Origin of the sequence: Yinghuangia seranimata, assembly GCF_029953285.1 — a bacterium.
Lineage (GTDB): Bacteria > Actinomycetota > Actinomycetes > Streptomycetales > Streptomycetaceae > Yinghuangia > Yinghuangia seranimata.
Window position 1 is genome coordinate 1 of record NZ_JASAOI010000024.1, and the last position, 55,941, is coordinate 55,941.

At 71.1% G+C, this 55,941-nt stretch carries 52 protein-coding genes, 2 tRNA genes and 1 rRNA gene (1 of these 55 only partly in view); 22 read left to right on the forward strand and 33 right to left on the reverse strand.

The genetic code is table 11. The features are described 5' to 3' along the window. Positions 1-8 precede the first annotated feature (8 nt). A 5S ribosomal RNA gene (gene rrf, locus QI554_RS16660) occupies positions 9-125 on the forward strand. A gap of 85 nt (positions 126-210) precedes the next feature. Beyond that, positions 211-417, forward strand: a complete 207-nt coding sequence (locus QI554_RS16665) for a hypothetical protein (RefSeq protein WP_281470763.1) — start codon at positions 211-213, stop codon at positions 415-417. Between the two features lie 94 nt (positions 418-511). Here the strand turns inward: QI554_RS16665 and QI554_RS16670 are convergent, their stop codons facing one another. Then, on the reverse strand, positions 512-2,353 hold the full coding sequence (locus QI554_RS16670) for a protein phosphatase 2C domain-containing protein (protein ID WP_281470764.1): 1,842 nt from the start codon (positions 2,351-2,353) through the stop codon (positions 512-514). Positions 2,354-2,737: 384 nt separating this feature from the next. Between QI554_RS16670 and QI554_RS16675 the strand changes: the two genes are divergently transcribed. Together QI554_RS16675 and QI554_RS16680 are read left to right on the forward strand one after the other, a co-directional pair. Next, positions 2,738-3,895 carry a tyrosine-protein phosphatase gene (locus tag QI554_RS16675; RefSeq protein ID WP_281470765.1) on the forward strand — a complete coding sequence of 386 codons (1,158 nt, stop codon included), beginning with the start codon at positions 2,738-2,740 and terminating at the stop codon, positions 3,893-3,895. A gap of 293 nt (positions 3,896-4,188) precedes the next feature. After that, positions 4,189-5,331, forward strand: a complete 1,143-nt coding sequence (locus QI554_RS16680; protein WP_281470766.1) for a tyrosine-protein phosphatase — start codon at positions 4,189-4,191, stop codon at positions 5,329-5,331. Between the two features lie 257 nt (positions 5,332-5,588). On the opposite strand, the gene QI554_RS16685 is transcribed toward QI554_RS16680, so the two are convergent. Beyond that, positions 5,589-6,515 carry an RNA polymerase sigma factor SigF gene (locus QI554_RS16685; RefSeq protein WP_281470767.1) on the reverse strand — a complete coding sequence of 309 codons (927 nt, stop codon included), beginning with the start codon at positions 6,513-6,515 and terminating at the stop codon, positions 5,589-5,591. Between the two features lie 317 nt (positions 6,516-6,832). On the opposite strand from QI554_RS16685, the gene QI554_RS16690 reads away from it, so the two are divergent. Continuing rightward, entirely contained in the window at positions 6,833-9,523 is a 2,691-nt protein-coding gene (locus QI554_RS16690; protein ID WP_281470768.1) for a SpoIIE family protein phosphatase, read from the forward strand. 34 nt (positions 9,524-9,557) lie between these two features. On the opposite strand, the gene QI554_RS16695 is transcribed toward QI554_RS16690, so the two are convergent. The 5 genes from QI554_RS16695 to upp all read right to left on the reverse strand — a co-directional run bounded on the left by QI554_RS16695 (position 9,558) and on the right by upp (position 12,837). Continuing rightward, positions 9,558-10,430, reverse strand: a complete 873-nt coding sequence (locus tag QI554_RS16695) for an RNA polymerase sigma factor SigF (RefSeq protein ID WP_425527992.1) — start codon at positions 10,428-10,430, stop codon at positions 9,558-9,560. Between the two features lie 307 nt (positions 10,431-10,737). Further along, positions 10,738-11,031, reverse strand: a complete 294-nt coding sequence (locus QI554_RS16700) for a Dabb family protein (RefSeq protein ID WP_281470770.1) — start codon at positions 11,029-11,031, stop codon at positions 10,738-10,740. 12 nt (positions 11,032-11,043) lie between these two features. Then, a complete protein-coding gene (locus QI554_RS16705) occupies positions 11,044-11,550 on the reverse strand; it encodes a PH domain-containing protein (protein WP_281470771.1) in 507 nt (168 codons plus the stop codon). Positions 11,551-11,606: 56 nt separating this feature from the next. Next, on the reverse strand, positions 11,607-11,774 hold the full coding sequence (locus QI554_RS16710; RefSeq protein ID WP_281470772.1) for a hypothetical protein: 168 nt from the start codon (positions 11,772-11,774) through the stop codon (positions 11,607-11,609). Positions 11,775-12,198: 424 nt separating this feature from the next. After that, the gene (gene upp, locus QI554_RS16715; RefSeq protein ID WP_281470773.1) at positions 12,199-12,837 is read right to left on the reverse strand and encodes a uracil phosphoribosyltransferase; all 639 of its coding nucleotides are present in this window, start codon (positions 12,835-12,837) and stop codon (positions 12,199-12,201) included. A 362-nt stretch (positions 12,838-13,199) separates the two neighbouring features. Between upp and QI554_RS16720 the strand changes: the two genes are divergently transcribed. The 4 genes from QI554_RS16720 (at position 13,200) to QI554_RS16735 (ending at position 15,119) form a co-directional block, all read left to right on the forward strand. Then, positions 13,200-13,775, forward strand: coding sequence for a response regulator (locus tag QI554_RS16720; RefSeq protein ID WP_281470881.1), 576 nt, complete (start codon positions 13,200-13,202; stop codon positions 13,773-13,775). Between the two features lie 303 nt (positions 13,776-14,078). Continuing rightward, positions 14,079-14,486: a tRNA adenosine deaminase-associated protein gene (locus QI554_RS16725; protein WP_281470774.1), complete on the forward strand. Its 408-nt coding sequence runs from the start codon at positions 14,079-14,081 to the stop codon at positions 14,484-14,486. Positions 14,487-14,566: 80 nt separating this feature from the next. Then, positions 14,567-15,022, forward strand: coding sequence for a tRNA adenosine(34) deaminase TadA (tadA, locus tag QI554_RS16730; protein ID WP_425527997.1), 456 nt, complete (start codon positions 14,567-14,569; stop codon positions 15,020-15,022). A gap of 10 nt (positions 15,023-15,032) precedes the next feature. Further along, positions 15,033-15,119: transfer RNA gene (locus tag QI554_RS16735), tRNA-Ser, on the forward strand. Positions 15,120-15,215: 96 nt separating this feature from the next. On the opposite strand, the gene QI554_RS16740 is transcribed toward QI554_RS16735, so the two are convergent. The 8 genes from QI554_RS16740 to QI554_RS16775 form a co-directional block, all read right to left on the reverse strand. Continuing rightward, entirely contained in the window at positions 15,216-16,556 is a 1,341-nt protein-coding gene (locus QI554_RS16740) for a tyrosine-type recombinase/integrase (protein WP_281470775.1), read from the reverse strand. Positions 16,557-16,567: 11 nt separating this feature from the next. After that, complete coding sequence (locus QI554_RS16745; RefSeq protein WP_281470776.1) at positions 16,568-16,792, reverse strand: helix-turn-helix domain-containing protein; 225 nt, start codon at positions 16,790-16,792, stop codon at positions 16,568-16,570. Between the two features lie 121 nt (positions 16,793-16,913). Next, on the reverse strand, positions 16,914-18,155 hold the full coding sequence (locus QI554_RS16750; protein ID WP_281470877.1) for a DUF3631 domain-containing protein: 1,242 nt from the start codon (positions 18,153-18,155) through the stop codon (positions 16,914-16,916). A gap of 47 nt (positions 18,156-18,202) precedes the next feature. Then, positions 18,203-19,057 (reverse strand): bifunctional DNA primase/polymerase, encoded by an 855-nt coding sequence (locus QI554_RS16755; RefSeq protein WP_281470777.1) that lies wholly within the window; start codon positions 19,055-19,057, stop codon positions 18,203-18,205. 113 nt (positions 19,058-19,170) lie between these two features. Beyond that, positions 19,171-19,437 carry a hypothetical protein gene (locus tag QI554_RS16760; protein ID WP_281470778.1) on the reverse strand — a complete coding sequence of 89 codons (267 nt, stop codon included), beginning with the start codon at positions 19,435-19,437 and terminating at the stop codon, positions 19,171-19,173. Positions 19,438-19,888: 451 nt separating this feature from the next. Then, the gene (locus QI554_RS16765; protein WP_281470779.1) at positions 19,889-21,931 is read right to left on the reverse strand and encodes an FtsK/SpoIIIE domain-containing protein; all 2,043 of its coding nucleotides are present in this window, start codon (positions 21,929-21,931) and stop codon (positions 19,889-19,891) included. Between the two features lie 254 nt (positions 21,932-22,185). Beyond that, positions 22,186-23,532 (reverse strand): hypothetical protein, encoded by a 1,347-nt coding sequence (locus QI554_RS16770; protein ID WP_281470780.1) that lies wholly within the window; start codon positions 23,530-23,532, stop codon positions 22,186-22,188. Then, entirely contained in the window at positions 23,529-23,798 is a 270-nt protein-coding gene (locus QI554_RS16775; protein WP_281470781.1) for a hypothetical protein, read from the reverse strand. The genes QI554_RS16770 and QI554_RS16775 overlap by 4 nt, the downstream gene beginning before the upstream one ends. A gap of 395 nt (positions 23,799-24,193) precedes the next feature. On the opposite strand from QI554_RS16775, the gene QI554_RS16780 reads away from it, so the two are divergent. From QI554_RS16780 to QI554_RS16795, 4 genes are all read left to right on the forward strand, one after another. Continuing rightward, the gene (locus QI554_RS16780) at positions 24,194-24,550 is read left to right on the forward strand and encodes a GntR family transcriptional regulator (protein WP_281470782.1); all 357 of its coding nucleotides are present in this window, start codon (positions 24,194-24,196) and stop codon (positions 24,548-24,550) included. Between the two features lie 277 nt (positions 24,551-24,827). After that, the gene (locus QI554_RS16785) at positions 24,828-25,844 is read left to right on the forward strand and encodes an AAA family ATPase (protein WP_281470783.1); all 1,017 of its coding nucleotides are present in this window, start codon (positions 24,828-24,830) and stop codon (positions 25,842-25,844) included. A 50-nt stretch (positions 25,845-25,894) separates the two neighbouring features. Then, a complete protein-coding gene (locus QI554_RS16790; RefSeq protein ID WP_281470784.1) occupies positions 25,895-26,434 on the forward strand; it encodes a guanylate kinase in 540 nt (179 codons plus the stop codon). Further along, positions 26,431-27,237: an NAD(P)-dependent oxidoreductase gene (locus tag QI554_RS16795; protein WP_281470785.1), complete on the forward strand. Its 807-nt coding sequence runs from the start codon at positions 26,431-26,433 to the stop codon at positions 27,235-27,237. Before QI554_RS16790 ends, QI554_RS16795 begins: the two co-directional genes overlap by 4 nt. Before the next feature lie 301 nt (positions 27,238-27,538). Here the strand turns inward: QI554_RS16795 and QI554_RS16800 are convergent, their stop codons facing one another. Both QI554_RS16800 and QI554_RS16805 read right to left on the reverse strand, forming a co-directional pair. After that, entirely contained in the window at positions 27,539-27,973 is a 435-nt protein-coding gene (locus QI554_RS16800; RefSeq protein ID WP_281470786.1) for a hypothetical protein, read from the reverse strand. 155 nt (positions 27,974-28,128) lie between these two features. After that, entirely contained in the window at positions 28,129-28,350 is a 222-nt protein-coding gene (locus tag QI554_RS16805; RefSeq protein WP_281470787.1) for a hypothetical protein, read from the reverse strand. Between the two features lie 107 nt (positions 28,351-28,457). Between QI554_RS16805 and QI554_RS16810 the strand changes: the two genes are divergently transcribed. Then, positions 28,458-29,210: an XRE family transcriptional regulator gene (locus QI554_RS16810; RefSeq protein ID WP_281470788.1), complete on the forward strand. Its 753-nt coding sequence runs from the start codon at positions 28,458-28,460 to the stop codon at positions 29,208-29,210. Positions 29,211-29,242: 32 nt separating this feature from the next. Here the strand turns inward: QI554_RS16810 and QI554_RS16815 are convergent, their stop codons facing one another. Genes QI554_RS16815 through QI554_RS16825 form a run of 3 tightly spaced genes read right to left on the reverse strand, consistent with a single transcriptional unit; the run spans position 29,243 to position 30,662 of the window. After that, positions 29,243-29,566, reverse strand: coding sequence for a hypothetical protein (locus QI554_RS16815; protein ID WP_281470789.1), 324 nt, complete (start codon positions 29,564-29,566; stop codon positions 29,243-29,245). An 8-nt stretch (positions 29,567-29,574) separates the two neighbouring features. Further along, the gene (locus tag QI554_RS16820; protein ID WP_281470790.1) at positions 29,575-29,862 is read right to left on the reverse strand and encodes a hypothetical protein; all 288 of its coding nucleotides are present in this window, start codon (positions 29,860-29,862) and stop codon (positions 29,575-29,577) included. Then, positions 29,841-30,662: a hypothetical protein gene (locus QI554_RS16825; RefSeq protein ID WP_281470791.1), complete on the reverse strand. Its 822-nt coding sequence runs from the start codon at positions 30,660-30,662 to the stop codon at positions 29,841-29,843. Before QI554_RS16825 ends, QI554_RS16820 begins: the two co-directional genes overlap by 22 nt. Positions 30,663-31,221: 559 nt before the next feature. Between QI554_RS16825 and QI554_RS16830 the strand changes: the two genes are divergently transcribed. Further along, positions 31,222-31,297: transfer RNA gene (locus QI554_RS16830), tRNA-OTHER, on the forward strand. 119 nt (positions 31,298-31,416) lie between these two features. On the opposite strand, the gene QI554_RS16835 is transcribed toward QI554_RS16830, so the two are convergent. Together QI554_RS16835 and QI554_RS16840 are read right to left on the reverse strand one after the other, a co-directional pair. Next, positions 31,417-32,082 (reverse strand): LytR C-terminal domain-containing protein, encoded by a 666-nt coding sequence (locus QI554_RS16835; protein ID WP_281470792.1) that lies wholly within the window; start codon positions 32,080-32,082, stop codon positions 31,417-31,419. A gap of 232 nt (positions 32,083-32,314) precedes the next feature. Next, positions 32,315-32,611 carry a type II toxin-antitoxin system VapB family antitoxin gene (locus QI554_RS16840; RefSeq protein WP_281470793.1) on the reverse strand — a complete coding sequence of 99 codons (297 nt, stop codon included), beginning with the start codon at positions 32,609-32,611 and terminating at the stop codon, positions 32,315-32,317. 186 nt (positions 32,612-32,797) lie between these two features. Between QI554_RS16840 and QI554_RS16845 the strand changes: the two genes are divergently transcribed. Further along, positions 32,798-34,399 (forward strand): helicase HerA-like domain-containing protein, encoded by a 1,602-nt coding sequence (locus QI554_RS16845; RefSeq protein ID WP_281470794.1) that lies wholly within the window; start codon positions 32,798-32,800, stop codon positions 34,397-34,399. A 160-nt stretch (positions 34,400-34,559) separates the two neighbouring features. After that, positions 34,560-36,518 (forward strand): hypothetical protein, encoded by a 1,959-nt coding sequence (locus QI554_RS16850; RefSeq protein WP_281470795.1) that lies wholly within the window; start codon positions 34,560-34,562, stop codon positions 36,516-36,518. A 238-nt stretch (positions 36,519-36,756) separates the two neighbouring features. On the opposite strand, the gene QI554_RS16855 is transcribed toward QI554_RS16850, so the two are convergent. The 5 genes from QI554_RS16855 to QI554_RS16875 all read right to left on the reverse strand — a co-directional run bounded on the left by QI554_RS16855 (position 36,757) and on the right by QI554_RS16875 (position 47,134). After that, complete coding sequence (locus tag QI554_RS16855) at positions 36,757-38,628, reverse strand: AAA family ATPase (RefSeq protein ID WP_281470796.1); 1,872 nt, start codon at positions 38,626-38,628, stop codon at positions 36,757-36,759. A 49-nt stretch (positions 38,629-38,677) separates the two neighbouring features. Then, positions 38,678-40,126, reverse strand: coding sequence for a DUF2201 family putative metallopeptidase (locus QI554_RS16860; protein ID WP_281470797.1), 1,449 nt, complete (start codon positions 40,124-40,126; stop codon positions 38,678-38,680). A 102-nt stretch (positions 40,127-40,228) separates the two neighbouring features. Then, complete coding sequence (locus QI554_RS16865) at positions 40,229-42,640, reverse strand: hypothetical protein (RefSeq protein WP_281470798.1); 2,412 nt, start codon at positions 42,638-42,640, stop codon at positions 40,229-40,231. Beyond that, on the reverse strand, positions 42,637-44,547 hold the full coding sequence (locus QI554_RS16870; RefSeq protein ID WP_281470799.1) for a hypothetical protein: 1,911 nt from the start codon (positions 44,545-44,547) through the stop codon (positions 42,637-42,639). Before QI554_RS16870 ends, QI554_RS16865 begins: the two co-directional genes overlap by 4 nt. A 55-nt stretch (positions 44,548-44,602) precedes the next feature. Continuing rightward, a complete protein-coding gene (locus tag QI554_RS16875) occupies positions 44,603-47,134 on the reverse strand; it encodes a hypothetical protein (RefSeq protein WP_281470800.1) in 2,532 nt (843 codons plus the stop codon). Positions 47,135-47,312: 178 nt separating this feature from the next. On the opposite strand from QI554_RS16875, the gene QI554_RS16880 reads away from it, so the two are divergent. Next, positions 47,313-47,825: a DinB family protein gene (locus QI554_RS16880; protein WP_281470801.1), complete on the forward strand. Its 513-nt coding sequence runs from the start codon at positions 47,313-47,315 to the stop codon at positions 47,823-47,825. 425 nt (positions 47,826-48,250) lie between these two features. Here the strand turns inward: QI554_RS16880 and QI554_RS16885 are convergent, their stop codons facing one another. Together QI554_RS16885 and QI554_RS16890 are read right to left on the reverse strand one after the other, a co-directional pair. Continuing rightward, entirely contained in the window at positions 48,251-48,628 is a 378-nt protein-coding gene (locus tag QI554_RS16885; RefSeq protein WP_281470802.1) for a hypothetical protein, read from the reverse strand. Next, entirely contained in the window at positions 48,625-49,224 is a 600-nt protein-coding gene (locus QI554_RS16890; protein WP_281470803.1) for a TetR/AcrR family transcriptional regulator, read from the reverse strand. Before QI554_RS16890 ends, QI554_RS16885 begins: the two co-directional genes overlap by 4 nt. A gap of 220 nt (positions 49,225-49,444) precedes the next feature. Between QI554_RS16890 and QI554_RS16895 the strand changes: the two genes are divergently transcribed. Further along, complete coding sequence (locus QI554_RS16895) at positions 49,445-50,161, forward strand: B3/B4 domain-containing protein (RefSeq protein ID WP_425527993.1); 717 nt, start codon at positions 49,445-49,447, stop codon at positions 50,159-50,161. A 3-nt stretch (positions 50,162-50,164) separates the two neighbouring features. On the opposite strand, the gene QI554_RS16900 is transcribed toward QI554_RS16895, so the two are convergent. The 3 genes from QI554_RS16900 to QI554_RS16910 all read right to left on the reverse strand — a co-directional run bounded on the left by QI554_RS16900 (position 50,165) and on the right by QI554_RS16910 (position 52,440). Further along, positions 50,165-50,467, reverse strand: coding sequence for a hypothetical protein (locus QI554_RS16900; protein WP_281470805.1), 303 nt, complete (start codon positions 50,465-50,467; stop codon positions 50,165-50,167). 114 nt (positions 50,468-50,581) lie between these two features. Then, complete coding sequence (locus QI554_RS16905) at positions 50,582-51,145, reverse strand: O-methyltransferase (RefSeq protein WP_281470806.1); 564 nt, start codon at positions 51,143-51,145, stop codon at positions 50,582-50,584. A gap of 77 nt (positions 51,146-51,222) precedes the next feature. Beyond that, positions 51,223-52,440 carry an MFS transporter gene (locus QI554_RS16910; protein ID WP_281470807.1) on the reverse strand — a complete coding sequence of 406 codons (1,218 nt, stop codon included), beginning with the start codon at positions 52,438-52,440 and terminating at the stop codon, positions 51,223-51,225. A 145-nt stretch (positions 52,441-52,585) separates the two neighbouring features. On the opposite strand from QI554_RS16910, the gene QI554_RS16915 reads away from it, so the two are divergent. Further along, positions 52,586-53,050 (forward strand): MarR family winged helix-turn-helix transcriptional regulator, encoded by a 465-nt coding sequence (locus QI554_RS16915; RefSeq protein ID WP_281470808.1) that lies wholly within the window; start codon positions 52,586-52,588, stop codon positions 53,048-53,050. Between the two features lie 170 nt (positions 53,051-53,220). Next, positions 53,221-54,153, forward strand: coding sequence for an SDR family oxidoreductase (locus tag QI554_RS16920; protein WP_281470809.1), 933 nt, complete (start codon positions 53,221-53,223; stop codon positions 54,151-54,153). A 28-nt stretch (positions 54,154-54,181) separates the two neighbouring features. Here the strand turns inward: QI554_RS16920 and QI554_RS16925 are convergent, their stop codons facing one another. Further along, a complete protein-coding gene (locus QI554_RS16925; protein WP_281470810.1) occupies positions 54,182-55,132 on the reverse strand; it encodes a helix-turn-helix transcriptional regulator in 951 nt (316 codons plus the stop codon). 266 nt (positions 55,133-55,398) lie between these two features. Between QI554_RS16925 and QI554_RS16930 the strand changes: the two genes are divergently transcribed. Further along, positions 55,399-55,941 carry the 5' portion of a response regulator gene (locus tag QI554_RS16930; RefSeq protein ID WP_425527998.1) on the forward strand. 120 nt of this gene lie beyond the right edge of the window, so only the first 543 of its 663 coding nucleotides appear in the window; it begins with the start codon at positions 55,399-55,401; its stop codon lies beyond the right edge, outside the window.

The window sequence follows — 55,941 nt, forward strand, 5'->3', positions numbered from 1 at the left end:
GATGGTTTTCCGGTGGTCATGGCGAAGAGGAAACGCCCGGTCCCATTCCGAACCCGGAAGCTAAGCTCTTCAGCGCCGATGGTACTGCACTCGAAGGGGTGTGGGAGAGTAGGACGCCGCCGGAATTAACGTTAAAGACAGGCCCTTCCCATTCGGGAAGGGCCTGTCTGCGTTTCCGAGGGGTGTGGCCGGCGCGGTATGGTCGTGGCCATGCCTGAGAACAATGAGCTTGACCCCGCGGCCAGCACCCAGATGTTCCGTGCCTTTGTGGCGGAGGAGCGGTCGGAGGCCGCAGCCCCGGCGGGGCACGGTGGGCGGAGTGCCGCCCGGAGCGGCGGGATGTCGCCGGCCGTCATCGGCGGGATTGTCGTGGCGCTCATCGCCGTGGTCGTGGTGGCTGTACTGGCACTGTCCTGAGACGTCCGAAGACGCCTCGGGCGGGGATCTGACGGATCAGGTCCCCGCCCGAGGCGTTTTCGTTTTTCCGGGTTCGGGTGGGGTGTTCCGCCGGTCAGGGCTCCGGCCAGAGCGCGATGACGGCGCCGTCGTCGTTGCGGCTGCCCTGGGCGATGTCCCTGAGGAAGTCCAGGAGCTCCGGAGGCCGGCGCCAGTCCTCGGCGAGGCGGGCGGCGAGGGCTCCCGAGGTTGCGCCGAGCGATTCGGCGAAGCCGCCCGTCATCACCACCAGGGCGTCGCTGGGCCGCCACGTGGTGCGGCAGACGCGGACGTGTTCCGTTCCCTGGTCGGGCAGGGCGGGCGTGGGCACGTCGCCGGGCGTCTCCCTTATCCCGAGGGGGGCACGCCAACCGCCTTCCGCGAGGCGGAGGATGGTGCTGTCGCCGAGGACGGCCATGTCGACGCGGTCGTCCTGGAGGGGTTCGGCCGCTGTCACGAGGACCGCGAGCCGGGTCGCCGGGGCGGGGCGGCCCAAGGTGCGGGCGCGGGAGCCGATCTCGGTGAGCCGGGTGCGGAGGTCGGTCTGCACCGCGGCCAGCGTGGTGGTCCAGTCCCAGTTCTCGTGGCGGTCGGCGGCAACCATGCGGGCGACGGCCCGGTAGGTGCTGCGAACCGCGACCTGGGCGGCGAGCTCGGGTGCGTAGCTGCCGTCGACGCCGTCGCAGATGATCGAGATGGTCCACGATCCGCTCGGGTCGGGCCCGGTGGCGACACAGTTCTGACGGGGCACGCCCTGTTGGGTGTGCAGATCGCCGCGGACGGCGCCGACGCGTGCCGTCAGACGTCCGACGCGGCCTCCGTCGACGACCATGCCGCCGCCGTCGGCGAGCACGGGGGTGGGCAACAACCTCAGCATGCGCCGGGGTTCGGGGCTGTCGTCGGCGAACTCGGTTTCGGTGGACGTGGATTGCGCGACGACCTTCGGTGCCGGCACCTGCGCGGGGGTCGGGTCTGCCGTTGTGGGCGCGTCGAAGTCGCGTGCGGCGCGGGCCGAGGCGATGGCGGCCGCGGCGGCTGCCGCGGCCGTGGTGACGGCCGGTGTGGGGGCGGTCTCGCGGGTCGGGGTCTCCGCGTCCGGTGTGGGCAGGTTCCTGGGGTCGAGGGGGTCGACCGGGTCGACGGGGTCGAGCCAGTTCGCCAGGGCTTCGCCGCGCGCGTCGGCCCGGCCGGCGCCCTTGGCGCCGCCGCGGGGCGCGTCGCGCCGCCGGACCGGGCGAGTCGGTAGCGGTGCGGCGTTGCCGGGCTCGGGCGCCGGGGTGAGTTCGGCGTCGTCGTCGGGTTCGGTCAGACCGACGGGGCGGCTGTCAGGGACGAGGGTGTCGGCCGGGACCGTGTCGGACATCGGTGTGCCGGGTGGCGGTACGGACCCCAGCAGCACCTCCCAGGGGCGGGTGTTGCGGGTGCGTTCGCCCCCGCGGGCGTCGCGGCCCGGGGCGCCCGGCTCGGGCGGGACGGGCGGGGGAGCGGTCGGCTGCGGTGGGATGTCCGCGGTGTCAGAGCCGGCGTCGCGCGGCGACCGGGGAGCGGGCGCGCGTAGGGCGGTGGTGCGGCCGTCGAGGGCGTCCCCGGCATCCCTCGCATCCCGCGTATCCCTGGCATCCCTGATGTTCCTGGCGTCCCTGGTGTCCCCGGTGTCGTCGTACAGGTCGGCGGCGTCCTCCTCGTCCTCCATCGGAGGCGGGGTGCCGAAGCCGAGCCAGTTGGCGATCCGCCGGGCGCGCCCCGGTGGTCGGCCGTGGCGGTCGTCGAGGTCGTCGTCGGCGTCGGCGAAGTCGTCCTCGTAGGGGTCTCCGTAGCCGGCGTCGTAGTCGTCGTCCTCGTCGTACGGCTTTGCCGCCGGTCGCGGGGCCGGCGGTCGGTCGCCGGTGGTGGGGCGCCTGTCGAAACCGTCCGGCACGGCTCTCTCCTTCGTTCTGCTCGCGGTACGTGCGTCGTGCGGCCGCTGCCGCCTCCGCGCTGCCCGCTTACGGCTGCTTCCGGGTCTGTTGACCGGCTGTCAGGTCACGGTCCTAGCCTGCCCGGACGGGGTGGGTGAGCGCACGGATTCGGCCGCCGTGGCGGTGCGGGTTCGGCCGCGGAATGTCCGAAGGCGTGCGGTGTTCACTTTTCGGCCACCAAAAAACCTGTTCGCCCTCTCGATCCTTTCGCGTCCTTCGCTTATTGTCTGCGCCACCTGATCGATTGCGTCCGGTGTTCCCGGGTCACACGTGTCACTCGGCACCGTTTTCGCATCCTGCCCGCAGGCGGTTCTCACGCCCGGGCCAGACACCCTTGGAGTGGAATGAAGCTCCGTCGTACACGCGCCGCGACCTGCGCCATGGTCGCCGCGCTCTCCCTTGGAACCACAGCCGGGACCCTCATGGTCTCGGGGACGGCCGTTGCGGCGCCGTCGTCTTCGTCCGGCGTGAGCCGGTACGTCCTGTCCGGCGCGGCGGCGGAGGTCGCGGCGGACGGTACGGCCACGCTCACCTGGACCGGCGGCACCGGTGCGGTGCGGGTCTACGCGTCCACCAACCCGACCTTCCCGGCCCTGACGGGCACTCAGGTCGCTTCGGTGACCGGCCAGTCGGCGACCGTGAAGGTCGACCCGACGAAGCGCTGGTACTTCCAGCTGGTGCCCGAGCGCAACCCGCTGGGCGGCGTCGTGGTGGCGTCGCGCGGCGTGGGCCTGCAGGCGGCGTCGAACACCCGCGACATCGGCGGCTACAAGGCGGCGTACGGTCTGACCGTGAAGTACGGCCAGGTCTTCCGTTCGGACGCGCTGACCAAGCTCACCGACGCCGACCTGGCGAAGCTCGGCACGCTCGGCGTCAAGACGGTCGCCGACCTGCGCACCGACTTCGAGCTGAACCTCAACGGCCCGGACAAGGTGCCCGCGGGTTCGGAGCTGCTGCGTGCGCCGATCTCGGACGGCGGCATGTACGGCAAGCTGAACGAGGTCATCGCGAGCAAGGACCCGGTCAAGCAGCAGGAGCTCCTCGGCAACGGCAACGCCGAGAAGCTGCTGCTCGACGCGAACCGGTCGTTCGTGAACGACCCTGCGCAGCGCGCCCAGTTCGCGTCCGTGATCAAGCGGATCGCGAACGGCGAGAAGGTGCTCTACAACTGCTCGGCGGGCAAGGACCGCACGGGCTGGATGACCGCGGTGCTGCTGACCGCGGTGGGCGTCGACCGGGCGACCGTGACGCAGGACTACCTGCTGAGCAACACGTTCCTGAAGGCGGCCAACGACCGCACGAAGATGGGGCTGAAGTACGCGGGCCTCATGCAGAACCCGGACCTGCTCGACCCCCTGCTGGGTGTCCAACAGCAGTACCTGGACGCCGCGTTCGACGAGGTGACCAAGCAGTTCGGCACCTTCGACCGGTTCCTGCGCGACGGCCTGGACCTGGACCGCGCCACGCTGGCGAAGCTGCGTCTGCAGCTGCTGACGGTCTGAGTCCCGGGAGCCGGCGGACCGTCCTGACGGGCGGTCAGGCGCCGGTGCCGGAACGGTGATACGGCGGCACACGGCCTCGGCTGTGTGCCGCCGCTCACGTTGTGTGCGTACCCCGGCGTATGGAGTGGCGGGTCCCGGGTCACTACAGTGGGGACGCGCGCAGTGGTCGCAACCCCGTCGGCTGTCCCCCGCGAGTGGTTCCCGCGCGCGCTTCGTTCTGAACCGCGATCCAGGAGCACCACCGCATGCGCGTTCGTCGCAGTCGTATTGCCTCGCTTGCCCTTGTTTCCGCTTTGACCGTCGGGCTCGGCACCACTGCCGCCCTCGCCGCCGAACCCGTCGCGGGTTCCGCGGACCAGTCCGCCGCCGCGACGCCGGCTCCGGCGTCCGCCGCGGACGCGCTCGCCTCCGTCCTGGACGCGAGCGTCGCCGTCGGGACAGACGGCTCGTACACCGTGAGCTGGACCGGCCTGCTGGCCTCGGCCCAGATGAACGTCTACGCCTCCAACGACGCGGCGGACCCGGCCCGGTCGGGCACGAAGGTCGCCTCGTCCCGCACCGGCAGCGCCGTGGTTTCCGGTCTCGACCCGGCAAAGCGCTGGTACTTCAAGGTCGTTCCGGCCGGCACCGCGTACGGCGTGGTCACCGCGCCGCGCGCGGTGGGCGAGCAGGGCGCGCTGAACACCCGTGACCTGGGCGGCTATCGCACGTCGTGGGGCCTGACCGTCAAGTACGGCCAGGTGTTCCGCTCGGACGGCCTGGGCCGGCTGACGGACGCGGGCGTCGCGAAGCTGGGCTCCCTGGGCCTGAACACCGCCTACGACTTCCGTGTCGACGGCGAGATCGGCAGCAACGGCCCGAACAAGCTTCCGGCGGGCGTGAGTTCGCAGAGCGTGCCGCTGTCGGACGGCGGCGTGGTCGGCCTGGTGGTGCAGGCCGTGTCCAGCGGCGACCCGGTCAAGCAGCAGGCGTTGCTGGGCGACGGCAAGGCCGCGAAGTTCCTCGAGGACGTGAACCGGTCGTTCGTGGACGACCCCGCCAAGCGCGCGCAGTTCGGCACCGTGCTGAAGGCGATCGCGAACGGCGACAAGGTGCTGTTCAACTGCTCCGCGGGCAAGGACCGCACCGGCTGGATGGCGGCCGTGGTGCTGACCGCGCTGGGCGTGGACAAGGACACGGTCTACCGTGACTACCTGGCGAGCAACGACTACCTCAAGCCGAGCATCGACGCGACGCTCAACGGCATGGTGGCGTCGGGCGCGCTGAAGGACCCGGAGCTGGTCCGTCCGCTGCTCGGCGTGCAGGCCTCGTACCTGGACGCCGCGTTCGACGAGGTGCGCGCGGTGTACGGCTCGTTCGACGCGTACCTGCGCGACGGCCTCGGCATCGACGGCCTGACGCTGGCGCAGCTCAAGCTGCGGCTGCTGACCGTCTGACCCCGTTCGGGGTGAGTGGTGTGGTGCGCTCCGGGGCCGCGGCGGCGGTTCCGGAGCGACGCCGTTGTCGCCCCGTCCCGTGGCCGGACGCGGATCCGCCGTGATCGGCCGTGCGAGCGGCCTGAACGCGGCGGACTTGTCGTTTCCTCGACATACCTACGCGTTCCGAACCGCCGGCAGCCCACCCTCCCCCGAAGGGCGGCCATCACGGATTCTTGCGGTCCCCCCAACCAATCCGATTGGTTTTCGGCCCTCGGTCAGACGTCGCCGAGCTCGGCGCGCAGCCTGGTGAGGGTGCGCGACAGCAGCCGGGACACGTGCATCTGGGAGATGCCGAGCTCGGTGGCGATCTGGGACTGCGACATGCTGTTGAAGAACCGCATCATGAGGATCTTCCGCTCGCGCGCGGGGAGCCGGCTCAGCAGCGGCCGCAGCGCCTCGCGGTACTCGACCCCTTCAAGCGCCTGGTCCTGGTACCCCAGCCGGTCGGCGAGCGTGCGCTCGTCGCCGCCGTCCGTCGCGTCGAGCGACGAGGGCGCGTAGGCGTTGGTCGCCTCGAGGCACGCGACGACCTCTTCCTGCGTCACCTGGAGGTAGGCGGCCATCTCGGCGACCGTCGGCGCCCGGTCGTTGGCCTGCGACAGCGTCTCGATGGCCTCGGACAGCGACAGCCACAGCTCCTGGACGCGCCGCGGCACGCGCAGCGACCAGCCGCTGTCGCGGAAGTACCGCTTGATCTCGCCGATGATCGTCGGCATCGCGTAGGAGGGGAACTGCACCCCGCGGTCGGGGTCGAACCGGTCGATCGCCTTGATCAGCCCGATCGTGCCCACCTGCACGACGTCCTCGTGCGGTTCGTTGCGGTGCCGGAACCGGTTGGCGGCGTAGCGCACCAGCGGCAGGTTCTGCTCGATCAGCCGGTCGCGGACGGCCGCGTGCTCGGGCGTGCCGCGCTCGAGCCCGGCGAGCCTGGCGAACAGGACCGCGGACACGCGCCGGACCTCGGCGCTGTCCTTGCGGCCCGGACCGCCGTCGTCGGAGTCGAAGTCGATGTCGGTTTCGAGGCCGTCGACGGTGTCGAGCGGCCCGGGATCGGCCACGGGGCGCCGGCCGAGGGGGACCTCGGGGCGGGTGCGAGGCGCCAGTTCGGGTTGAACGTGCTGGGTGTCGAGCAGGGCAGACATCCGTACCTCATCGCGGGGTCGTCTAGTACCGGCAGGGCTTTCCGGACTGGCCGGATTGCCACCGGTCGGTGTCCATCAGATCAATACCAGAAGCCGTGGCCTTATCAAACCGCTTCGGGTAAAACAGACATTTAGCATCAAAATTCTTCATATCACACAGGCTTGGATCGGGTACAGATCAAATCCAGGCGAATGTCGATCAAGATACGAAGTTGTTTATGCTCACGAGTGGCGCGAATCGGCAGTTATTGCTATAGGTGTGTTGTCCACCGATTTCGTTGAGCGCCGCTGGCGAGGGCACCACAAGGAGGCGCCTCATGGGGGACGCACGGGGGAACGCGCGATCAGGCGTGCGCCGCGCGGGGCCGTCTTCCAGACCGTCCGCGGCACCGGCGTCCGGCGAGTCCGCCGGGGCGTCCGACGAGCCGCCCTCACGCGACGCCTTCACTCCCGCCTGGTCGTGGCCCGGGCTCCAGGATCCGCTCGAACCGCTGCTGCTCGACCTGGTCGACACGTGCGGCAGGGCGTCGCCCGTCGCGGTGATCCTCGTCCACCTGTGGCACGCTGACATCCGCGAACTGCGCGGCGTCGCGGGCATCCACATGGACTTCATCGGGCCGCCGACCACCGCGCACCTGTGGTGCCGCATCCTCCCCGACGAGCACCTGCCCGTCACCGAGGCGCTGCGCACCGGACGCGTCGTCACGGTCGAGAGCCAGGCGGCCGGCGCCGCCCGCTACCCGCGCCCCGACCGGCAGACCTGGGGCGGGCGCACCGGTTCGTGCCTCGCGGTGCCGATCGGCGGGCCCATAGGAGCGGCGTCGGACGAGGGGGCGCCGGTGCACGGCGTCCTGACCGTCGCGTTCGCCACCCCGGTCCCCTTCGAACCGCGGCTGGTCGCCCGCGTGCGCGCGTTCGCCGAGCTCATCGGCGAGGAGGTCGCCCGGCTCGAGGAGCTGCCGCGGGCCGAACCGCTGCTCGCGCACGCCTCCACCGACGGTCTGCCGGAACCTTTCGGCACCGCCGCGGGCGGGACCCCGCGGCGCGGCGGACGACGTTCGCGCGCCGCCGTGAACCTGGAGGCCACCCTCGACGCGCTGGACGCGGCCGGCTCCGGCACCTTCGACTGGGACCTGCGCACCGGCACCATCGCCCTCGACACGCGGCTCGGCCGACTGCTCGGCTCGGCGTCCGGCTACCACGGCCCCATCGAACCCGTGCTGTGCGCGCTGCACCCCGACGACTACCCCGGCCTGCGTATGACGCTCGCGGAGGCGTTCGCCGAGAGCGGCCGGTTCACGTCGGGGCACCGGCTCATCGACCCGGACGGCAGGTGGCGGTGGATCGAGGCGCGCGGCAGCGTCGTCCCCGGTCCCGGGCCCGAACCCGAGCGGCTGCGCGGCGTCGTCACCGACGTGACCGAGGTGTCCGACCTGCGCACCAGCCTTGCCCACCAGGCCGAGGAACTCGACGCCCTGGTCATCGTCGTCGACGACGAGTGGCGGCTGGTCTACTGCAACGCCGCCAGCGAGACGCTGTTCGGCCGCCCCCGCGCCGAGGTCATCGGGCGCCCCCTGCACGGGCTGCTGCCCGAGGCGCACAACCCCGCCTGGGGACGGCACCTGTTCGAGGCGTTGCAGGAGCGGAGCGCCCGCTCCTTCACGCTGCATGTGCCGGGCCCCGACCGGTGGTTCAAGGTCAGCGCGCACCCGCGGCGCGACCAGATGCTGCTCTTCTGCGTCGACGTGACCGACGAACGCCGCGCCGCCGCGGAGCGCCGCGAGGCCGCGCAGGCCGTCGCGACCCAGCAGGCCCGCATCCAGTTGCTCACCGCGGCCCTGGCCGAATCCCTCACCGTGCGCGAGGTCGTGCGCGCGGCACGCCGGCTGCCCGCCGTGTGCGGCGCCGACGGGCTGGCCATCGGCATGATCCAGGACGGCCGGCTGCGCGTCGTCGGGCACGCCGGCTACCCGCCGCGCGGCGCCGGCGCCTACCCGGCGTGGGACCTCGGCGAGGACGCGCCGTTCGTCGAAGCCGTCCGACGGCGCACCGCGCTGGCGATCACCTCGCGCGAGGAGTACGTGCGCCGCTACCCGCACCTGGCCGAGCTGGCCGGCGCGGCCGGCAAGCAGGCGTGGATGTTCCTGCCGCTGGTGGCGTCCGGGGAGGTGGTCGGCACCGCGGTGCTCTCGTACAACCGGCGGCGCGAGTTCGACGCCGCCGACTACCGGCTGTTCGGGCAGATGCGCGCGCTCCTCGCCCGCGCGCTGCACCGCGCGCGCCGCTACGACGACGAGCACGCCATGTCGTCCGGCCTCCAGCGCGGCCTGCTGCCGGGGCGGCCCGCGCGCATCCCCGGCCTGACGATCGCCACCCGGTACATCCCGGCCACCGTCGGGATGCAGGTCGGCGGGGACTGGCACGACGTCATCTCGCTGCCGCGCGGCCGGGTCGGACTGGTCATCGGCGACGTGCAGGGGCACGGCGTCGACGCGGCGGCGATCATGGGGATGCTGCGCACGGCGGTGCTGGCGTACGCCGTCGAGGGCCACCGGCCGGCCGAAGTGGTCCGGCGCACCAACGCGTTGACCGCGGGGCTCGGCACCGACCTGTTCGCGACCTGCGCGTACGTCGAGCTCGACCCGGCGACCGGGCGGGCCGTCGTGGTGCGGGCCGGGCACCAGCACCCCGCCGTCCTCGGAAGCTCCGGGAGCCGGCTCGTCGACGTGCCGGGCGGGCTGCCGCTCGGCATCGACACCGACGCGCGCTACCCCGAGACCGAGGTCACGCTCGCGCCGAACGACGTGCTGGTGCTGTGCACGGACGGGTTGGTCGAGTCGCGCGGACTCAGCCTCGACGAGGGCGTGGCGTGGATGCTGGAGACCCTGGAGAACGCGCGCGGCATGACGCCCGACGGACTCGCGGGACACCTCATCGCCCGGCGTACCGGCGAACTCGGGGACGACATCGCCCTGTTGCTCGCCCGGTACGACGGGGCCGGCGGCTGAACCGCCGGCTCAGGTCGCGGCTCCTCGCCGGCCGTCAGGCCGACAGGTCGGCGCGCAGCCGGGCCAGCGCGCGGGCCAGCAGCCGGGACACGTGCATCTGCGAGATGCCGAGCCGTTCGCCGATCTGCGACTGCGTCATGTTGCCGAAGAAACGCAGCATGATGATCTGCCGGTCGCGCGGTGGCATCCGGGCCAGCAGCGGGCGCAGCGCCTCGCGGTACTCGACGCCGTCGAGCGCCTCGTCCTCCTGGCCGAGGCGGGCGATCAGCGCGTTGTCGCGGTCGTCGTCGAGGTCGTGCGCGTCGAGCGACGCGGGCGAGTAGGCGTTCGCCGCCTCCATGCCCTCCAGCACCTCTTCGACGGTCATGCCGAGGTGCCCGGCCAGCTCGACCACGGTCGGGGCGCGGTCGTGCTTGTGCGAGAACTCCTCGGTGGCCTCGGCCAGCGCGAGCCGCAGCTCCTGCAGGCGGCGCGGCACGCGGACGCTCCACGACGTGTCGCGGAAGAACCGCTTGATCTCGCCGATGATCGTCGGGACGGCGTAGGTCGGGAACTCGACGCCGCGGTGCGGGTCGAAGCGGTCGATCGCCTTGATCAGGCCGATCGTGCCGACCTGGAGCACGTCCTCGTACTGGTCGGTGCGGCTGCGGAACCGGTTCGCGGCGAACCGGACGAGTGGGAGGTTGAGTTCGACGAGGGTGCTGCGCACGTAGGCGTGCTCGGGCGAGCCCTCCTCGACCTCGGACAGCCGCAACAGAAGTGTGCGCGACAGTATCCGTGTGTCGAGCGGCGCGTCCGGCTGTACGCCGGTGGGCGCCGCGCCGGAGCGGGGGAGAGGCACGGTGATAGCCGTGGTGTCGGTCGTGTCCTCAGCGGTAGCCGGCGCGGACGCATCGCGGAGCAGCACTGGAGAGCCCACCTCCTCATCGGAGCCGAACCTGTGCGACCGCCCGCGTGATGCGGACGGCCGTCGTTCGCTACCCACATACCGGCACGGGCGGTTCCCAAACCCCTTGCGACATCACGGATTTGTCAGGTGAACGCGGTCAACTCGGGCGTAGCCCCCGGGGCAACCAGTGATGAAGCGGGCAAAAGACGGGGCGAACGAGCCGGAAAACCCGCGAAGTTACCCGTGGGTCGGGCCCGTTCGGCTCCTTGACGGGTCGGTTGGGCCGCTTCCCGGACTCGTCGCGGGCGGCGTCGGCCGCGTGCGGTCAGCTCTCCAGGTCGGCGATGATCCACGTGGCGAACCCGCGCCACTGCGCGGCGGCGGCCTGGTGGTCGGGGTGCGCGATGTAGCGCTGCAGCGCGTCCTTGTCCTCGACGTCGGAGACGATCGCGTAGTCGTAGGCGATGTCGCGCTCGGTGATGTTCCACCCGCACTGCCAGTACTTCAGCTCCGGGATCGTGTCGCCCAGCGCCGCGAACGCCGCGTCGCCGGCGACGACGCGCGGCTCGTCCCGCGTGACGCCCTCGTTGAGCTTGAACAGCACCAGGTGACGGATCATCGCCTTACCCTCTTACGCCTCGGACTCGAACAACAGGTCGCACATCCGGACATAGATCTTGTCCGGCCACGGAACATACTCCACCGTGCTGAGCGCCTCTTCCTCCAGGCTCGACTCCAGCAGCAGCATGCCGTGCCCGAGGACGCGGCCGGCGAGCGACCGCTCGTACTTGAGGTCGGTGACCTTCGACAGCGGCAGCATGAGGACCTTGCGGGTCAGCACGCCGGTGGTCACCATCACGCGGCGGTCCGTGACGAAGAAGTAGTCGTGCCGCCAGACGAGGTAGTGCCACAGCATCCACACGGCGCAGGCCGCGATCGCGGGCCACAGGAGCAGGTGGACGACGACGTTCTCGTCCGGGAAGTAGAGCGCCATGGCGACGGCCAGCGTGACGCCGCCGACGGCGGCCGCGATCGGGCGTAGCAGGACCGACCAGTGGCGGCGTACCGCGATGACGCACTTCTCCGCGGGCAGCAGGTAGCGCTGCACCGTCTGGGGGCGTATCGAGGGGTCGAGCATCGGCGGCGTGGTCTCAGCGGTCTCGGGGGTCTCGGAGGCTCGGCGGTGTGGGGGCGTCAGTTCGCGAGGTTGCCGATCTGGTTGCCGACCCACTTGCACGAGGACGAGATCGCCGAGAACCACTGGGCGATCAGGTCGGAGGCCTTGTCGGGCGTGGCGATGATCGTATAGACGACGAAGCTTATGAGCAGCACGCCGACGAGCTTCTTGGCCTGCACCTGCATCGACCCGCCTCCCCTGAGAAACGCCGCCGAGGCGCTCACCCACATTGTTACCGGTCCCTGTGGACTACGGGCGAGCCTCCACGCCGTTCACGCGGGTGAAGCGTAGTGCGGACGTCCGGGTATGTCCCGCATGCGCGTAAATCGGGCGGTAAAAAGAAGAGCAAGTCCACCGGACGACGGCATGTAGAAGAGGGAGCGGCCGCGGGGGGAATCGGTCGCTCCCTCTTCTACGGGGACCCGGCCGGAGCAACGGTGGGTCGTACCGTCGCAAGCATCAGCCCGGAGTCCCGGGGGTGCCGGCGGGGCTCCTGCCCAGCCCCGGGCACACCACCAAGTCTGCGCGGTGCCGACCGGAAGCGCATCCGGCGGACGTCCCCCGCGCGGGAGGCCTTTGGTCCCGACTCCGGGAGGCCTCGGGAAGGGGTCAGGCGGTGCCGTACAGGCGGTCTCCGGCGTCGCCGAGGCCCGGCACGATGTAGCCGTGCTCGTTGAGCCGCTCGTCGACGGCGGCGGTCACCACGGTGACGGGGACCGGCGTGTCCGCGAAGGCCTTCTTCATGAGCTCCACGCCCTCCGGCGCGGCCAGCAGGCAGATCGCCGTCACGTCGGAGGCGCCCCGCTCGATCAGCAGCTGCACGGCGGCGATCAGCGTGCCGCCGGTGGCCAGCATCGGGTCGAGCACGTAGGCCTGGCGGCCGGTCAGGTCGTCGGGCATGCGCGTCGCGTACGTCGACGGCTGCAGCGTGCCTTCGTCGCGGATCATCCCGAGGAAGCCGACCTCGGCGGTCGGGAGCAGCCGCACCATGCCGTCGAGCATGCCGAGGCCCGCCCGCAGGATCGGCACCACCAGCGGGCGCGGGTACGACAGCTTCACACCGGTGGTCGGCGCCACGGGGGTGCGGATCTCCACCTGGTCGACCCGGACGTCGCGGGTCGCCTCGTACGCCAGCAGCGTGACGAGCTCGTCGGCCAGCCGCCGGAAGGTCGGCGAGTCGGTGCGCGCGTCGCGCAGGGTGGTGAGCTTGTGGGCGACGAGGGGATGGTCGACGACGTGAATCCGCATGGTGAGACAGTATCCGCTCGCCCGGGCCGGATGTGACCCCTGGCGGGCCCGGGGTGTCGCGGGTGGGACAGGTGGGGCGGGTGTTGCGCGGCCTGCTTTCGGACTCCGCGATCAAGGCTCCGCCTGCGCGCCCGGCATCGGATTTCGGCCCCGGTCACGGCCCCGGTCGCGGCCCCTCAGCGGGTGAGTTCGGCGTCGTCCGTGAGGCCGTTTGGCGGGCCTTCCGGGCGCGCGATCACCCGCGATCCGGAAAATGCGCCCCCGATCCGCCCCCTTGCGCCGGGTTTGCGGTGGCGTATTAGCTGCTGAGCGGGCAGTTTGGTCTTCGTCGGGTGGAAGCAGCTGGAACGCGAGGGGGCCCCATGGGGCAGCAACCGAGGCGCACCGCCGTGGAGCGCGACGGTGAACGCGAGGAACCGGCAGCGCCGCGCGGGCGCACGCGCCGCGCCGCCAAGACGCGCCAACCGGCGGACCCGGACGCGGGGGAGCCGGCTCCGACCCGGGCCAAGACCGGCGGCGCGCGCCCGGCGTCCACGCGCACGACGAAGTCGCGTGGCGGGAGCGGGCGTACGAAGCGCCGCGGTACCACCCCTGCGGCCACGGACGAGCCGACGCCCGGGCGTCGTAAAGGTCGGCGTACCGTCCCCGAGGCGGACACGGCCGCAGCGCGAAAAGCGCGGACCGACGAAGCGCCCGTCGCCGCCGACTCGGTCGACGATGCCGCCGACGACGCGTCGCCCAACGTCCCGTCCGTCGAGGCCGCGGTGCGGGCGCCCGAGGGGCGGCCCGAGGAGACGGATGCCGAACGGCGGCGCAGGCGCGCGCTGTTCCTCCGCGAACTCGCCGAGGCGCACGAGTTGCGCGAGCGCATCCAGCCCCGCCGTACGCGTACCGCGCGACTGCGACAGATGATGCGTATGCGGACGTTCCGGTACTGATCACCCGTCAGCCACCGGGCGCGCGATGCGCGACGCACGCGCGCCCGGACGGCCAATCCGCGCGGAAGCGGCCCCGTTTCTGCCACGATGCGTGAGGGAAGCACATCCGTGGTTCCGGGGACCTCGGAGGGGTCCCGGTCGCGAGCCGGGGGACAGCATCGGTGGGACCCGACAGACATCATCACGGCAGGGCGCGCGGGCGGAGGAGTTCCGGCCGCGCCGAGTCTGACGACCTGGGAGAGTCCGGTGGCGTACTTCGCCGCAGTGCTTGTGCGCACTGAGCAGACATGGGAGGCGCGAGAGGTGGACCTCGACGATGTCGAGGACCTCGACGGGATCGCTGATCTCGCGCGCGCCTCTGCGGTCGATGAAGAGCCGGTCCTGCTGCTCCTGGAGCAGGAGGACCTGTGGTTCGCCGTCATTCGCGTGGACGGCGAGGAGGATCCGCGCATCTATGTGTCGGACGGCGCGGCGGTGGCGCGTAGCGCGTACGGCGACACGCTGCTGACCGCCGACGTCCTGGGCCACGACCCGGACGACGACGAGGAGCCGGCCCCGCCCGGTCCGGCGGGGGACAACACGGTCCTCGAGGACCTCGGCGTCGACCCGGACGAACTGGCCGACCTCGGCGGCGGCAGGCTGCCCGCGGAGGCGCTGACCGTGATCGCCGACCGGCTCGGCTGCGCCGACGAACTGGAGACCGTGCGTTGACGGTTGCGCCCGGGCCTTCGCCCCAGGCGGGCGACGGCAAGGACCGCCGCGGCCCGGTGCGCACCCGGTACGAACCGTGGATGCGCCTCGCCCTCGACGAGGCGCGGCAGGCCCCGGCCACCGGCGACGTCCCGATCGGGTGCGTCGTCCTCGACCGCGACGGCGCGGTCGTCGGCCGGGGCCGCAACGAACGCGAGGCCCACGGCGACCCGACGGCCCACGCCGAGGTGGTCGCCCTCCGGGAGGCCGCGAAGACGGTCGGCGAGTGGCGCCTGTCCGGCTGCACGCTCGTCGTCACCCTCGAGCCCTGCACCATGTGCGCGGGCGCGATCGTCCTCTCCCGCGTCGACCGCGTGGTCTTCGGCGCCTGGGACGAAAAGGCCGGAGCGGCCGGTTCGCTGTGGGACGTCCTCCGCGACCGCCGCCTCAACCACCGTCCCGAAGTGGTCTCCGGCGTCCTCGAACAGGAGTGCGGCGACGTCCTCCGCGCCTTCTTCCGCGAATCCGATTTTCAGGCACGCCCCGACGTCGGGTAGGCTCTCCCTCGGTAGCGTGTCCGAGCGGCCTAAGGAGCACGCCTCGAAAGCGTGTGAGGGGGCAACTCCTCCGTGGGTTCAAATCCCACCGCTACCGCTCTCAGCAGTAAAAACGTCAGCCCCCACCTGCTCGCAGGCGGGGGCTGACGTCGTTCCGTCTCAGTTTCCGTCTCACTTGGCCTCGGAGACGGACTCAGCGGCCCTTCTTGCGCCTCTTCTTCTTACCCTTCCCGGGCTTCTTGTCGTCCTTGGGGGTCGGCTCCGGCTGCTTCCAGATCAGCCCGTCGACCTGGCGCGCGACGTCCTTCCGGATGGAGTCGGTGACGTGCTGGTACCGCGCGGCCATCGATGACGACGACCAGCCCATGATGGCCATCACTGTCGGCGTCGGCACGCCGAGGATGAGCAGCACCGTGGCAGCCGTGTGCCGGGCATCGTGCAGGCGGCCGTCGCGGATGGCCGCGGACTCCAGGAGTGCCTTCCAGTCGTCATAGTCCGTACGAGGGTTGAGCGCTTCGCCGGTCGTGGTCGCGAACAGCCATCCGGCCGACTCCCACCGTTCGCCGGCTGCTTCCCGCTCTCTGGCTTGCTCCTCCTGGTGCAGCTTGAGCAGAGCCACCAGGGCATCCGGCAGGCCGATGACGCGCTTGCCAGCGCGCGACTTCGTGTCGTCGGTGTCCTTGTTGATCTGCACGCGCTCAGGGCAGTAGCCCGGGTACTTGCGACCGCAGTCACCCAGACAGCCGTGGGCGTACTTCGGGCGGTTCCGATTGCGCCTGACGCGGAGCGTCCCCGTGTCGAGGTCCACGTCTTTCCACTTGAGCCCGAGCGTCTCGCCCTGCCGGAGCCCGAGCGCTAGAGCGATGGCCCAACGAGCGCTGTTGCGGCCTTTCAACGCCTGCTCCATCAGACGCTGGATCTCGGCGACCGAGTACGGGTCCACCTCTTCTTCGGTGATCTTCGGAGCCTTGGCGATGGTCGCGACGTTCCGCGCGGCGTGGCCACGGCGCACCGCCTCGGCGAGCGCCACACGGATCGTGCGGTGCGCCTGGTGGGCGGTCGCGGCCTTGAGGCCCCTGCTCTGCATCTTGGTGTAGAGCCGTTCGAGGTGCTCCGGTTCGAGCTTGTCGAGCCGATGACCCCCGACGCCGGGGATGAGGTGCCGGTTCACGGCTACCCGATAGGCGGAGTACGACGACGGCCGAACGGCCGGCGGGGGTGTGATGTTCTCCAGCCAGTGTGTGAGCCACGCCTTGACCGTCCACCGCTTCCCCGGCTTGGGCACGTTGCCCCCGTCGCGCAGCTTCTCCAGTTCGCGAACCGCGTTGATGACCTCAGCCCTGGTCTTGCGCTCGACGTGGCGGCGGTCGGGTGACCCGTTGTCCTTCACCCCGATCGTGACCCTGCCGTGCCACTTTCCGTCGGCGCCTTCATAGATGCTCGATGCGCCGTTGGGGCGGCGTGTGCGCCGCTCGGCCTTCTCTGGCTTCTTGGGCTCGTCCGGCTCGTTCGGGTTGACGGGCGCGATGACCATGTCACTCCTCCTCATGCTGCGGCGTGTGCGTGGCTCTCGCGCTGACGCGCGACGTACGAATGGAGGGCGTCCACCGGGACCCGGCGGAGTCGGCCGACAGGCACCGACTCGACCTCTCCGGCGCCGATCAGGGCGTACATGAGCGTCCGGCCGATGCCGAGACGACGGGCAGCCTCCTCGACCTTGAGGAGGATCAGCGTGGGGTCAAACGGAGTGTCCGCGTCGGGCTCGGGCACCGGGTCTCCTCTCGCTCGTTGCTCCGTTCCGGGGAGTCCGCTACTTCCGCTACCGCCGCTACCGCGCAGGTCAAAGGGCTCTGCGCGGTAGCGGATCGGGTGGCGGTAGCGGATACGACCGCTACCAGGACGCTGCCGGGTCGGCGGCGGGAAGCGGATCGGTAGCGGCTGGGTAGCGCAGGAAATCGGGGATGTCCGCTACCGCGTTCCCGCTGGTCAGGGGCGGTTCCGGCGGCTTGGTAGCGGAGGTAGCGGAGATTTCCGGGGGCGGGGGGCAGTAGCGCAGCCACGCGTCGTGCAGGTCGGACGCGTAGTAGCCCTTCATCACCCCGTTGGCGGTCTTGATGTTCCGGGCAGCAATCGGCGTGTTGTCAGCCGTGACGTACTCACGCAGCCACTTCGCGAGTCCGCGTGGATCGAGCGGCTTGCCGTTCATGTCGGCCCACGGGGCATCATCCATGGCGGTCAGACCGTCGAGGATGACCACGGTCGGGAGACGATCCGCGCCGTTGAACACGTGGCGCAGGTCGGTTAGCAGGCGGATGCCAAGAGAGCCTTTGTCGCTGCCCTTGGATGCTTCCACCAGTTCGAGGCACGCCGCGCGGGCGCGCTCCGGCCAGTCGCCCCCGGCTGCGTCGGCGACCGCGATCAACGGTTCCCAGACGTCCGCCGGGCGGTCGGTCACGCCCTCTGGCATCTCCGGCCATGTGCCCGCGACTTGATCGCGGACGCTGGCGGCCCAGGCTGCGAGTCGGTCGCGCAGCGCGTTGCCCTGCTTCGTGTGCAGGCGCTGGCGGAACGGCTCGACACGCTCGTTCGGCGCACGGCGGCGCATCCGGACGATGACCGAACGAGTGAGGATCGTGTCCGGCAACGACCCGAGCCCAGCGACCGCCACCCCGCAGTACGAAGGGAACGGCTGCACGGTCTGGTTCGCCCCGTCACCGACACACCGGTACGTGACGCCGGACCGCCGGTGACCGGCGTTGAGCCATCCGCGTAGTTCTTCGTTGTCCCCGGCTTTGGGGCCAAAGATCGTGTCAATCTCGTCAAATAGGATGGTTGGTCGCGTTGGGCCTGACGACACAGCGCGGAAGAGCGCTGCGGCTGAGGCGTTCACGGCGACCATCGGGGCCGGGACCAACGTCTCAACGATCTCCAGAGCGCGGCTCTTGCCGCTGCCCGGTTCCGGCGACAGGAACGCCAGTCGGGGTGTGGAGTCGAAGCAGTCCAGTAGGTGCGCGTGCGCGTCCCACAGGGCGACCGCGATGTACGCGGCTTGGGTGGGGAAGGCGTTGAAGCGCTTGTGGAACGCCACGACTTCATTGAGCAGCGTCGCACCGTCGAGCGTCGGCGCGCCCACGGTCGGGGGCTGGTCGCTGTTAAGGCAGAGGCTGTCCGGGTGGTGCGTCACGCTGCCGCCTTGGGGTTGTTCGCGATCGACCAGTTGAGTGCGCTCGTGATGGCCGGCGCGCTCTCACGCTCGGCCAGACCGGCCGCGGACGCTGCCCCCTTAAGAGCGTCCTCCACCTCGACGCGGGTGAGATCGCCCGATGCGACCAGTCGCCCGAGGGCCCGCGCGGCGCGAACGAGCGTCGCGTTCCGCGTGCCCTCCTGGGCCCCGGCGACGTTGGCGGTTTCGTTGCGCAGCGCCGCATCGGCGTACCGGGAGGAGCTGCGCGCGGACGGCGTCGGCACGGCACGTCGTTCGACCGGCGCCGGGCGGAGCAAGCTTCCAAGCCACGTGGGCAGCGGCGTGGGCTCGGAGTCGACGGCAACCACGTACGGGTTTCCGTCGACGACGCTCCCCGCCGCGACGACGTAACCGCCGTACGCGCGGGTGTCGACCTTCCAGCCGAGCTTTCCCGCGGTGTTGTGTAGCTGCGCGCCGTCCGGCGCGAGGAAGTACAGGTGGCGTCCGCCGGACACGGTCGCCACCGTGAACGTTTCCTTCGGGTACGGCGCACGCTGTCGGGACGCGATGACCGCGAGCACGTCGACGCCGTCGCGCACGTCTTCCTGCGACCAGGGTTCCTTCGGCCGGTCGTTCGCGTGCTTGGGCCGGTCGAGGTCCACCACGACCAAGCCGCTCGGACCAGCGGCAAGACCGACGTTATACGGCCCGTGGTCCCAGCACCGCGCGATGCGCTCGGTGTCCGTCGTCGCGCGCGTCTCCCAGCTCTTGATAGCCGGACGCTTCGCGCCGGGTACGAGCGGGAAGACCCGCCACCCGCGCTCGGCCGCGCGGAGCGCTGCGGCCTTCAAAGCGTTCCTGTCATGGCTCATGCTTGAGTTCTCCCTCTGCCCTTTGCGGGGCGTGGTTGAGGCCCGGGGCACCCGACGTTCTTGGTCGGATGGGCGGGTGCCCCGGGGCACGGCTACTTGAGTGAGTTGGTGATTCCGTCGATCGTTCCGGCGAGGATCGTGTGCGCGGACGTCGACAACGATCCGGCGATCGCCGTGCCGGACAGCCCCACTCCGGCAAGGAAGAGGCAGAGACCCGCGAGCTTGGGGGCCTTGCCGTTCGCGAGCATCAGGAACGCCAGAATCATCATGATCACGGGCATCGCGAGGGTGACCGAGCTCGTCGCGGCGTTGGCCGCGCCCGGGGCGTCGGCGGCCAGGTTCACGAAGTCGCTTCGCATTGATCTCTCCTGAGGGTGTGTAAGCCGTTCAGCGGGTGCCGTCGTGGTGGAGCCGTCGGCCGCTGTTGTGCAGGCGTCGGCCAAGGCGCAGACGCGCTCCGGTTCCCTTGCAGTGCCGGCAGGGCCTGCGAATGCGGCGGCGCGGCTTGCGGTGCGGGTTGACCCGAGCCTGTCGGCGCTCCCACCACGTCACGTGGTTGCCGGTTCCGTCGCAGGCTCGGCAGGGGCCGAACGGCGAGAACCAGCACAACAGTGCGTAACCGGCAGGCAAGGCGAGGACGATGAGGCTAGCAACGGCGTTCGGGGTCATCAGGGGCCTTCCAGAGGCGTTTTCGCTGGTTCCGGGCAAGGCAGTGCTAGGGACTAGTGCGCTGGTCAGCGCTGATGTGGGGTGCTAGCAGGGTTGCTAGGTCTAGCAAGCGGCTGTGCTAGACCTAGCAACCCTCAGCGGTCAGTTTGAACCGCGAGAAGCGTCACGCTTGGTGACAGCGGCGGCGACATCGTCACGAGCGATGCCGCGCCGGTTGGCGCCCTTCCCGGTCTCGTCGTCGGTGCCCCAGACCTGACCCACGGGGATGCCGTACGGCTTGAGAGCGGAAGTGAGCTGCGCTGACTTCGCCTTGCTGTCGAGGTCGGCCCACGCGCCGTACGCATTGGGCCGCAGCTCGGCAAGCCGGTCCACGACAACTTCGTTCCATACCTTGGCCTCAGAGCCGGGAATGACCGCGAGCGTGTCGGCGAGCACGTCGTACGCGGCGGCGCGCTCGGTCTCGGACGCCTCTCCGGCCGCGTAGCCGGACAACGTTCCGGCAGTGACGCGTGCGGCTCGGGCGCGCTCGCAGATCGCGTCCGCCTGCTTGTTGTCGACGTAGTACGAGTGAACGACCTTCGCGTCCCGGCCTGCGCCGACCAGGTACCCGATGCCGAGGTCATCCAGCGTGAACGTGGACGCGCGCAGCCCGTTCTTGTACGACGACGTCCCAAGGATCATGTCGTTTTCGAGCTGCCCCATGACCTTGAGACAGAACCGGATACCCACGTTCGCGGATACGCCGGTCGGCAGCGAATCCTTGTCGGGCCGCTGAGTGGCCAGCAGGAGGATGACGCCGAGAGCGCGGCCGCGCTTGATGATGGCGACCGCGAGAGTCTCGGCCTCCTGCTTGAACTTCGGATTGGCGAACAGCTCTTGGCACTCGTCGATCGCGAGCACGAGCGGGTGCAGCCCGAGCGACTTGCGGGCGGCAAGCCCCGCCGTGACCTTGTTCTCGGGGCACACGTCCTTGGGCAACGACGCGATGACCTTGGCGCGGCGCTCCAGTTCCTTGTAGACGTAGCGCAGGGACTCAAGCGCTCGTTCGCAGGTCTCGTCATCGGGCCCCGACGCGTAGTCGGCGGCGACCTTTTCGAGCGGCGACAGGTCGCCCGTGCCCTTCAGTTCGAATACGAGCAGTTCGGCCGTGACGTCGAGCGCGGCGGCCAGGAGCAGGACGCGGAGCGCGAACGTCTTGCCCATGCCCGGCATCGCGCCGATGAGCATGTTCGCGTACATCAGGTTGACCATGATCTGACGTCCGCGCTGGTCGGTGCCGTACGGCAACGGCTTGAACAGCGACGCGCTCCCGGAGGTCGCCAACGGCCACGCCGGAGGCTTGACCTGGTTCATGTCCTGGTCGCCGACCCAGATGACCAGGCGTCCGGTGTGCTGGTCGTGCACGGGCTCGGGCCAGACACAACCCATCGGACGGCGCAGGCCGGACGCGAGACGGTCGCGCCGCTCCAAGATGTCGACGGCCGTTACGCCGTACGGGAGATCGATGTCAGCGCGCCATCCGGGCCCGTCGCGGGTGATCGGTGCGACGAACGCACGCGGCCCCCACCCCTTGGCCACGGCCTTGTTGATCTCGGCGATGCCGAGCGCTCCGAGCGCGCGCAGCACGATGTGTGAAGTGAGCTTCTGCACCTGCGGCTTGACCACGGCCGGACCGACCACGGGCCGATCGGCCGGCGCGCCGAAGAAACCGAGACCGGCAACGACGCCCATGAGCGCGAGCACCGCGCCCCAGGACGGGCCCGCGAGGATGACCAGGGCGAGCAGCATGCCGACAACGGCGGCGGCCGCGGTAAGGATCGCGACGCGGAGCCGGATACGGCCGTCCCGGTGCCGGGCGAGCTTCAGATACTCGTTCGCGTCGCCATGCTCGATGGCTTTCGCTCGAACCGGCCGCCCGTCCGCGTCGGACACCCACCGCAGCGCGCCCCCGACCAACCGTGCCGCGCCCTGGGGAGAGCGGATGACCAGTGTCGCGGCGTAGACCGGAGCGCGCACTGCGTGGAAGGCGGAAACGTGCTTGTAGTGGTCGAGGACCCAACGCACCTGCTTGCGCAGCTCCTCACGCGAGCGGAGCCATGCCGGCAGTACTTCCCGGCGCTGCTCGCCACGGACGGAGTTGGCCCACGACACGCGGGCGGGGGCCGGGTCGTCCACAGGGGTCACGGGGCCGTTGTCTGCTTCGGGAACGTCGTCGGCGGAGTCGGGCTCCTGCTCCGCGTTCTTGCGGAGGGGGATCACCTGCGCGTCGGGGTTGTCGACTCCGTGCGAGTCGACTTCGTCCGTGTCGTTGGTCGGGTCGAACACGTCGCTCTGCGACATGCTGTGGTTCTCCAATCCATGTGAGTCATGCGATGGAGGCGGCCCCGGCGGAAGCTGCCAGGCGAGAGCCGGGGCCGCGTGCACGTGGTTGGTGTGGCTCAAGCCGCCTGCGGCACGTCGCGCTCAGCGCGCAAGGCGTCGCGCAGCATTCGGGCCGACTCGGACGACGTACGAACCGCCTTGCGAATGCGGTCGGCGGTCAGTTGGTCGGTCGGCCAGTCGGCCGTCAGGTCCCGTGCTGAGGCGAGCAGTTCGGCGGCGCTGCGTCGGGGCGCAGTCGACTTCGCGGACGGCGGTACCGGGCCGGTCGACCGACGCGGTGTAGCAGCAATCCGACTCGGGTAACGGTCGTTTTGCGGGGAATCATCGGAAATGCTCTGGTCGGACCCCGACTGTTCGCCCGACTCGTCGGCCGCGTCGGCGACCTGGTCGAGTCCGATGAGATGCTCAATCGGTTCGGACGCGGCGAGCGCGAAGGATTCCGCGTCACGAACCGACTCACGCGACTCGACGACCGTCCCGCCCGGTGCCTCGTCCGCAAGCGTTGCGGTCGCCGACTGGAGCACGGTGAGCCCGACCGACTCGGGACCCGACTCCGCATCCGACTCTGACTCTCCGGCGAGCAGACCGGCGATTCGCGCGGCCGCCTTGCGGTGCGCCTTGAGCGTGCGGTGGGTGACGCCCGGGTCGGCCCCGTGGACCGACCGCCAAGCGATCACCCACGCTGCACCCTCGTCCAGTCCGGGAACTGCGGCGATCAGGTCGCGCATCCGGCGGTGCACCCGGCGGTACCGGGCGCGGCGGTACAGGTCGGCGCGGACCTGCGCGCCGGACTTGCCGCTCCTGGTGTGGGTGCGTGAGTGTGCGTACGCCTCCCACAACAGCACTCCGAGCATGCTCGCGATGCCGAGCACGACGGCCAGCGGCACGCTGCGCGCGATGGTGTGGGCCACGTTCAGCGCGCCAGCGGTGACGGCCGATCCCCAGGTGATCGCCCGGTACATGCCCGCCGGACGTTGGTCTTCGATCGCCTTGGAAGCCATGGCGGCTCCGGCCCACGCGGAACCCTCGGTCATCGCGGTGACCAGCACCGCAAGCACCGGATGCATGCCCATGCCGAGGTAGAACGAAGTCTGTGCCGGCCACGCCGTGCCGACTGACGCGGTCATGACGCCGGTCACGAGCGCGAAGTCCCGGCGCTCGCGCACCACCTCGACCACCGCACGCACCCGGGCGCGGCGTCGGGCCCGTGCCGTGGCCTTGTCCGTCGCCGACTCGGCGCGGATGTCGCGCAGTTCTTGGCGCCGGAGCGCCGCGATCTGGGCCTCGGCCTGCGCCTGGACCACGGCGGCCGCCGCTGTTTTCTCGACGGCGGCGGCGTTGGCCTCAGCGATCGTTGCGCGGTCGAGCTTCCGGCCCGCGCTGAGCGTGTAGATCTGCGTCATGCCGCCCACCGCCGCTCGGCGGTGCGCAGCTCCGGCATCGACGTAGTGCGGCTGGTCGCGCCCATCAGCCGAGCGGCGTAGGCGGCAAGCTCCGCATCCTCACGCCACAGGTCCGCGAGGATGTCGCGCGCCGCGTCCAGGCGTGCGGCACGCTCCATCTCGGTTTCGTCCTCGAGGCCGGTGAACAGCAGCGGATCGATGCCCCATGCCAGCTCTGCGAACTCTTCCCACGAGAACGCCAGATGCCCGGCGACAATGGTTCGCACGGTCGTACTCCTCTGTGTCTAGGAGCGACCTACGGGGTGACCGCCGGACCTTGGCCGGGAGGGCGGTCGCCCCGGCGCACGTTGGTGCGCCTCGTCTTGACCCGACGAGTGGTCATGACCCTCGATCGACGACCGCGAACGGGCCGACCGAGGACTAAAAGCACTCGTGTCTGTGGTCTCTGTGCACGCTGTTGAGTTCTCAAGTGGCATGCCGTTCCTGCACCCACGGGCGCGCGGCAGTTGCCGCCTTCCCTGGCAGGTCGGGAGCGGGTTAACCTGCAACCCGCTGGATAGATGGTGCTCTTAGAGCTCTAAGAACGTCAAGCTTGGAGATGATGTTTCTTCGGTTGGATGTGGTGGACTTGGAGCTACAAGCGACTACGAGGGGGACCGACGTGGCCCAGGGCGAGGGACTTGCCGCCTACAAGAAGGTTGCGAACGAGCTGCGCGCCCGTATCGCCCGCGAGCAGTACGGCCCCGGCGACCGCTTGCCGTCCCTGAAGGACCTTCAAGCGGAGTTCGCGGCGTCGAACACCGTGATCAAGGCCGCTCTGACGATCCTTCGGAACGAGAACCTGATTGAGGGCCAACAGGGCAAAGGGGTCTACGTTCGGTCCGATGTGACGCCGGGCTCGGTGCCGCAGCCGGTGGACGTCGCTGCGCTGATAGCTCAGGTTGCGCAACTCAGGGACCAGGTCGCGAACCTGTCGGAGCGACTGTCGATCCTCGAACATGCCGGCCCCGGGCGCTAGCGGCGCGAGGCGTTGCAGGCAGGGCACACGCGCCCGTACGACGTGGTCGTGGGAGGACGGCTGCTACCGCAGTTGCCGCACATGATGTTCGTCTCCTTGCGTCGGTGTCTGTGCTGACACCAACTATGGAACCGTCATTGATCGCGAATGAACATCACGCACAGCTCATCAAGCCAATTCAACGAGAACTAAACGAGTAGCTACACGAACCGTGTAGTCGGCCGTGTAGTCCACTCTGAGCGCCATACCATCGCAGCCAAGAAGCCATGGAGGAGCAGTGACGCGGGGGCGACCGGGTTGGAATCCGGAGAGTTTGCGCAAAGCGCGTGAAGCGCTCGGGCTCACTCAGGAAGATGTCGGGCAGGAATTGCGCGAGATCTCCGAACGGAACCGCTGGAATTTGGCGGCCAACTTCCAAACCTTGTCGGCGCATGAGACGGGCAGGACGTATCCGGGCCCGCATTACCGCCGCGCGTACTGCCTCCTCTACAAGGCGACTGAACCGCAGCTTGGGTTCAGGAATCCGCTGCCGATGGAGGAAGCTCCGATGCCCGAGGAACCGCGACCGGCACGCCCGTCCGTGAGCTCGGACGAAGAGGCAGTCAATCAAGCCTTGACCATGATCACGGCGGGCGTGCCCGAAGCGTCAGCGACTGACTTCCGGGGGCAGGTCGTCGACGCGTGGCAGCGCAGCCGCGGACTGGGCCTGAAGGAGCACCCCACAACCCTCACGATGGTCGGCGGTTACGCCGGTTCCGGGAAGTCGGAGCTTGCCCGCTTCCTCGGCGCGCTGACCGCTTGGCCGATCCTCGACAAGGATTCCCTGACGCGGCCGATGGTTGAGCAGTTGCTGACGGCGCTCGGCGGCGATCCGTACGACCGGCACTCCGAGCTGTATGCCGAAAAGGTCAAGCCTGCGGAATACCGATGCCTGATGGAAGCCGCGTGGGACAACCTTGATTGCGGAATCTCGGTCATCCTTGACGCGCCGTTCGTGGCCCAATTCTCCGACGTGAATTGGATGCGGCGACTGTTCAACAAGTGCCGTTCCAAGCGCGTGATTCCTCAGGTCGTCTGGGTGCAGTGCGACACGGAATCGATGTTCGAGTACGTGCAGTTCCGTGACGCGCCCCGCGACGCGTGGAAGCTTCAGAACTGGGATACCTACGTTTCGGGGATGGACATGCAAATGCGGCCGGTCGCGCCGCACTACCTGGTGGACAACCGCCACGGGGCCGCGGTCGCGCTCGCCGACCGCGCACGCGACACCCTGATGGGCGGCGGTCGCTGGTGACGCCCTCGGTCGTCGCGCTCTACGGTCCGCCCGCGGCCGGTAAGGACACTGTGACTGCGGAACTGACGTGCAGGCACCCGGAGTTCGTGCACTTCCAGCGGCTGAAGGTCGGCGCCGGTCGATCGACTGGATACCGCATGACGGACGCTCAGACCCTGGCTGACCTGCGGCGTGACGGCCTGATCGTGCACAGCAACCAGCGCTACGGCGCGGAGTACGCGACCGACGCACCGGAGCTAGACCGGCTCACGGCTCAGGGCTTGGTGCCGGTCGTGCACGTCGGCCAGGTCGACGCGCTTGCAGCGCTCGCGACTTATCCAGCGCACTGGACTCGGGTGCTGCTCTGGTGCCCGCGAGCGACGACGGCCGAACGGTCCGCAGGGCGCGGCGACGCTGACACTGCCGCTCGACTGAAGGCATGGGACGAGACGTACGCCGATCTGAGCGCACATCCAGACGTGCTGTGGTCCGCAATCCTGCGAACCGACCGGACGGTCCCTGAGGACGCTGCGGCGGCTATCTGGCAGGCCGTCAACGACCAGGCGCCGGAGCAGCTTGCGGCGCGGGAGCTGCTCGGAGAGTTTGCATGACAACGGTCGGAATCCTGCACCCCGGAAGCATGGGCGCCGCTGTTGCCGGCGAACTGACAATCCGCGGGGTGGATGTCCTGTGGTGCCCGCAAGGGCGTAGTGCGGCGACAGCGGACCGCGCAGCGCGATTCGGCCTTGAGCCGGTCAGGACGCTGCGCGAACTCGTCGACCGCAGCGCGCTCGTGATCTCGCTCTGCCCGTCTGACGCAGCGGAACCAGTCGCAACGGCCGTTGCCGACCTGGCGTTCGGCGGCCTGTACGTGGAGGCGAACGCCATCAGTCCGGATAGGGTCGCCCGCATCGCCGAGCTGCTCGTGGCACGCGGCGCGAGCGTGGTTGATGGGGCCGTAGTGGGCTCGCCCCCATCCGCGACCCGTTCCCCACACCTGTACCTGTCCGGCGCATCCGCCGAAGTCGCGCAGGTGGCACGCCTGTTTGAAGGCACGAAGGTGCAGGCGAGAGCGCTGCCGGGCGCGCTCGGGCAAGCCTCCGGCCTCAAGCTTTCCTACACGGCCTATCAGAAGGCCAGCAGAGCACTCGCGGCGGTGGCTCACGCCCTGGCGGACGAGTACGACGTGACACCCGAGCTGCTCGACATCGCTCGGGAACACGGTGCCCGCCACCTCGCGGACCTTGACTACGCGCCGGACGTCGCGGCCAAGGCGCAGCGCTGGACAGCCGAGCTGCATGAGGTGACTGACGCTCTTAAGAGCGCTGGTTTGCCCGCGGAGATGGTCAGCGCTGCGGCCACCGTCATGTTTCGATTGTCAACCGCGCACGGCGACCGCCAGGCGCGCCCCTAAACGACCTCTCCCCAGAGGCGGATGGCCGGCTACTCGGCAATCATGAAAGTGGAGTACTGAAGGAACCGCCTAAGAGGTGATCCATTCATGTCGGAGCAGCTAGCGGTCAGGTGCAAGAGTTGCGGCAAGGAATTTACTGCGCCTATCCAACTCGACAGGGCATCGTTCAACGACCCTACAAATGTCCTTTCCGGCAACTCCTACGTCTGCCCACATTGCGGGCAGACAGGCTCCTATGAGAAGGAAGACCACTTCTTCGCGTAGGACATCACCGGCCCCGGGGACGGCGCTGCGGTGTTTCTCAGTCTCCCGCGCCGAGTTCGGGCACCGTCCGAGGGTCTTCCAGGAAGGGCATCGGGCCGGTGCGGCGGTCGATCACGGCGGGCCATTCCGGGAACGGATTCGCGCGTACCCCGTCCGCATCGCCGCCGAGCTTCACGGCATCGAGGGGGTAGCCGTGCTCACGCTTGAACCACTCGGCGTATGCGTCCTGTCCGGCCCACCGGGACTGGAGCGCAGCGCGCGCCTGGTCGAGGTCTCGGGGCGAGATGGCCGAGTGTCGTACCAGCCACCACGACGCGTCGTAGGTCTCCTCGCGGCGTTCGAATCCGCGCACGGCTTGGTCGTACAGCTCGGCATCGCGCACCGGTACGCCGAAGCTGGCGACCGTCGCACGCACCGGGTACCCGTGGTCTTTGGCATGGGCATGGCCCCGTGTCACGGCGAGGCCGGCCATGCCCGGATCGCAGCCCCACGCCACCAGGACCACGGGTGGCCGTTGTGGCGCGAACCCTGCCCACACGATGGGCGGTTTCGGCCCGTCAGGCGTGATCGGTATCGCCTCGCGCACGTAGGGTCGGACCAGGTCAGGGGCAGCGTGCTTCGGCCGCCTCACGCCCGCTCCCGCGCCCACTCGGTCAGCCGGGCCGCCATGGCCACGGGAATTGCGCCGATGGCCACGGCCCACACCTCGGGGGCGAGCACGGTCGGACGGATGTCGAGTCCCTCGAACCCGGCGTCCGCCAGCGCGGTTTTGAGTCGTCGTGCCGTATCGATCGCGACCGTGAATGAGCGCGGGGTCACTGCTGTGTTGTCCATGCCTGGGGTGCCCATGCGTTCAGCTTGGGTGCCCGGATAGATGGTCTTTGGACACTGTCAGGGACAGTCGAGACGTCTCGGCGCTACCGTCGAAGAACGCCTAGACGTCCGGGGGAATAGCCTTGAACACAGCACTTCGGCGCGGTATGGCAGACGCCAATCTGACAGCGCGGCAGCTCGCTGGCCGGGTGGGAGTGACGCCCAAGACCGTTGAGCGATGGCTGGCGGACGAGGCGCTCATCCCGCACCCGCGCAATCGGGCGGACGTGAGCGACGCACTAGGGGTTGATGAACTGATGCTCTGGCCCTCGGCCGTTCGGGGGGTCCTCAAGACAGGCCCTGACCGCGAACTCATCGCGGCGTACCCCTATCGCTCAGCCTGCCCCACCTCTGTGTGGGCGAGCCTGATCGGTGATGCGACCACGGACATCACCTTTGCTGGATACACCAACTACTTCGTGTGGCTGGAGCAGCCAGCTCTGCATCAGACGTTGCGCAGGAAGGCCGAATCCGGCTGTCGGGTGCGTTTCTTGCTTGGGCATCCCGAGTCATCTACCACGCGGCAACGCGAAGCCGTTGAAGATGTCGCGTTGACCGTGTCGACGCGTATCCGCATCACGCTGGAGCACCTCGACAAGCTGTCGGGCGTACCAGGCGTGGAGGCCCGGTACTCAGCACCGGAGGACGGCACCAACCACGTGAGCCTGTCGGTGTTCCGGTTCGACGCGCACGCGCTCGTGACCCCGCACCTTGCCCGGCTCGTCGGCCATGACTCCCCGATGATGCATCTCCGACGCATGCAGGATGGCGGCATGTTCGATCGGTTCGCCGAGCACGCCGACGAACTGTGGGGACGGGGCACCGCAATCGCCTGACGCGCTGCGCACCGGGACATGACATGCCCAGCTCACCGGCCAGGCTGCTCCTCGTTGGGCCTGTTTAGCGCCGCCTTTTCGTAGACCTCCAGATAGACAATCAGAGTTCCAAGAGCCCCCGTAAGTCCCGCCAAAGTGAGCAGGGTTAGCCCGCCAGCCGCAGCGCCAATCAAGGCACGGTACACAGGGGATGCATGGACGGATGTGATCGTATATGAAATGATTGCCAAAATTGCGATCAATCCGACGGTTGCCGTAGTAATGAACGGCGAGAAATATTTAGAAGCCGGGCCCCCGCCATGATCGTTTAGAGTTTGCAGGAATTCCGGATCGTGGCAGCGCGCCATAATCGCCATCCCTGCGATTAGGCCCCGATCACCAAGCCTGTCAGCGACGCCGCAATTGGCACCGGACTTCCAATGTGGTGATACCTATTATAGGCGACTAGTCCACCGCCAACTGCGCCTGCGATAAATGCTGCAAGATCAAATAGCGACCAGAATTCTGGGTGGATTTCTAAACGTTCTAGATATTTGGCGAAGGATACATTTCCTTCGCTGAACATTGGGCCCCGCTCGCGTTTGGAGTCTTTTTGGGGAGGGCTTGGTTCGCTCGATGTCGGCTGAATATTCACTTCCACCACCAATTCCATAGCTTTAGCCAAGCAGCGAGCGCGGTAATCAATGCTAGCTTCACTCTGTCAGGCGTGATCTCGAACGGAACTGGCAGCTCTGCCGGGTGTTCCGCTGATTTCCAGTCGCTACCGTCCCCGGATCTCCCAGAGAGGAAGACCTCGCCCGACCCTGCTTTCCGGGACAGGTCCCGCGACTCGTCCGATTGGAAATGAAGGCCGCCCTCGTCGTTCTCAAACTGGATCTTGGTAATCTTGGCTTGGTGCTTGACCGTTAGCTCGTTCAGGATCCTGGAGAGGTCACCCGCGCGCCCGGGATTAGGTCGACGAACGGTAAGAGCAAGCTCGGATAGTCCAGCCTTCTGAAGTCGCGTGAGGTTCCGGTATACGTCATCCGGATTGGCAGCGAGATCTACATAAATCTCCACGTCCCCCATGGATCCGGCGTCTTCTGTGATAGCTCGAAGCAGTCTTTCAACTTCGCACGCTGCAATTTCTGGGGCGAGCGAGGTTGCCATGCCGACCCATTGGTCGGCGCCATCGATAGCAATGGCGAGATCTTGACTGACTTGTCGAAACATAAGGCGCTTTCCATTCAACTGTTTGATGGAAGTGCGGGTTTCGTCATCTAGGTCGGTCTTGTAGATGCTTTCGTCATCGCCAGTTAGGATTTCAGATTCGTCTCCAAAGGCTGACGCGAGCAACTGAAAAGCTGCCTTATGTTCAAGTGGGTCGTTCTTCATTTTACTAAACGGATGGGTTCGGTATTCGCTGCTTGGCTTCGATCGAACGTTGACCCGGGCAACAAAGATGCGATCCATGCAAAAACTCTAGGATCCAGGTCGCATAGCCAGTATCAGGCCGTGTGTGACCCGCCGTTAGAGTCCCTCAGACGGTGCAGGCGCGAGAGCCAACAGTTGGACCACAGCCAGCGGGAGGGTGCGTACTCGAGGCCTTCCCGGTGCTACTGACCAGGGCGGGTGGGACCACGGAGCCCACCCATAGCTGTTGGCGGGTGGAACACCCAGAGTCTCAATCGCCCGGCGGCCTGCCGTCTGCCTTTGATGCAGCGCGAAGGCCTAGCACCCCCGGGGACATGCTGATGTTGACCCGACCGACCGTGCCCAGCTTGGGTCCTACGAGCGTAAGGATCGGCCGCAATGGCCATCTCACTCAACCCAGTCCACGCAGGTCAACACGTACCGGTCGACTAGCCTCACTGAGACGGGGCATGAAGCCGTCGACCTCAGGGCGGTGAGTCGGCCGTCTCAGTTTCCGTCTCGTTCGGCACCGTCCGCCTCTGTTCGCGACCGTACGCGCTGTGGAATCAGTGCAGGTCAGCGGAGATGGCGGAACTGTGGCGAACTGTGGCGAACAAGGGGTGGCGGAGCGGGTGTGGAACTCGAAAGCGTGTGAGGGGGCAACTCCTCCGTGGGTTCAAATCCCACCGCTACCGCTCTCAGCAGTACGAAAGCCGGGTCAGTCCTGTACGGACTGGCCCGGCTTCTGCTTTTGGGCTCGTCTTGGACGGCCCTGCCAAAAGGCCGGCCCCGGGTGGGGCCGGCCTTTTCGGGGTCAGCAGGTGCCTGGGGCGGCGGCGGCCGGTGGGGGGGCCGGGGCGAGGGCTGCGGCGGCGGCGTCGGCGGTGGCCAGGGCTTGGTAGCCGTCGCCGAGGACGAGGTCGACGGAGCCGTCGGTGCGGGCGTCCTCGACGTACTGGGTGTTGGGCAGGTGGGCGCCGACGACCGTGGACGGTGTCTTGCCCGGGACGCCGGAGCGGATCTCGCCGGCGCCGGCGATCTGCTTGTTGGCCGGGTCGTTGGCGACCTTGCCGATGACGAAGCCGCGCGCCTTGAGTTCGTCGGCCACCGTCTTGGCGAGGCCGGTGCGTTTGGTCGCGTTGTAGACGTTGACCGTGATGGCGTTCGGCGCGGGCAGCGTCTGTGCGACCGGCTGCGCGTTGGGCTGGCCCGGTGCGGCGACGGCGCCCGGGGTGCCCGACGCCGGGGGTTTGCCCGACGGCGGGGTGCTCGCGGGCGGGCACGGCTTGCCGCTGGCCGACGTCTTCGTGTCGTCGGCCGTGTAGTGGTAGACCGCCCACGCGCCGGTGCTGAGCACCGCGAGCGCGACGAGCGACGCGACGACGACGGGCCACTTGCGGCGGCGCCGGGTCATCCGCGGATAGATCTTCCCGGTGATCTTGTACTGCCCCCGCATGCCGCGGGGAGTGAGCATGCTCATCGACGCGCCCCCATCCTCCTCGCGCCCCTGGCCGACGGCCGGTCAGGGCGGTGTAGTGCGCGCGGAACCCGGCCTTGGTCCCGGTCGCCGTTGCTGCCGAGACTAATGCCGCCCCCCGCAACCGCGCGCGGGGACGCGTCCTGTCCAACCGCCCTGTACTGGGCCGTTCGGGCGAGCCCGGACGGGTGGTGGCCGGTACGCGCGCGGCGGGCCGGCCGTACCCCCGGCAGGGTCAGTCGAGTTCGAGTACGCGGGCGTGCAGTACCTGGCGCTGCTGGAGCGCGGCGCGGACGGCGCGGTGCAGGCCGTCCTCCAGGTACAGGTTGTTCTGCCACTTGACGACGTGGGCGAACAGGTCGCCGTAGAACGTCGAGTCCTCGGCCAGGAGAGTGTCCAGGTCGAGTTGCCGCTTCGTCGTGATGAGCTGGTCCAGACGTACGGGCCGCGGGGCGATGTCGGCCCACTGGCGGGCACCCGACCTCCCATGGTCCGGGTACGGCTTGCCGTCACCGATCCGCTTGAAGATCACAGGGGTCAGCCTACCGGGGAGAGGCGTCGGACGGTCCTCCCCGTGGCCTACTCGTCTCCGGCTCGTCTCCAATGCGCCGTCCGGTGACCGGTTCGGACGGGCGCGTCGGATGGTCCGGGCGGATGAACAAATGGGATATTTCTCAAGGAATAGTACGAATGGCTTGCGAGGCTTCGAGGAGACCCCATGGCGGCCGACCAGGACCCGAAGACGGAGACCCCGAAAACCGCGGCCCCGAAGAGCGCCAAGGCGGACGACACCCTCGCGACCGTCGCCGCGGGGTACGCCTTCACCGGGCCCGCACTCGACCTGGGCGCGCTCGTCGTCGACGGCGCCGGCCACGCCGACGCGCAGATCCGCATCCCGCTCGGCATGCTCAACCGGCACGGCCTGGTGGCCGGCGCCACCGGCACCGGCAAGACCAAGACGCTGCAGCTGATCGCCGAACAACTGTCCGCGCAGGGCGTCCCCGTCTTCCTCGCCGACGTCAAGGGCGACGTCTCCGGCATCTCGCAGCCCGGCGCCGCCAACGACAAGGTCACCTCGCGCGCGGCCGAGGTCGGCCAGACGTGGCAGGCCAACGGCTTCCCCACCGAGTTCTACGCGCTGGGCGGCCTCGGCCCCGGCGTCCCGGTCCGCGCCACCGTCACGTCGTTCGGCCCGACGCTGCTCGCGAAGATCCTCGACCTCAACGAGACGCAGGAGTCGTCGCTCGGCCTCATCTTCCACTTCGCCGACCAGCGCGGCCTCGAACTGTTCGACCTCAAGGACCTGCGCGCCGTCATCCAGCACCTCACCTCGGACGAGGGCAAGGAGGAGCTGAAGAACATCGGCGGGTTGTCCTCCGCGACCGCGGGCGTCATCCTGCGGTCGCTGGTGACACTGGAGAACAACGGCGGCGACGTCTTCTTCGGCGAACCCGAGTTCGACACCGCCGAACTGCTGCGCACCGCCCCCGACGGGCGCGGGCTGGTGTCGATCCTCGAACTGCCGGCCGTCCAGGACAAGCCGCAGCTGTTCTCGACGTTCCTGATGTGGCTGCTCGCCGACTTGTTCTCCGCACTGCCCGAGGTCGGCGACCTGGACCGGCCCAAACTGGTGTTCTTCTTCGACGAGGCGCACCTGCTGTTCTCCGGTGCCTCCAAGGCGTTCCTGCAGGCCATCACGCAGACCGTGCGGCTGATCCGCTCCAAGGGCGTCGGGATCTTCTTCGTCACCCAGACGCCGAAGGACGTGCCGTCCGACGTGCTGGCCCAGCTCGGCAACCGGGTGCAGCACGCGTTGCGGGCCTTCACACCCGAGGACGCCAAGGCGCTCAAGGCCACCGTGTCGACGTTCCCCAAGTCGTCGTACGACCTGGAGGAGGTCCTCACCCAGATGGGCACCGGCGAGGCCGCCGTGACGGTGCTGTCCGAGAAGGGAGCGCCGACGCCCGTCGCGTGGACCCGCCTGCGCGCGCCCGAGTCGCTGATGGCGCAGATCGACCCCGCCGCGATGCAGGCCGCCGTCGCCGCGTCGCCGCTGCTCGCCAAGTACGGCACCGCCGTCGACCGGGAGTCGGCGTACGAGAAGCTCACCGCGGCGCAGGGCCAGGCCGCCGCCGAGGCCGCGCAGGAGCAGGCGCAGGCCGAGCAGCAGGCGCCCGAACGCGCTTCCGGCCGCGCCGCGAAGGCCGAGCCGAGCATGGTCGAACAGGTGCTCAAGAACCCCGCGGTGAAGGGGATGCTGAACACGGCGGTACGCGAGATCAGCCGCAACCTGTTCGGCGCCTCCCGCAAGCGGCGCTGAGGCGGCTCCGCCGCGCCGACGCGGGCCCGCGCGGGTCGGGGCACGGGCGAGGCCCGGCGGCGACCCGGTGGTCGGTCCGGCACGGCATACTCGGCCCCGTCGGTGACAGCGCGACGGGGAGCGGGGTCGGCATGGGCGTCGGGCCGAAGGCGGGCGGGCAATGAGCTGGGACCCGTTCGTCCACGTACTGGTCGCCGCCGCGGCCGAACGCATGGGCGACGACGCGGCACCGGTCCTGCGGCGGGTCGTGGACGCGCTGCCGCCGGGGAGCATGGCCTCACTCGCGGGCAAGCCGGTCGCGCTGCCGGACGCGTTCGTCGCGCTGGCCGCCGAACAAGGCGGCCAGGAACTGCTCGTCGCCCTCGCCGGCAACCCGTGCCTGACGCCGCACCAGCTCACGCTGCTCCTCGAGGCCGGCGGCGACGCCGTGCGGGTGAAGGCGTTCGACCCGGCCCGCGGCCGCGACGTGCCGGCCGACGCGATACCCGTCGGCTTCGCCCTCGCGTCCGCGACCGCCGTGCCGCCCGTCGACCAGGACCAACGCTGGTCGTCACCCCTCGGCTTCGCGGCGGACTCCGCCGTCGAGGACGCGTGGGCCGCCATCCGCTCGCGCGCCTGCCGCGCCGACGAGGCCGTGAAACTCCTCGGGCAGCACCCTGTGCTCGCCTACACCGCCCGGGTCCGCACCGACGGCCACGACGGCGGGACGAGGCAGAGCCTCGACCTGCGCCCGCTGCTGCACCACCTGGACGATCCCCACCAGGCGTCCAGCGGCCTCGCCGAACCCGCCTCCGGCGCACTGGCGGTCGGCGCCGTCACGCCCCGCGAGCTCGTCGACCGGATCCGCCCCGCGCTCGTCGCCACCCAGCTCGTCGCCCGCCTGACCCGCGAGCACGCCCCAGGTCTGCCCGCCGAGGCGGACGCCGACGCGCTGCTCCGCCCGCTGCTGGCCGCCACCGTCGGCGCCGACCCGCGCCGCTGGGCCGCGCTCGCCACCCGGCTGCCGCGCGAAACCGGGCCGCTGCCCGCCCTGTTGGCGGCCGCCGCGGCGGAACCCGCCGACGACCCGGCCATCGTGGCGCCGAACGCGCGCAGCCGACCCGCGCTGCTGTTCCTGCTCCGCCGCATGGACGCCGCGAGCCTCGGCGTACTGCTGCCGCACCTCGAAGACGTGCGCGCCGACCTGATCCCAGGCGACGTCCCCATCCGCTCCGCCCTGTTGGAGCTCGCGCACGCCAGCGGGAACCGGGCGCTGCTGCGGGCCGTTGCACGGCACCAGCACCTGCGGGACGCGGAGGCGCACCGGCTGCGGGCGTACGACGACCTGGAACTCGACCGGATCCTGGCCTTCAACCGGGCCGGGACGACGGCGTCGCTGCGCCGCGAGGTCTTCGCGGGCGTCGTGCCGGGTGGGCCGCGCCGCGAACCGGACCCGGTGCTGCGGCAGAAGGCGATCGACGACCCGCAGGCCGTGGAGTCGTCGACGCTCGCCTACTCCGGCGACCCGGTGCTGGTGTGCCTGGGGCTGCCCGGCTGCCACCACCGGCTGCGGCGCGTCGACCAGCTCGACGTGGTGCTGGCGTTGTGGGAACGGTCCGGGATGGACGCGGTCGACCAGGTCCTCACCTCGGTGCCGCAGGCCATCTCACCGGCGGTCCGCAAACTGGTGGCCCGCGCGACGGCCGCAGGCGACGCCGAACCGCTGCGCACCGAACGGGACAAGCTCGCCCAGCGGGCCAAGGCGAAGCCCGCCCCCCGCGCCGCGTCCGACGAGGACGACGCGTGGCGCATGACCCCCGCCGAACGCATCCGGGCCTTCCCCCTGGGCCTCGGCCCCGTCCGAGCCACGGCCTCATGGACCCGCGCCGCCGACCCCGCCGACCTGGTCCGCGTAGCCCGCCCCGCCGAAGAGGCCCTACGCGCCCTCGCCTGGCGCGGCTCGGACGGAGCCTCCGACGAGGTCCACACCCTCCTCGACACCGAGGTCGCCACCCCACTGGGCACCGACCCCGAGGCCTGGGCCGTCCTGGTGGCCCTCCTCCCGGAATTCGAGGGCACCCTCCCGGAACTGGCCGCCCTGTGCGCCGCCGCGACCTACCGCGAGACCCCGACCCCCTGACCCCACCTCCACGAGCCGCGCTACCCGGCGTTTCGCGGGGGCGGGACGGGGGACGAAGCGGCGAGCGGCTGAGGCCCGGTGCCGTGACGTCGACGCCGTCGCCCTGCGACGTGGCGCCCGACGCTTCGCGCGGACGACGAGGACAGGCCGTTCGGTCGGAGCCCAGGCGGTGGTGGTGCCGCGGTGTTGTGTTGGCCGGCCGGGCGGGGTTGGTGTTCCCCACCCGGCAGGGGCTCGGTCAGCTGCGGGGCATGCGGGCGAAGGCGTCGATCCAGAAGCGTTGCTTTTCCGCGGACTGGCCTACCAGGTAGCTGGACCTGAGCTTCGGGGGGAGGCAGGCCAGGAGGCGGGCGACGGTGTCTATGTGTTCGCGGAGTTGGGAGAGTTCGGCGTTGGCGAGGACCTGGTGGACGACGTCCGTGTCGTTGGTGCCTTCGCCGGACTCCTCGTCGCCGGAGCGGAGGCGGTCCTCCCATTCGGCGAGGTTGTCGGTGAGGTCGCCGAGGCCGGTCCGGGGGCGGTCGGCGAGGCGGGCTTCGAGGGCGTTGAGGGGGACGGGGGCGTACTCGCCCTCGCCCAGGTAGACCTTGGCCATCTCGAGGTTCATGCCGCGCTTGTGGAGCTTGATGAGCCGCTCCAGGGTGCGCTTGGTGATCCACTCGCGGCCGTCGTCGTCGATGTCGGTCTTCCACCACTCGAGGACGGTCTCGGCGATCGGGCCGTACGTGGCGATCAGCCACTCGTTCGCCGGGATGTCCTCGGGCCGCACCTGGAGCGACGCGGTGAAGCGCGTGGCCTGCGCGATGTTGTTGCGCGCCACGAGCATCTTGCGGCCCAGGTAGTACGGCGGGTTCTGCAGCGCGATCTGCGCGCGCAGGCCCGGGATGGGCCGGCCCGCGATCGACCACTCCTGGGTGACCTCCATGAGCTTGGCGAACGCCGACTTGTCCTTGGGCCGGTTGTACTCGTCCCACACGATGACCTTGTCGCCGGGCGCCGTGAACCGGGCGGCGAGCAGGTTGTCGAGCGAGCCGTCGACGGTCGGCACCGGAGCGCACAGGTCCTCGACGTTGGTGACCGGCATCGAGAAGTACAGCGGGTCGCCGCCGAGTTCCTCACGGATCACCTCGCGCACGACCTCGGTCTTGCCGCAGCCGGGAGGGCCCTGGATGAGCACCGCCCAACGCCGCCGCACCGCCTCGCGGACGATCCGGCGCACCGCGTCGGGCGTGTGCTCCGGGTTGCGGACGCCGATCGCGGCCGCGATCCGGTCGAGGGTCTCGTCGGTGCGGTCCGGCCCGGGCGAGCCGTCCTTGAGCGTCTCGACGAGCCGCAGCCGCTCGCCGTTGAGCAGCGGCAGGCCCCACTCGAGCGGGAACCCGGCCAGCGCGCAGTCGAGGATGTGCTCCAGCGTGCGCGGCGACAGCAGCTGCCGCAGCGTGGGCGACAGTGCCGTCCACACCTTGAAGACCCCGGACAGGTCGGTGCGTTCGAACCGCTCGGCGAGCTTGACGCGCCACGCGGTGTCGGTCGCGGTGATCTTGACGGTGACCATGCGGTCGAGGATCGCCAGGTCGCTGCGGCGCGCGGCGGTCTCGGTGAGCGACTCGTTGTCGGTGAGGAACACGCCTATGCAGCCGAGTTCGCGCAGGTCGTACTCGCCGAGCGTCCAGTTGCACGCGACCTGCATCAGCTGCGACTGGATGGTCTCGCCGGCCTGCAGCGCGTCGTCGATGAGCAGGACGAAGCGGTTGCCGGGCCGGAGCTGGCGCATGATCAGCTGGCGCAGCACGAGCTCGTCGGTGCGCGGGTCGCGGACCGGCGCGTTGACCAGCAGGTCGTCGGGCGTCAGGTTCGCGGCCGGCACGAACACGAGCGTGGTGTCCGGGTATTTATCCGGGATGTGGGTGAAGAACGTGGCGGTCTTGCCGATGCCGTGTTCGCCGAAGATCTGCCCGGTCTGCCCGAGGTCGATCATCGCGTCGATGAACTCCTCGAGCTTGGAGACGCCCTTCCAGCCCTTCGGGGGCTCGGGGAAGGTCGCGGTGGCCTTCCAGCGCGGCCGGGCGGCCCGGGAACCGGTCTGCGGGGTGTCGGCGGTGATCGTCATGGGTCCTTCCGCAAACGGAGTTCGTGGTACGGGTGCGGGGCGTCCGGGCTCAACGCGAGCCGGTGATCACCTTGTGGCACGCCATGGGAGGGTTGTGGCTCTCGGGCCACTCGTCGCCGCCTTCGGTGATGAGCCAGATCCACTTGTCGGGCTCGGCGGGCGTGATGTGCGGCGCGTAGCCGTCGGTCAGCATGAGCACCGCGTCGACGCTCTCGTCGAACACCTCGCCGTTGACCGCGAGCCGGCCCTCGACGTAGTCGGCGACCTGCTGGAAGTCGGTGCCGCCGCCGCCGAGCACGCGCTCGCCGGGCTTGAACGGCATCAGCGCGCCGTCGAAGCTCAGCCAGTGCGACTCGACGCCGTCGGTGAGGCCGACGAGTTCGGTGAGCCACTCCACCACGTGGTCGGGCATCGACCCGGACGTGTCGTACGCGACGACGATGACCTTGGTGCGCTCCTGCCCGCGCCGCGACAGCATCGGGTCGTGGCCGAGCGTGGCCAGCAGCGCGCCGCGCTTCTTCGGGTAGACCAGCCGCTCGCCTTCGCGCAGCTTGGAGGACAGCACGTCGACGAGCCACTGCTGCCACCAGTCGACGCGGCGGGTCTTCTGCGTCTCGCCGCGCAGGAACCCCGCGCCGAGGTCGCCCCACAGCCGGGACACCTGGTCGGTGGCGCCGTCGGTGCGCTTGAGCAGGTCGAGGAGTTCCTCGCGGGCCAGGCGCATGCCGCGCCGCGCGGAGAGCAGCACGCCGCGCAGCACCTCGGAGGAGATCCGCGCGACGGTCTCCGCGTCGAGCCCGTCGTTCTCGCCGGTGCCGTCGCCGAGCACCAGGTGGATGCACAGCGGGGGCGGGACCGGCGGCTCCTTCATGCGCTTGAGCTCTGCGTAGACGAGTGCGTCGGTCTCGATGAACTCGTCGTACGGGAGCGGTTCGAGGCCCTGCCCGGTCAGGTCGGCCACGTACATCTCGTGGATCTTGTACGGGTCGACGCCGGTCGGCTCCTCGGTCACCTCGCCGGTGTCGGGGTCGGTGCGCCGCACGATCGGCAGCGTGCTGCGGCCGAGGCGCTTGAGCGCGACGTGGTTGATGGTGACCTCGGCGGCGAGCGTGAACACCGGGTCGGCGCGCAGCTCGGGGTCGGCGAACAGGTGGCGCTGGATGAGGTGGCGGGCCTCGTGGAACAGCACGAACTTGACGCCGTCCAGCCCGAGCGAGACGAAGAAGTCCGGGTTGTAGAGCAGCAGGCAGGTGCCGTCGCCGGAGGCCATCACGGCCGCCGTCTCCACGGCCGTGGTCGGGATCTGGTGGTGGCACTTGGTGTAGAGCCACGAGGCGATCACGCTGGCCTGCATGCCGAAGTCGAGGAGCGCCTGCTCCTTGAGCTCACGGGCCTTGGCGACGACCGCGTCGTCCGCGGGCTGCCAGGCCTCCAGCGCGCGCCGGTCGGTCAGTTGGACGACCAGCGGCTTCGGTGCGCTGGTGGATCCGTAGGCCATGCCGATCACCTCCCCTCGTGTCGTCGATGGTTCCAGGCTGGGCTGACACCCGTCCAAGCAATTGACGTCCGGCAAGGGCGGGCAGTTTCCGAGGCCTTGGGATTATCCGGTACGCCCCGGTTCGCCGGGCCGGGTGGTCGGCGGGGACGAGGTCACGGTGGCGGTCACGGACGCGGTCACGGGCGCGACGGTCGTGGCGGCGGCCGCGACCGAGAGCAGCTCGGGGAGCGTGCCGCTGAAGTCGGGCAGCAGCGCGGCGACGACCGACCAGGCGTCGGGGGTGTCGGCGCCGTGAGCGGTGACGGTCGCGTCGAGCAGGGACGGCAACGCGGCGAGCTCGTGCATCCGCGGGGCCAGCCACAGCGTGGACAGCGCGGGCCGTCCGTGGGCGAGGATGTCGCCGACGCCGAGGTGTCCCGCACGCAGCCCGGGAAGGAACCACACTTTGCGCCGGTGAAGGACGGTCTTCGGGGCGGGCAGCGGGAACTGGGCCAACGTGGCCAGGGCGAGCGGGCGTGAGCGGCCGACGACCCACTCGGCCACCCACCGCTCCTTCTTGTGTGTGCGCAGGATCGCGTGGGCGACCTCGTCGGGAAGGTCGTCGCGGCGGAGCAGCGTGTTGACCGCGTTGAACGTGACGCGGCGGGCGCGCAGCCGGTCGAGGACGGTCTCCCACTCGGGCGGCTCGGGCCAGGCGAGGTACTCGTCGTGGGACGGGGGCATGCCCGACTGGAGGTCGCGCGCGAACTGGGCCCCGGCGAGTGCCGCGAGCTGTCCGCCGAGCCGGGCCGCGCCGCCGACGAGGGCGAGCGTCTGCCGGATCCGGGTGGCCACGAGCAGGTCGAGTGGGCCGTCCTCCTGCGCGAGTTCGGCGACCTCCGCGACCATGCCGAGCTCGACGAGGCGGCGGCACCCGGCGATCTGCGCGCCGGCCGGAAGGCTGCCGACGGGGCGGCGCAGCGCGGTGAGGACCAGGTCCGGGTCGCGGGCGTGGGCGGCGTACTGGACGGGGTGCGTGTGCCCGGTCTGCGGGTCGTCCAGGAGTACGGCGAGGGTGTCCGGGTGCAGCGGCACGGGTTCGGTGCGGCCCGGGGAGTGCGGTGTCCCCGACACCACGGTGCGCCACAGCGCGGGCTTCAGCCCGTACGTCCGCAGCAGGCGGTCGTTGAGCCTGGGGTCGTCGCGGCGGAGCAGGCGTGCCTGGGTGCGCGGGTGGTGGCCGTGGTGGGCGACGAAGGCGTCGGCGACCTCCGGCGGGGCGACGTCGGCGAAGGCGTCGACGAGCGCGTCGGGCAGCGCCGTCCGGATGCCGTAGTGGCACAGCTCGCCCAGGTCCTCCGGGTCGAGAGCGGCGAGTACGGCGCGCAGCGCGTCGGGGTCGTCGACGCGGCAGAGCAGGTGGAAGAACGGGGACGTGGACGTCCGCGGCTTGGGCGGCAGCGGATGCCGCATGGGCGGCGGCGGATCCGGCAGCGGCCGGTGCTTGTGCGGGGGTTCCGGCAGAGTGCGGGCGGCGGCGAACAGCGCGGGCAGCGTGCGGCGCTCGCCGTCGGCGAGCAGGGCGAGCAGTGTGCGCAAGTGCGCGGGGTCGGTGCCGAGGGACTCCCGGACCAGGGAGGCGAGTTCGGTGCGGAGATCGTCGAACTCGGTGGGCGCGGTGCCGGTGTGGTCGTCCGCCCGGTAGTACGCGTCGACGTGCTCCAGGGTGCGCAGCAGGTGCGCGCCGTCCGGCGCGCCCCGCAGGAGCTCGCGCCCGCTGAACGCGCCTGTGCGCAGGCCGGTGCGGATGACCGCGCCGTCGTCTCGGGGGTTGCCGCTGTGGGTGAGGGCCAGCGCGATGTGCTGTGGCACCTCCGGGAGTTCGACGAGCACCCGGCACATGGAGTCGTGCAGCGGCGCGTCGTCGTGGAGGCGGGCGAACGCGTTCCAGTCGTCCGCGGTCCACAGGTCGAGGCGGAAGAGCGCGAGGCGGCCGCGCAGCAGGCTGCGGTCGGCGCTGAAGTAGGGGCCTGGTGGGGAGCACCAGTCGTACAGCGCCTGCGGGGTGTTGGGCACTCGGCCACGGCGCAGGCCGGGAATGCAGGCGGCGGCGTGCGCGGCGAGTTCGAGGTGCGGGCAGTCCAGCGCGGGGCCGAGCAGGCGCCGCGACCTCGGTTCGTCGAGGAGGAGTTCGCGCAGCTCGTCGGCGAGCGGGTCGGCGTCGAGCATGCGCCTGCGGTGCCGGGTGCTGCCGCGTTCGTGCCGGTACAGCGCCGCGAGTGTGGGCCCGTCGGTGACCGCGGTGAGACGGGTCAGCGCCTCGTCGTCCAGGTTGCTGTTGGCGGCGAGTGCCCGCAGGTCGGCCGGTGTCGCGTGGGCCAGCGCCCAGTCGACCAGGCGGGACGGCGGCGGGCCGCAGTGGCGCAGCAGGTCGGCGCGGTGCGGCGGGGACAGCCTGGCGAGTACGCCGGGCAGGTCGGCGTGCGCGGCCTCCTGCAGCAGCAGAGCCAGGCCCTGCGCGGGGTGCCGCGTCACGCCGTCACCGCCTTGACGGTGTCGAGGAGTTCGGGGAGCGAGCCGGCGAAGTCCGGGAGGAGGTGGGCGGCTACCGTCCACGCTTCGAGGTCGTCGCCGAGGACGTCCGTGAGCAGGCGCGCGACGTGCGCGGTCGCGGCCTGCCACGCTTCGGGCAGCGTCGGCCGCAACTCGCCGAGGTTGCCGAGCACATGCGCTGCTGGGTGGGTGAGTTCAACGAACTCCTCGGGGTGCAGGTGGCCGAGCGCCAGGGCGGTCAGGTACCAGGAGTTGCGGGCCGAGACGCCGAAGTACTCGGCCTGCGGCAGCGGGTGGCGCGCGGCGGTGAGGGCGAACGCGCGGGACCGGCCGCCGAGGGTGTCGGCGAGGTCCGGCAGTTGCGCGCAGGCGTCGAGCGCGAGCCCGTCCGGGCAGTCGGGGTGTTCGACGAAGCGGGTGAGGACGCGGGACGGCAGCGGCATCCGGGCGTGCGCCTCGGCGGCGGCCGGCCAGAACCCGGGCGGCACGGGCAGGGACGCCAGATCGGGGCTGCGGCGGATGGCGTCGAGCAGCACGTCGGGGCGCTCGTGGTGGGCGACGGCCGCACGGAGCAGGGCGAGCCCGGTGCCGTGCGGGTCGACGCCGTGCCCGCCGATGGTGCCGTCGACGCCGTCCGCGGCGGCCAGTGCCTCCGCGACCGCACGCCCGGCCTCCGGGCCCAGCGAGGCCGTGAGTTCGGGGTCGCGCAGCGCGCCGGGACCCTGGCACTCCCAGATGCTCAGACAGCCGCGCAGCAGGCCGGCCGTGCCCAGGAGGGTGCCGTAGCGGGAAATGGCGCCGCGGATGAGCTGCGGGTAGTGGCCGTGCATGGCGGCGGCCGCGCGGCGGAGGGGCTGGTCGGGGCCGTATAGGAGTTCCTGGCGTGCGCGCGGGGCGAGCGGGACGGTGCGCGGCGCGTCGCGGCGGGTGGCGGCGAACACGGCGAGGGCGACGTCGACGCGCGGGTGGTGGACGAGGAGCGCGCTGTTGACCTCCGGGTCGTGCAGCGCGAGCAGCCGGGCCACCGACGCCGGCGCGCGGTCGGCCGCACGGACCAGCGAGCCGGTCAGGTCGGGGGCGCGGCGCAGCGCACGGATCACGACGGACGGGGGCAGCCGGGGTGTCTCCAGCAACCCGCTCACCGCGGTCGGCGTGAGCGCCGCGATCACGCGCGCCGCGGTGCGCGGCGGCGTGCGGGCGAGCAGCGCGGCCGGGTTGCCGAAGTCCCAGTGCACGGCGCGGCCGGTGGGGACGTCGGGCCGCCGGTCGGGCGGAAGCCTGGTGTCGGCGCACAACTGGGGGAACGGACCCGGGTGGTGGGGGCCGTGCTCGATCAGCCACAGCCACGCCTCCAGGTCGTCGCCGGGCAGCAGGGCGGCGGCTTCGGCGAAGACCGCGTCCAGGGGGACGAGGCGTTCGCCGTAGCGGCGGCTGTACTTGTCGAGGGTGCGCAGCGCCGACCAGCCGGGTGCCGCCTCCGTCATGACCTGGCGCGGGGTGACGGCGCCGCGGGCGAGCGCGGCGGTGAGCGTCATGGTGGCGAGCCCGCGCCGGCTCGTGGACGTGCAGACGACGAGGGCCAGCGCGGCGTCGGGCGGGCAGTCGTCGCGGGCGACCAGGGCCGCGGCGATGCTGTCCGGGAGCGGCGCGCGGTGGTGCTCGCGCAGGATCAGGTCCCAGTCGGCGACGGCGACGCCGTCCAGCACATAGCGCGGGTCCTTGCCGCGGCCGGAGCGCAGCCGGGCGATCGCCGCCTCGGGGCTCTCCGGGGTCGGTTGGGGTTCGGCGTCGGGCGGTGCGGCGGGCGGGTGGCCGAGGCGTTCGGCGACGGCCTCGGCGACCTCGGGCGACGCGTGGCGCAGCAGGGGATGCTCGTCGGACGGGGTCATGCGGCCACCTCGCGGAACCCGGCGGCTCTGTGCGTCCGCCCGTCGTGCCGCCCCGTCACGCGGCCGCCCGTGCGGTGGCGACGAGTTCGAGGAGCGTGGCGGCGGGGCGTTGCTCGAGCATGCGGGCGAGGACGACCCACGCGTCGGTGTTCTCGCCGAGTTCGCGGTGCAGCGTGCGGGCGACGAGCCGGGCGAGCGGCAGGTGTTCTATGGACGCGTCGATCACGGTGTTCGCCTCGGCGGTGGCCTGGAACTCCTCGGGGCTGATCACGCCGGACTCCAGCGCCCTGCCCGGGGCGTGCCAGCGCGTCGGCACCGCGTCGCGCAACGCCTCGGCGACCAAAGGCCGGTGGTGTGCGAGCACGCCGCCGTGCAGCGTGGTCGGGTCCTGCGACGGCAGCGGCTGCTGCCAGGCCTGCGCGGCGGGACGCAAGTGGCGCTGCTCGCGGGCGAGTTCCAGCGGCAGGTCGGGCCGCTCGGCGATGAGGTTGAACGCGGCGGCGGGGATGCGGCGTTCGCGGGCCTGCGCGAGCACCGACGGCCACGCCAGGCCCGGGTCGGCGAGTGCGGAGAAGACGCCTCCCGGCCTGCGGACGTGCGGTATGTAGGACGTGCCGGCGATCTCCTTCGACCACCGCTCGTCCATAGCGCGCAGCGCCGCGCCGAGCGGCGCGATGCCGCCGGCGTCGCGGGCCTGCACCGTCTCCGGGTCGTCCGGGAGCCCTTCGAGCGCGGATATGCCGTGCAGTTCGGCGATCCGGTACGCGGCACGCAGCCGTGCGGGATGCCCGAACTCGCCGCCCGAGCCCAGCGCGACGGCGCGCAGCACCGCCAGGTCGGGAGACGCCAGCAGCGGCCACAGGTCGCGCGGGTCGGCGCCGTCGCGCGGCGCGGCGCACAGTTCGCCGCGCAGCACGTCGTCGAAGCCGTCCACGGAGACGATGTACTCGCGCAGTGCGTAGGGGCAGCGCGGATTGCGGTACGCCGCCGAGGCGATGGCGCGGTCGCCGCCGAGCACGAGCGTCTCCAGGACGTCCGCGCGCACGTGCGGGTTCGCGGCGAGGACGCGGCGCGCGACGGGCCCGCCGTGGGCCACGACGTGGTCGACGAGCGGCGCGGTCGCGTCGGGGCTGCCGGCCAGCGGGGCGAGCTGCGCGTCGTTGAGGAACTCCAGTGCGGGGCCCGCCTGGTCGGCGTCGAGCAGGCCGATGAGCACGGTGTACGCCCACGCGGACTGGCGGCCGAGCCGGGGCGGTGGCAGGGCGGGACCGGGCGACGGGTGTGCGCATGCGGCGATCAGCTCCGCGATGGTGACGTCGTAGCTGGGCAGCGTTGTGTACAGCCGCTGCCACACGCCCGGGTCTGAGGCGACGGCGAACGCCAGCATCTGCCGCACCACGTTCGCGGCCTCGGCCTGCGCCGCCAGCGCGCCCAGGCCGCCGTGCACCATCGAGGTCAACGCCAGCCGCGCGGGCCGCACGTGCGCGACCAGATCGCCCGCCGTCAGCGAACCCTCCTCCAGGCCGCGCAGCACGACCCGCTTGGTCACGTGGTCCTCCGCGGTGGCCGCGCACAGCGGCAGCAGCTCGGGGCCCGGACGCGGCACCATCTGGAGCGCGCGCGGATAGGCGCGCAGCAGCATCGACCGCAAACCGGCCGGGCAGCGCGGATGCTCCAGCAGCGCCACCGCGGAGCACCACGGCAGCGGCTCCTTGGCGTGCGCCGCGGTGAGGAGGTCCCAGCGGGGCTCCAGAACGCCGCGTACCAGCGCGCGGGCGGCGGACGTCCGGCGCGCGGCACGGAGTCTGGTGGTGAGCGCCTCCTCGCCGTACGCCTCCTCCAACAGCTTCGGCACCAGGAACGCCGTGCGGCTGCCCATCACCTCGAGCCGGATCACCTCGGCCTGCGCGTCCTCGCCCTCGATCGGCGCGACCTGGAAGACGCGGCGCAGCTGGGCCGTCCGGCCTGCGGCGGCCAGCGTGCGGCACGCGCGCAGCCGGGCCGTCGAGCCGCCGGGACCGGGGACGCCGGAGACCAGCGCCCAGAAGACGAGGTCCGGATCGGACGCGGCGAGCGCCACCTGCAGGTCGGGACGGCGCCCGGCGAGCAGCACGGCGTGCCGCACCTCCTCGGCGAGCGGCACCGGGTCCTCGAGCGGCACGGGCGACGAACGGGCGCCGGGGTAGCGCGGGTTCACCGGGTCGCGCCACAGGTCGGTGGTCGGGGCGGGCCGGTCGGGCTCCGGCGCGAACCGGCGCTGCGACAGCACCGCCATGCGCAGCGCGGGCCACCCCGACGCGAGGAAGAGGCCCGCGTTGACGTCCGGGTCGTCCATCTCCAGCAGACGCAGCATCGGATCGGGGTCGACCGGTGTGCCGGCGGCCTGGGCGCGCGCGTGGCAGGCGGTGACGACCGCGCGGGCGTCGCCGGTGCGGACGGCGTGCTCCAGGACGGCGGGCGGCAGGTTCGGGTCGCGGTGGTCCGCGGTGAAGGCGGAAGGGGCGGCGTCCGTCGTGACCCGGCCCAGCAGGCTCGCGCCCAGCGGGCCGCCGGCGTGCCACAGCAGGTTCCTGACGGTCTCCGTCACGCGGCGGTTCCCTCCCGACGGCCGGCGCTGTCCAGAAGGGACATTGTGGCCCGCCGCGGGGCGCGCGGCAGCCGGGTTTTCCGGTCCGATCCGCCGACCGGGCGGTTCCGGTTGGGGGCGGGCCCGAACTGCGCGATGCTGGCGTGAAGCCCGTGGAACCGTGGAGAGGCCGGACGCCATGACCACCGCACCCCACCCCGACAGGTACGCCGCCGAGCGCGCCGACCTGCTGCGGACCCTGGACAAGCACCGGGGTTTCCTGCGCTTCACCGTCCAGGGCCTGACCGATGCCCAGGCCGCGCAGCGCACGACCGCGAGCGAACTGTGCCTGGGCGGCCTCATCAAGCACGTGGCCGGTACCGAGCGCCAGTGGATGGCCTTCGCCGTCGGCGGGGCGCCCGCGATGGAACAGGCCGACTTCGACTGGGAGGGCCAGTTCCGCATGGACCCCGGCCAGACCCTGGCCGCCCTCCTGGCCGACTACGACAAAGCCGCCGCCGCCACCGACGACCTGGCCGCCACCCTCGACCTGGACACGACCCACCCGCTCCCGACGGCCCCCTGGTTCGAACAGGGAGCCTCCTGGTCGGTCCGCCGAGTCCTCCTCCACCTGATCGCCGAGACATCGCAGCACGCGGGCCACGCCGACATCATCCGAGAGTCCCTCGACGGCCAGAAGACGATGGGCTGACCGAGCCCCGACGAGCCGAGGCCCGACGAGCCGAGGCCCGACGAGCCGAGCCCCGACGAGCCGAGCCCCGACGAGCCGAGGTCTGACGGGCGGGGGCGACGGGCGGAGGGCGGATGAGCCGCGAACCGGGGCGACGCCCTGGCGGGCGGATCGGCGGACGGATGGACGGGCGACCGGCGTACCGCCGAGGGCCCCCGACGCAGGCTCCGAGCGCACCAGGTACCGGCAGAGGGCCAGCTGTGCGGAGTGCCCCGAGCTGTCTCCCCGCAGCGCTCTCAGCCGCCGCCGCTCGCCCGCTGTTCTGCGGTCGAGCTCGGTGAGCCGGAAGCGCAGCGCCGGTTGGGAGACGCCGCCCGCACGCGGCGACATCGCGCGTGGGCTGGAGGAACTGCCGGCGGGGATGCTCGGCGCCGACTGGCGTCTCGTCAGGCGGTGGGCGCGGGGCGGAAGATCAGTGCGGCGGTGGCCAGCAGGAGTGCTCCGCAGGTCGCCTGCTCGCCGATCATCCAGCCGGGCAGCGGCAGGAAGAACAGCACGGCGACGAAGGCGACCAGCGGGATCGCGACCACGATCCGCAGGCGGAGCAGGGCGCGTTCGTCGCCCGACACGGCCCGGGTCGCGAAGAGGAACGTCAGGACCGACGTGACCGCGACGATGACCCCGCGGACCCACGCCTCGGGCGTGACGCGCGACGGTGCGACGGCCGACAGGACGGCCAGGGTGACGACGGTGAGCAGGCTGAGCGTGAGGTAGGCGCCGACGATCCGGCGGGCGGTGCGGCGGGTCTCGATGGCGGTGGTCATGGGGATGCCTCTCCGGAGGTGGCTCTGTCGAAGAGCCGGATGGCTTCGGCGATGTGGTGCTCGATGTCCAGTTCCGGATGTGCTGTGAAGTAGTGCGCGGCGCCGTCGACGACGGCGCGGATCATGAGCGCGGCGACCTGGGGGTCGAACTCGCCGAACACCCCGTCGGCCTGCCCGTCGGCGAGCATCGCGCGCAGGGCCGGGACGGACACGTCGTCCTGGACGCGGCCCCCGGCGCCCTCGACGATGCGGTGCACCGCGTTGACGTGGGCCGTGTTGTCCGCGATGAAGCGCAGGTTGGAGTCGAGGTACGCGTGCAGCCGGGCCCGGTGGCCTTCGGCCGCGACGATCCGGGTGGTCATGTACGCGCTGCCCCGCTCGTACAGGGCCTCGACGACCGCCTGGTGGACGGCCTGCTTGGAGCCGTAGTGGTACAGCACAGTGCCCTTGGTGGTGCCGGCCTCGGTCGCGATGGCGTCCAGCGATGCCGCCGCGAACCCGTCGCGGTCGAGGACGGCCACCGCCGCGGCGACGATGTCCTCCCTACGTGCCCGCTGGGTCCGGCTCAGTGGACGGATCGCGTTTTCTGACCGCATGGTCAGAGCATGAACCGGGCGGTCAGATTTCCACCACCCTCCCCGCGGTTTCTTTGCCGACCCATGGAGGTTCGAAATCCTCTGCGTTGCAGGGGTGTTGGAGTCGGCCGAAGGCTCCGGGCCGCGCGGGGGACCGCCCTCCGGGCGCGGTGACCTCGACGGACGTCTCCCGCGGCGGGCTACCGTGAGGGCCACCCGGACCACAGACGAGAGGTTGGACGTGTCCCTCGACGAGATCGCCGCATCGGTGCGCGTGGACCCGGCCGTGCACGCGCTGCGCCCCGACTTCGCGGTGCTCGTGATCGCCGCCGACGGCCTGCCGGGCGGGCCCGCCGACGCGTGGTCGCGCGGCCACCTCGAGGCGGCCGCCGAGTCCGCGGCCGAGGCGCTCGTGGCGGTCGGCGACGTGACGGCCGAGCCGCACATCGCGGCGTGGCGCGCGGCGTACGCCGCCTTCGGCGCCAAGCCCGGCCGTACGCGCAACAGCGCCGAGGCGCTCATCCGGCGCGCCGACGCGGGGCTGCCCGAGGTCAACGCTCTCGTCGACGTCTACAACGCGGTCAGCGTCGCGCACCGGCTCCCGGTGGGCGGCGAGGACCTGGACGGCTACGCCGGCAGCCCGCGGCTCGTGCGGGCCGCGGGCGACGAGGTGTTCGACACGGTCGCGGGCGGAGAGCCGGCCGTCGAGCACCCCGACGCGGGCGAAGTGGTGTGGCGCGACGACAAGGGCGTCACATGTCGTCGCTGGAACCACAGGCAATGTGTCCGCACGCGCATCACCGAGGACACGACCCGGGCGCTGTTCCTGCTCGAACGCCTCGACCCGATGCCGCTGGACGCACTGCACGCGGCCGGTGACGACCTGGTCGCGCGGCTGCGCGAGCGGGCACCGGAACTGCGGGCGGCGGTACGGCTGATCGGTCCCGCCGCCGACTAGGTCTCAGGCCTTGCGGTCCGACAGCGCGTACGCCGCAACGGCGACCGTGCCCGACACCGCGAACACCGCCGGCCACGCGCCGATCTTCTTCGCCAGCGGGTGCGACGCGCCGAACGCGGCGAGGTAGAGACCGGTCAGGCCGGCCGCCGTCGGCGCCCCGGCCCGCGCCTTCCACTCGCGGGCGGCCACTCCGCCCGCGGCGGCGAGGACGGCGCCGCCCAGCGGGCGCACCTTGGTGAACCGCGCCGTGGCGTACCCGCCGACCAGCCCGGCGGACGCGACGACGGCAGTGGGGATGCGGGCCATGGGCGTACTCCTGTTCACAACACGACTGCACGGCGAGCGGGCCCGCCGAAAACGGGCCACCACGAACCTAACCCGCCCGCGGGCCGCCGGGTTCCGCAGGTCTCCCCGGCAGGCTCAGCCGGCGCGCCGGGTGCACAGGACCAGGCCCTCGCCGTCGGCGAGTTCGCAGGTGAGCAGGTCGGGGTGCGTGACGAGCGTCTCGCGTACCGCGGCCTGGTTCACGCGGTGCTCATCGGACCACCGGTCGAGCGGCGTCATGTCGTCGACGAGCAGCACGCCGCCGGGTTCCAGTGCGGCGATCGTGAGGTCGAGGCCGGTCCACTTGCCGCCGGGGGCGTCGGCGTAGACCAGGTGGAACGTGCCGAGTCCCGGCAGGAGTTCGACGGCGTCGCCGGTGCGGAGGGCGACGTAGGAGGGCCACGCGTTGTCGGCGGCGCGGGCGGCGACGGCCTCGTCGTACTCGACGCTCGTCACCGTCGCGTCGGTGCGGCCGCCGAGCCCCGCGACCAGCGCGGCCGTCCCGACGCCGGTCCCCGTTCCGAGCTCGAGGATCCGGCCGCCGCTCGGGACGGCCGCGGCCAGGACGGCCAGCAGCCGTCCCACGGTGTCGTTGCTGGAGAGCGTGAAGCCGAGGTCACGGGCGTGCTGGTGGGCGCGTTCGCGCAGCGTCGGGGTCATCAGCCGATGATCCCGACCGCGCGCGGGCCCTGGCCAGCGGGTTTCCGGCCTGCCCGTCGCCGCGCCGGCTCTTTGTCTCAGGCGTCGACCAGGTCGCGGGAGGGCGTGTTCCGCGCGATCTCGACCGAGCCGCGCCCCGTCCGCCGCTCCAGCCGGGCCGAGGTGAGCGCGAGGCCGAGCGCGACCGCGGCCATCAGGGCGCCGACCCAGTTCGGGGACGTGTAGCCGAGCCCGCCCGCGATCACCAGCCCGCCGAGCCACGTCGCGAGCGCGTTGCCGAGGTTGAACGCGGCGATGTTGCCGGACGAGGCCAGCGTCGGCGCACCGGCGGCCTGGTCCATCACGCGCTTCTGCAGCGACGGCGTGGTCGCGAAGCCGAACGCCCCGACGAGGAAGACCGTCACCGCGGCGGCGGGCTTGTTGTGCGCGGTCAGCGTGAACAGCGCGAGCGTCGTGCCGAGGCCGATCAGCGCGACGTACAGGCTCGGCATGAGCGCCCGGTCCGCGAACCGCCCGCCGGCGATGTTGCCGACGAACATCCCGGCGCCGAACAGCACGAGCAGCCACGTCACCGCGCCGTCCGAGAACCCGGCGACGTCGGTCATCATCGGCGCGATGTAGCTGATCGCCGCGAACACGCCGCCGAAGCCGAACACCGTCATGCCCATGGCGAGCCACACCTGGACGTTCTTCATCGAGGCCAGCTCCGCGCGCGGGCTCGGCGCGGCGGCGGGGGAGTCGGGGCGCCCGGCGTGTGCGGGGACGAGGGCGAGGATGCCCGCGAAGGCCACCGCGCCGAGCGTGGCGACGATCGTGAACGTGAGGCGCCACCCGTAGGTCTGGCCGATCCAGGTCCCGAGCGGGACACCGACGATGTTGGCGACGGTCAGGCCGCTGAACATCATGGCGATGGCGCCGGCCCGCTTCTGCGGTGCGACCAGGTCGGCGGCGACCACCGAGCCGATCCCGAAGAAGGCGCCGTGCGCGAACGCGGCGACGACCCGTCCGGCCAGCATGACGCCGAACGTGGGGGCGACGGCCGACAGCAGGTTTCCGGCGACGAAGACGACCATCAGGCCGAGCAGCATCGGCTTGCGGGGCACGCGTATGCCGAGGATCGCGAGCAGCGGGCCGCCCACGACGACGCCGAGGGCGTAGATCGACAGGACGTAGCCGGCCGTCGGGATGGAGACGCCGAAGCTGTCGGAGACCTCGGGGAGCAGCCCCATGGGGATGAACTCCGTGGTCCCGATGCCGAAGGCGCCGATGGCCAGGGCGAGTAGCGACACAGGCATGGGGGCGACCCTTCCGGGGACGAGCGGGCGGTACTTGCATACGACGTTACTTGCGCACGCTGGATATTTGCAAGCGCGGGATATTGCACACGTCGGGTAAAGTGGCGGGTACGACCAGGTGACCGGACGCACCAAGGAGGCACCGATGCCCGGGCCCGAGATCGGCGGGCGGCTGCTCGCCCAGGGATGGTGCGCGCTGTCACTCCTGCACGACCGCATCGACGCCCACCTCGAACGCGCGCTCCAGGCCGGGCACGACCTGAGCGTCCGCGAGTACTCGGCCCTGGTCGTGCTGACGGAGCAGAACGAGGGCGACTTCGGGCACCTGAGCATGAGCCGGCTGGCCGAGACGGTGTCCCTGAGCCAGAGCGCGACGACGCGCCTGGTCACCCGCCTCGAGGACCGCGGCCTGCTGATGCGCTACCTGTGCCCGACCGACAGACGAGGCATCTACACCAACGTCACCGACGAGGGCCGGGCCCTGTTCGAGAAGGCGCGTGTGACGAACGACCGCGCGCTCGAAGAAGCCTTCGCCCAAGCCGAACAGGCGCCGGAACTCAGGCCGCTGGTGGCGGTCATCCGCGCGATGCAGGCCGCCGCGACGGCCTGAGGGCCTCCGACAGCGCGCTGACGCGCACGGAGCCGGGTGGTCCCGGAAAGTCCCTCGGAAATCCCGACAGAAGGTGTCGGGAATGGCTGTGACCATGGGTTTCACCGGTCCTCGGCGGTGGCACCCGAGGACCGGCGGACGCTGGCGACACACACCCGAGAGGCGGCCCCATGCCGACACATTCCGACCCCCGCAGCCCGCTCAAGGACAAGGTGGCCCTCGTCGCGGGCGCCACGCGCGGCGGCGGGCGCGGCATCGCCGTCCAGCTCGGCGCGGTCGGCGCGACCGTCTACGTCACCGGGCGCACCACCCGCGAGCGGCGCTCCGAGTACGACCGGGCGGAGACCATCGAGGAGACCGCCGAACTGGTCACCGCCGCGGGCGGCACCGGCATCGCCGTCCCGACCGACCACCTCGTCCCCGACCAGGTCCGCGCGCTGACCGAGCGCATCGACGCCGGGCACGGCAGGCTCGACGTGCTGGTCAACGACGTGTGGGGCGGCGAGCACCTGTTCGCCTGGAACAAGCCGGTCTGGGAGCACGACCTCGACAACGGGCTGCGGCTGCTCCGGCTCGGCGTCGAAACCCACGCGATCACCAGCCACTTCGCGCTGCCGCTGCTGATCCGCAACCGCGGCGGGCTGGTCGTCGAGATGACCGACGGCACCACCGAGTACAACGCGACGCGGTACCGCAACTCCTACTTCTACGACCTGGCGAAGAACACGGTGCTGCGCACGGCGTTCGTGCTCGGCCACGAACTCGCCCCGCACGGCGGCACGGCGGTGGCGCTCACGCCGGGGTGGATGCGGTCCGAGATGATGCTCGACGCGTTCGGGGTCACTGAGGACACGTGGCGCGACGCGCTGGCGGCGGAGCCGCACTTCGGCATCTCCGAGAGCCCGTCGTACGTGGGGCGCGCGGTGGCCGCGCTGGCCGCAGACCCGGACGTCGCGCGCTGGAACGGCACATCGCTGTCCAGCGGACAGCTGGCGCAGGTGTACGGCTTCACCGACCTCGACGGCAGCCGCCCCGACGCGTGGCGCTACCTGGTCGAGGTCCAGGAGGCGGGCAAGCCGGCGGACGCGAGCGGGTACCGCTGACCCGGGGCGGGCGGGCGGCCGTGCCGGATCAGGTGTACAGCGCGGCCGCCGCCCGCGTCGCCGCCGCGACCCGTTCGCGCAGCGCGGGCGGCGCGAGCACCTCGGCCTCCGGGCCGAACCGGAGCATCTCCAGGTAGGCGATGTCCCACGACTCGACGGGCAGGCGCACGGTGACCCACCCGTCCGCGTCGAGCGCCGACGCCGCGGCGAGGGCGTCGGCGGCGGCGACCGGCTCGAGCAGGGTCGGCAGGTTCGCCGCCGCGAGGGGGCTCAGCCGCACCTCGGCGTGGCCGCGCACCATCGACCGCACGAACTCCTCGGAGGCCGCCTCCCAGTACGCCGCGAGGTCGAAGTCCGGGTCGCGGGTGAAGCGTTCGTCGGTGACCTCGGCGGAGCCGAAGCGGTCGACGCGGTACGACGAGACCCGGCCCGACGCACTGCGCGCGGCCACGTACCACTCGCCCGCCTTCAGGACGAGGCCGTACGGCTCCAACCGGCGCTCGTCCGCGCGCTTGCCGTACCGGCACACGAGCACCCGGTCCTCCCACACCGCCCGCGAGACCTCGGCCAGCAGCGGCGGCGGGTCGCCGGCGCGGAACCAGCCCGGGGCGTCCAGGTGGAACCGCTGCGTCGCGGTGCCGGGCGCCTCGCCGAGCGCCGCCGCGACCTTCAGGCGGGCGGCGAGCGCCTGACCCGCGAGGCCCATGTCGCGCAACGGCCCCGGCATGCCGGACAGCAGCAGCACCTCGGCCTCGGCACGCTCCAAGCCGGTCAGCCGGCTGCGGTAGCCGTCGACGAGCCGGTAGCCGCCCGCGCGCCCGCGGTCCGCGTACACCGGGACACCGGCCTCGGCGAGCGCCGCGACGTCGCGCTGGACAGTGCGCTCGGACACCTCGAGCTCCGCCGCCAACTCGGCGCCCGTCATCTCGCGGCGGGTCTGGAGCAGCAGGAGGAGCGAGATCGCCCGGGACACGCGCACGCTGCACTCCTTCCGACGAGGGACGGCTCAGGGCCCGTCCGGTGATCATGCCAGCGCCACGCCGCTGCGGGTTCCGGCTGAGACGCGAACGCTCGGCAGGGCGGTCGGACCTCGGCGGCCCCGCGTCTCTGGGGCGTCTCCCCGCCGAACGCCGCCCCCCCCCCGCCATCGGAGGGCCCTCCGGGGTCGGCACCCGCGATATGTCCCCTATCGGCCACGTCCCGGTCCGACAGCCGCGACCGCCGGGCCATGATGGGGCCATGGTGATGCGAGTGGTGCTGGCCGAGGACTCGGTGATCCTGCGGGAAGGCATGGCGGAGCTGTTGTCGGCGCGAGGGTGCGAAGTCGTCGCGGCGGTCGGGAACGCGGAGGAACTGCTCGCGGCGGTCGGCAAGGAGCGTCCCGACGTCGCGGTCGTCGACATCCGGATGCCGCCGACGCACACGGACGAGGGCATCCGCGCGGCGCTGGAGATCCGGCGGACGTGGCCCGAGGTCGGCATCCTCGTCTTCTCGCAGCACGTCGAGACGGTGTACGCGACGCGGCTGCTGTCGGGCGACGCGGCGGGCGTCGGCTACCTGCTGAAGGAGCGGGTCGCGAACACGGCCGAACTCGTCGACGCGCTGCGCCGGGTGGCCGACGGCGGAACCGTCCTGGACCCCGAGATCGTCACGCGCCTGCTGAACAGCGGCCGCCACCGCAGCCCGGTCGACGCGCTGACCCCGCGCGAACGCGACGTGCTCGGCCTCATGGCGCAGGGGCACTCGAACAGGTCGATCGCCGAACGGCTCGTCGTGACCGAGCGCGCG

Excerpts from the sequence above, each read along its gene's own strand:
- QI554_RS16665 (WP_281470763.1), top strand. The coding sequence starts at position 211 with ATGCCTGAGAACAATGAGCTTGACCCCGCGGCCAGCACCCAGATGTTC.
- QI554_RS16675 (WP_281470765.1), top strand. The coding sequence starts at position 2,738 with ATGAAGCTCCGTCGTACACGCGCCGCGACCTGCGCCATGGTCGCCGCG.
- QI554_RS16685 (WP_281470767.1), bottom strand. The coding sequence starts at position 6,515 with ATGTCTGCCCTGCTCGACACCCAGCACGTTCAACCCGAACTGGCGCCT.
- QI554_RS16690 (WP_281470768.1), top strand. The coding sequence starts at position 6,833 with ATGGGGGACGCACGGGGGAACGCGCGATCAGGCGTGCGCCGCGCGGGG.
- QI554_RS16700 (WP_281470770.1), bottom strand. The coding sequence starts at position 11,031 with ATGATCCGTCACCTGGTGCTGTTCAAGCTCAACGAGGGCGTCACGCGG.
- QI554_RS16705 (WP_281470771.1), bottom strand. The coding sequence starts at position 11,550 with ATGCTCGACCCCTCGATACGCCCCCAGACGGTGCAGCGCTACCTGCTG.
- QI554_RS16710 (WP_281470772.1), bottom strand. The coding sequence starts at position 11,774 with ATGCAGGTGCAGGCCAAGAAGCTCGTCGGCGTGCTGCTCATAAGCTTC.
- upp (WP_281470773.1), bottom strand. The coding sequence starts at position 12,837 with ATGCGGATTCACGTCGTCGACCATCCCCTCGTCGCCCACAAGCTCACC.
- QI554_RS16720 (WP_281470881.1), top strand. The coding sequence starts at position 13,200 with ATGGGGCAGCAACCGAGGCGCACCGCCGTGGAGCGCGACGGTGAACGC.
- tadA (WP_425527997.1), top strand. The coding sequence starts at position 14,567 with ATGCGCCTCGCCCTCGACGAGGCGCGGCAGGCCCCGGCCACCGGCGAC.
- QI554_RS16740 (WP_281470775.1), bottom strand. The coding sequence starts at position 16,556 with ATGGTCATCGCGCCCGTCAACCCGAACGAGCCGGACGAGCCCAAGAAG.
- QI554_RS16760 (WP_281470778.1), bottom strand. The coding sequence starts at position 19,437 with ATGCGAAGCGACTTCGTGAACCTGGCCGCCGACGCCCCGGGCGCGGCC.
- QI554_RS16770 (WP_281470780.1), bottom strand. The coding sequence starts at position 23,532 with ATGACGCAGATCTACACGCTCAGCGCGGGCCGGAAGCTCGACCGCGCA.
- QI554_RS16795 (WP_281470785.1), top strand. The coding sequence starts at position 26,431 with ATGACAACGGTCGGAATCCTGCACCCCGGAAGCATGGGCGCCGCTGTT.
- QI554_RS16800 (WP_281470786.1), bottom strand. The coding sequence starts at position 27,973 with ATGGCCGGCCTCGCCGTGACACGGGGCCATGCCCATGCCAAAGACCAC.
- QI554_RS16805 (WP_281470787.1), bottom strand. The coding sequence starts at position 28,350 with ATGGGCACCCCAGGCATGGACAACACAGCAGTGACCCCGCGCTCATTC.
- QI554_RS16815 (WP_281470789.1), bottom strand. The coding sequence starts at position 29,566 with ATGGCGATTATGGCGCGCTGCCACGATCCGGAATTCCTGCAAACTCTA.
- QI554_RS16820 (WP_281470790.1), bottom strand. The coding sequence starts at position 29,862 with ATGGAATTGGTGGTGGAAGTGAATATTCAGCCGACATCGAGCGAACCA.
- QI554_RS16825 (WP_281470791.1), bottom strand. The coding sequence starts at position 30,662 with ATGGATCGCATCTTTGTTGCCCGGGTCAACGTTCGATCGAAGCCAAGC.
- QI554_RS16835 (WP_281470792.1), bottom strand. The coding sequence starts at position 32,082 with ATGAGCATGCTCACTCCCCGCGGCATGCGGGGGCAGTACAAGATCACC.
- QI554_RS16845 (WP_281470794.1), top strand. The coding sequence starts at position 32,798 with ATGGCGGCCGACCAGGACCCGAAGACGGAGACCCCGAAAACCGCGGCC.
- QI554_RS16850 (WP_281470795.1), top strand. The coding sequence starts at position 34,560 with ATGAGCTGGGACCCGTTCGTCCACGTACTGGTCGCCGCCGCGGCCGAA.
- QI554_RS16855 (WP_281470796.1), bottom strand. The coding sequence starts at position 38,628 with ATGACGATCACCGCCGACACCCCGCAGACCGGTTCCCGGGCCGCCCGG.
- QI554_RS16860 (WP_281470797.1), bottom strand. The coding sequence starts at position 40,126 with ATGGCCTACGGATCCACCAGCGCACCGAAGCCGCTGGTCGTCCAACTG.
- QI554_RS16870 (WP_281470799.1), bottom strand. The coding sequence starts at position 44,547 with ATGACCCCGTCCGACGAGCATCCCCTGCTGCGCCACGCGTCGCCCGAG.
- QI554_RS16880 (WP_281470801.1), top strand. The coding sequence starts at position 47,313 with ATGACCACCGCACCCCACCCCGACAGGTACGCCGCCGAGCGCGCCGAC.
- QI554_RS16885 (WP_281470802.1), bottom strand. The coding sequence starts at position 48,628 with ATGACCACCGCCATCGAGACCCGCCGCACCGCCCGCCGGATCGTCGGC.
- QI554_RS16890 (WP_281470803.1), bottom strand. The coding sequence starts at position 49,224 with ATGCGGTCAGAAAACGCGATCCGTCCACTGAGCCGGACCCAGCGGGCA.
- QI554_RS16900 (WP_281470805.1), bottom strand. The coding sequence starts at position 50,467 with ATGGCCCGCATCCCCACTGCCGTCGTCGCGTCCGCCGGGCTGGTCGGC.
- QI554_RS16905 (WP_281470806.1), bottom strand. The coding sequence starts at position 51,145 with ATGACCCCGACGCTGCGCGAACGCGCCCACCAGCACGCCCGTGACCTC.
- QI554_RS16910 (WP_281470807.1), bottom strand. The coding sequence starts at position 52,440 with ATGCCTGTGTCGCTACTCGCCCTGGCCATCGGCGCCTTCGGCATCGGG.
- QI554_RS16915 (WP_281470808.1), top strand. The coding sequence starts at position 52,586 with ATGCCCGGGCCCGAGATCGGCGGGCGGCTGCTCGCCCAGGGATGGTGC.
- QI554_RS16920 (WP_281470809.1), top strand. The coding sequence starts at position 53,221 with ATGCCGACACATTCCGACCCCCGCAGCCCGCTCAAGGACAAGGTGGCC.